22 protein-coding genes and 2 pseudogenes (1 of these 24 running past the window's edge) are annotated in these 57,671 nt (G+C 45.8%); 3 read left to right on the top strand and 21 right to left on the bottom strand.

Annotated elements, in window-relative coordinates; all coding sequences use genetic code 11:
• From LWH95_RS16120 to LWH95_RS16110, 3 genes and pseudogenes are all read right to left on the bottom strand, one after another.
• Positions 1-2,105: the 5' end (the start) of a non-ribosomal peptide synthetase/type I polyketide synthase gene (locus tag LWH95_RS16120; RefSeq protein ID WP_232919975.1), read on the bottom strand. It extends 9,844 nt beyond the left edge of the window; the window shows 2,105 of its 11,949 coding nt (coding positions 1-2,105); the start codon lies at positions 2,103-2,105; its stop codon lies beyond the left edge, outside the window.
• Between the two features lie 19 nt (positions 2,106-2,124).
• Entirely contained in the window at positions 2,125-3,327 is a 1,203-nt protein-coding gene (gene fabD / locus LWH95_RS16115; RefSeq protein WP_148981834.1) for an ACP S-malonyltransferase, read from the bottom strand.
• Between the two features lie 845 nt (positions 3,328-4,172).
• Positions 4,173-4,433: pseudogene (locus LWH95_RS16110) on the bottom strand (6-carboxyhexanoate--CoA ligase); the annotation flags it as partial.
• 253 nt (positions 4,434-4,686) lie between these two features.
• Between LWH95_RS16110 and LWH95_RS16105 the strand changes: the two are divergent.
• From LWH95_RS16105 to LWH95_RS16095, 3 genes are all read left to right on the top strand, one after another.
• A complete protein-coding gene (locus LWH95_RS16105) occupies positions 4,687-5,094 on the top strand; it encodes a GtrA family protein (protein WP_148981835.1) in 408 nt (135 codons plus the stop codon).
• Between the two features lie 6 nt (positions 5,095-5,100).
• Positions 5,101-5,994 (top strand): UTP--glucose-1-phosphate uridylyltransferase GalU, encoded by an 894-nt coding sequence (gene galU, locus LWH95_RS16100; protein ID WP_003238139.1) that lies wholly within the window; start codon positions 5,101-5,103, stop codon positions 5,992-5,994.
• 72 nt (positions 5,995-6,066) lie between these two features.
• A complete protein-coding gene (locus tag LWH95_RS16095; protein ID WP_019258543.1) occupies positions 6,067-6,663 on the top strand; it encodes a DedA family protein in 597 nt (198 codons plus the stop codon).
• A 48-nt stretch (positions 6,664-6,711) separates the two neighbouring features.
• Here the strand turns inward: LWH95_RS16095 and nrnB are convergent, their stop codons facing one another.
• The 18 genes and pseudogenes from nrnB to LWH95_RS16005 all read right to left on the bottom strand — a co-directional run bounded on the left by nrnB (position 6,712) and on the right by LWH95_RS16005 (position 57,588).
• The gene (gene nrnB / locus LWH95_RS16090; RefSeq protein WP_232919974.1) at positions 6,712-7,911 is read right to left on the bottom strand and encodes a DHH family phosphoesterase; all 1,200 of its coding nucleotides are present in this window, start codon (positions 7,909-7,911) and stop codon (positions 6,712-6,714) included.
• A 169-nt stretch (positions 7,912-8,080) separates the two neighbouring features.
• Positions 8,081-9,616 carry an acyl-CoA carboxylase subunit beta gene (locus LWH95_RS16085; protein WP_080010818.1) on the bottom strand — a complete coding sequence of 512 codons (1,536 nt, stop codon included), beginning with the start codon at positions 9,614-9,616 and terminating at the stop codon, positions 8,081-8,083.
• A 10-nt stretch (positions 9,617-9,626) separates the two neighbouring features.
• Positions 9,627-10,409 (bottom strand): enoyl-CoA hydratase, encoded by a 783-nt coding sequence (locus LWH95_RS16080; protein ID WP_148981836.1) that lies wholly within the window; start codon positions 10,407-10,409, stop codon positions 9,627-9,629.
• 20 nt (positions 10,410-10,429) lie between these two features.
• Positions 10,430-11,329 carry a hydroxymethylglutaryl-CoA lyase gene (gene ldeG, locus LWH95_RS16075; protein ID WP_148981837.1) on the bottom strand — a complete coding sequence of 300 codons (900 nt, stop codon included), beginning with the start codon at positions 11,327-11,329 and terminating at the stop codon, positions 10,430-10,432.
• A 14-nt stretch (positions 11,330-11,343) separates the two neighbouring features.
• Positions 11,344-11,565 carry an acetyl-CoA carboxylase biotin carboxyl carrier protein subunit gene (locus LWH95_RS16070; protein WP_003238128.1) on the bottom strand — a complete coding sequence of 74 codons (222 nt, stop codon included), beginning with the start codon at positions 11,563-11,565 and terminating at the stop codon, positions 11,344-11,346.
• A 14-nt stretch (positions 11,566-11,579) separates the two neighbouring features.
• A complete protein-coding gene (locus tag LWH95_RS16065; RefSeq protein ID WP_232919973.1) occupies positions 11,580-12,914 on the bottom strand; it encodes an acetyl-CoA carboxylase biotin carboxylase subunit in 1,335 nt (444 codons plus the stop codon).
• Between the two features lie 9 nt (positions 12,915-12,923).
• Entirely contained in the window at positions 12,924-14,573 is a 1,650-nt protein-coding gene (locus tag LWH95_RS16060) for an AMP-binding protein (RefSeq protein ID WP_019258549.1), read from the bottom strand.
• A 41-nt stretch (positions 14,574-14,614) separates the two neighbouring features.
• Positions 14,615-15,757 carry an acyl-CoA dehydrogenase family protein gene (locus LWH95_RS16055; protein ID WP_232919972.1) on the bottom strand — a complete coding sequence of 381 codons (1,143 nt, stop codon included), beginning with the start codon at positions 15,755-15,757 and terminating at the stop codon, positions 14,615-14,617.
• A gap of 90 nt (positions 15,758-15,847) precedes the next feature.
• Positions 15,848-16,168 (bottom strand): DUF5367 family protein, encoded by a 321-nt coding sequence (locus LWH95_RS16050; RefSeq protein WP_133489325.1) that lies wholly within the window; start codon positions 16,166-16,168, stop codon positions 15,848-15,850.
• Positions 16,169-16,261: 93 nt separating this feature from the next.
• Complete coding sequence (locus LWH95_RS16045; RefSeq protein ID WP_133489219.1) at positions 16,262-16,843, bottom strand: TetR/AcrR family transcriptional regulator; 582 nt, start codon at positions 16,841-16,843, stop codon at positions 16,262-16,264.
• A gap of 116 nt (positions 16,844-16,959) precedes the next feature.
• A pseudogene (locus tag LWH95_RS16040) lies at positions 16,960-17,525 on the bottom strand (GNAT family N-acetyltransferase).
• Between the two features lie 118 nt (positions 17,526-17,643).
• The gene (locus LWH95_RS16035; protein ID WP_232919971.1) at positions 17,644-19,176 is read right to left on the bottom strand and encodes a glycoside hydrolase family 10 protein; all 1,533 of its coding nucleotides are present in this window, start codon (positions 19,174-19,176) and stop codon (positions 17,644-17,646) included.
• A gap of 153 nt (positions 19,177-19,329) precedes the next feature.
• Positions 19,330-19,722: a DUF1360 domain-containing protein gene (locus LWH95_RS16030; RefSeq protein ID WP_232919970.1), complete on the bottom strand. Its 393-nt coding sequence runs from the start codon at positions 19,720-19,722 to the stop codon at positions 19,330-19,332.
• 109 nt (positions 19,723-19,831) lie between these two features.
• The gene (locus LWH95_RS16025; protein ID WP_232919980.1) at positions 19,832-23,674 is read right to left on the bottom strand and encodes a non-ribosomal peptide synthetase; all 3,843 of its coding nucleotides are present in this window, start codon (positions 23,672-23,674) and stop codon (positions 19,832-19,834) included.
• Between the two features lie 7 nt (positions 23,675-23,681).
• Complete coding sequence (locus LWH95_RS16020; RefSeq protein ID WP_232919969.1) at positions 23,682-34,484, bottom strand: non-ribosomal peptide synthetase; 10,803 nt, start codon at positions 34,482-34,484, stop codon at positions 23,682-23,684.
• A gap of 24 nt (positions 34,485-34,508) precedes the next feature.
• Positions 34,509-42,176, bottom strand: a complete 7,668-nt coding sequence (locus LWH95_RS16015) for a non-ribosomal peptide synthetase (protein ID WP_232919968.1) — start codon at positions 42,174-42,176, stop codon at positions 34,509-34,511.
• Positions 42,177-42,195: 19 nt separating this feature from the next.
• Positions 42,196-49,878, bottom strand: a complete 7,683-nt coding sequence (locus LWH95_RS16010) for a non-ribosomal peptide synthetase (RefSeq protein ID WP_232919967.1) — start codon at positions 49,876-49,878, stop codon at positions 42,196-42,198.
• Between the two features lie 24 nt (positions 49,879-49,902).
• Positions 49,903-57,588 (bottom strand): non-ribosomal peptide synthetase, encoded by a 7,686-nt coding sequence (locus tag LWH95_RS16005; RefSeq protein ID WP_232919966.1) that lies wholly within the window; start codon positions 57,586-57,588, stop codon positions 49,903-49,905.
• Positions 57,589-57,671 lie beyond the last annotated feature (83 nt).

The raw sequence follows: 57,671 nt of genomic DNA, 5'->3' as shown, positions 1-57,671 counted from the left end.
TCTCGAATGCTGTGCTCTCCTTTTTCAAGCAGATTCCAAAAATCGCTTTTAGTCGATGCTCCCGGGACATTGAGCGACATTCCGATAATGGCAATGTCTTTCGGCGACATTTGGCTTCGCTTCTCTGTCACATCATGCTTGATTTCAGCATGGTTTTCAGACAGAAATGCCGCTAAATCAGTGATGGAAGGATACGTAAAGAGGTCGGAAACGGCAAGCTCGCGCCCAAATTTCTGTTCTATGCACTCAGCAATCTGCGATAACTGTAATGAATTTGCTCCCATATCAAAATAACTATCAGTGAGGTGAACCTTTCTTCCATCGAGAACTTCGGAAAAGATAGACAGCAATTCCGTTTCTATCTCATGAATCGGCGTCTGTCCGGATTTTTCAGGGCTGCTCTCCAAAAATTCATTGATGGCGGCAGACTCTATCGAAAAATTCCCTGCCTCATACTGTCTGGCCAGTTCATATCGCTTAACCTTTCCGCTGGTTGTTTTTGGAAGCTTCCGGATTGGAAGGACTTCTTTTATGTTCCAGCCGCCCCGCTTGTACAAATACTTTTTAATCTCTTTGACAAGCGGTGCAAATTTTTCAGGTGATTTTTTAAAAACAACAAAGAGCACGATTTCTCCGCTTCGCGTCTTTTGATCATATACACCGCAGGCGGCAACCCTTCCTAAGTCAACCTCTTCCATTTCAATCGCGACCCGTTCAATATCGTGAGGGTAGATATTTTTTCCGTTCACGAAAATAATGTCCTTTTCTCTTCCGGTTACGACTAAGTTACCACTTTCACTAATGAACCCAAGGTCTCCTGTTTTTACCCAGCCGTCAGAAGTCATCGCTGTGTCCGTACTTTCGGGGTTGTTATAATACCCTTGCGTCACATTGTCTCCTTTGATCTGGATATGGCCGATGATTCCGTCTTCTACTCTTTCATTTTCTCCGTTGGAGATTCGAATCTGACAATAGTCAATAGGCTGTCCCACTTCGACGAATGAAGCGCAATTTTGATCTTCTTTGCTGACTTTTACAGCTCTTTCGCCGAGGTTTAAATGATCGCGATGCAAATAAACGGGGACGAATTCTTCGCCTGTTTTAGAGAACGTTGCGCCGACTGAAGCTTCCGCTAAACCGTAAACATTTAAAATAGCGGATCTTTTCATATTGAATGTTGCGCATCTTTTTAAAAATTCGTCACATAGCTCCGGCAATATCGGTTCTGCACCGTTTGCGATGACTCTGATATGGGATAAATCCCAGTCTGGTTCGTTTTTCAGAAATTTAAGGAAGTAGTTGTATCCGAAATTAGGAGAGGATAGAATGCTGGTTTTATGTTCATGAGCTTTTTTCATCCAAAGGATAGGTCTGCGAATAAATAATTCTGTAGGCATTAGATTTTGATTGATTCCGACTAAGAAGGGAACAAGGTGGCAGGCGATGAGCCCCATATCATGCGTTAAAGGCATCCAAGATAAGAAAGAGTCTTTCGAATCAATGGACAGAGCATTTCGAATGGCACACGTGTTATGTATTAAGTTGTGATGCGTTAACATGACTCCTTTTGGATGTCCTGTCGATCCTGAAGAAAATTGGATAAAGGCCAGTTCATCCGCATCAGATTCATATATAGAAGCGGCGTAATCGTAGGTTTGATCTTGAATAATGTCAGATTTCTCGTTTAATTGATGATGGAAATCTTGTAAATCGTGTTCTGCGGCGTATTTCTTTATTTTATCCAATACTTTCTCAGAGGCAATCAGATACGGATGATTTAATATATTCCAAATGCGCCAGACCTTCAGCTTATGGTCATCATCTTCTCCGATACTGACCGGTACCGGGATCATTCCTCCTAATAAACAAGCCCAAAAAGCAACGACAAATGATTTGTTTTCTTGGATTTGAAATACAATTTCCTGCTTCGGCTGAATGCCGATATGCTGTAAATAGCCAAGAAACCCCTGTGCCTCATCAAACAATTGGCGGTAAGAGACAACTGTCTCTTTTTTATCGGATTCGATAAAACGGATCCCGCGATCAGAGATATTGCTTCTTTCCCGAATGACATCGACTAAGGTTTGGAATTGACTGGTATACATAGGTCCCCTCCTGGGCGCTTTATTTTAAAATCCGTAATTGTTCCCAAGCCGGAAGCTGTTTAGCCTCGCAAATTAATTTGCACAAATGGATCGAATGTTCGAGTTCTTGTTCTGAAAGCTCATCTTCATGTATTTCCATTCTCTTTTTCAGCTCTTGAATTTGCGTAAATAATGGCGTCGTCATGTTGGAATAAGCCAATGAATCCTTATTGTAATTTCGCGCAATGGTGGATTGAATCATCAATTTATTCAGTTGTTTTTTGCGTAATTGGACAATATTTTTATTTCTTTCCGCTGAATTGGAAAGTAGATGAAGATCAGATGTCTGCCCTAAAGAATAAGGTGCAATATGATTCGTTATTTTTCTCAGCAGACTGGCTAAGACATTCTTTGGGCCCATTTCGATGACTTCCGTCACTCCGTGTAAAAGCAAGTAATGCATCGATTCTGTCCATCTTACCGGCATCGTCATGTGCTGCTTGAGATGTTCGTTTATCGATTTTCCGCTGCTGTAAGGGTACGTCGTGACATTCGAAATGATCGGCCATGCGGCATCCCGGAAGGAATACCGGTGTAATACAGTCTGGAATTGTTCGGATGCTGATCGTATCATCGAACTGTGAAAAGGCGCACTGACATTCAAATAAGTATATTTGGCCCCCTTTTCCTCCGCCATCCTGATGACACGTTCCACAGCTTGCCGATGTCCGGAAATCACATGTTGCTGGTCTGAATTCATGCAGGCGACACCTGCGGGAAATTCTTCCGTCGACACTTTCGAACATATTTCTTGCAATGTTTGAAGAGGGAGCTGAGTCACGGCGGCCATCGCCCCCTGCTGCTGAGGATCCGCATTTTGCATAAGAATTCCCCGCTGCCTTACAAGTGTAACGGCATCATGAAATGAAAGAGCGCCAGCACAGACAAGCGCAGAGTATTCGCCTAAACTATGACCTGCAAGAAAGCGAGGCTTAACCCCTATCTCCTGCATATACACTTGAAAAGCAATCACACTGACGGTTAAAATAGCGGGCTGCGCATTCATTGTCTTTGTCAATTCATTTATATCACCGTTAAAACACAGTTTTTTTACATCCAAGGAGATCGCATCGCTCGCTTCTTCAAATAATCTCTTTGCGAGCACAAAATCATTCCAAAAACTTTTGCCCATTCCTACAAATTGAGATCCTTGTCCAGGAAATAAAAAGGCAAGATTGTTCATGAGCTCCCTCCGATCACATTGAACAGAGATACAATATTATACAAAATATCCCTTTATCTAACATCCTAGCATGATTATAATAAATGTGTATAGAATACTTTTGTAGGAGTTATTGTTCGGTTTTACAAAGGGCCTGGATTACATTTGTTCATTAAATATAAAATGGGGCTGACACCGAGAAATCAGTCTTTAAGAGAGATGACAGGAGTCGGAATGGAAGGCTGTTACCGACTCTTCTTCACTTAGACCGCGCCCTCGATGTTCATATGTTTTAGGTCTATCGACATAATTGTGTCAGAAATTCCATATTTTTGTTTTTTATAAAAATTAATCTGTATATCTGTGAAGGATTGTAAACTGATGGCGCTTGTTTATAGATGTTGCACAAGAAATGGATCTTGATAAAGGAAACTCTGCGAGGATGAAATACGACGCATAACATATGAATGATCCTGCTTGGAAACTGATTGTTGCAGTAAATCGGTCCATTACATTGCTGAATGCGAGCTGCATCATCATAAGAGGAATATATCATTAGAAACAAATTGTTTTGGTTCTGGTTCAGTCTTGCTGTAGGCTGATAGGGAATCAAAGCGCGGAACTTTTCAATCTATTGAATTCCGGCTGCTTCTTCTGCTGATTCCTGTTTCCATTGTTCTCTTCTTTGTAAGACATTTCGTTAGCATTCCGCAACCCCCTTTCGAAACCCGTCATATTTTGTCATCCATATGTGAACAAGGTATTCAGGCACAAAAAACAGCCGTTCAGAGCGGCTGTTTTTTTCAAGAGTATAAGAACTATTGAACGGTATATACGCCGTCAAAGACTACGGCCTGACCTTTGGTTTGCCCTTTTTCTACCGTAGCTGTTTGATGTACGGCAATCGTTAAAGGGCGGATCGTTTTGATCGGTTCATTAACGCTTTCAAGCTGAATCTGCATAAAATCAGGTGTCCGAGAAGCCTTTATGTAATAAGCCATTCACCGCTTCCTGTAAACCGTTGTAAGTGATGAGCTGTTCTCCTACGGAAATGTGTTTTCCGTCTTGTTCATGGGGACGTCATGGGAAGTTCTCATTCTGACACTGTAATATATTTTTTCCTGCATCACGTTTCCCTTCTTTCTCGCCTGGAAATTAATGTTAACTAAATAACGTTAACACTTAGGTTCCTAGCAAAATGCGCCAACCCAAACTATCAAAATGGTAACTTAATGAATCTGCAAGGCCTCATTACTTTTTCATGTTTTGTTCATATTTTATTAATTGTTTATTCAACACTGTCCGCTAAAGTAATCCATATCAACAAATAAGAAAGCCATCCGCATCTTTTATGAAGGGAGGTCAAAGCCGGGTGCCGTTATGCTGAAAGAAAAAATAAAGACATTAGGCCGTTTTTGCACCGTGGGCGTCGGCAATACGCTGATAGATTTTGGTGTCTTCTTTCTTCTCACCGCTTGTCATGTCCCTTATCTGCCGGCGCAGATCTGTTCCTATTCGGCAGGTATCATCAACAGCTATGTGTGGAACCGGAGTTGGACGTTTCGTGTTAAACGTAAGGCCGGCGGGAAAGAGATCGTGCGCTTTTTCATGATTAATATTGCCGCGTCTGGGATTACCTTTTTGCTGCTTTATTTGTTTCAAAAAGGCGGCTGTTCGCTTTTGGTGAGTAAGCTCGCCGCCACTATCGGCGGAATGATGGTGAATTTTATCGGAAACCGAATCTGGGTATTTGGAGATTCGCTGAAAAACATACAGGATCAGGAGTGAAGATGAATGAGAAAAAAAGTGAGAAAAGCGGTCATTCCCGCAGCGGGTTTAGGAACGAGATTTCTGCCGGCGACAAAGGCGCAGCCGAAAGAAATGCTCCCGATCGTCGACAAACCAGCAATCCAATACATTGTAGAAGAGGCCGCAGAGTCAGGAATTGAAGATATACTGATTATTACAGGGAGAAACAAACGCTCGATTGAAGATCATTTTGACCGGTCGGCGGAATTGGAATTCAATTTGCGGGAAAAAGGCAAGACGGAGACGCTTAAGGAAATGCAGCAGATTGCCGATTTGGCCAACATTCATTACATCCGCCAGAAAGAACCGCTCGGATTAGGCCATGCGGTGCTGTGTGCGGAGCATTTTATCGGAGATGAGCCTTTCGCCGTTCTCTTAGGCGATGATATTATGGTGTCTGAAAAACCGGCTCTTCGGCAATTAATGGATGTATACGATGCTTATGGCACAGAGGTTGTCGGAGTACAGTCAGTTCTCCCTGAGGATGTCAGCAAATATGGTATTATAAATACATCAGGCTCTCAAGGGCATGTGTATGAAGTGACAGATTTAGTTGAAAAGCCTTCTCCTGAAGAAGCGCCTTCGGAAATCGCCGTGATGGGACGTTACGTGCTGAATTCTTCGATCTTCCCCGTTTTGAAGTCAATTGGCAGAGGCGCGGGCAACGAAATTCAGCTCACAGATGCGCTTCGTGAGGTTTGCTGTAAGCAGCCTATCCATGCCCGGCTGCTAGAAGGAAATCGATATGACATTGGCGATAAGCTGGGCTGTTTTAAAGCGAGCACTGAAATCGGCTTAATGCGCCCCGAAATGAGATCTCAGCTTTTGGCTTATTTAGAAGATGTGATCAAACGGGAAACGAAAGAAATGCTGCGATAAAAAAATTGTAACCATCTTGCTCGTCAATCAGTCATATAATAGTGAAAAAGATTAGGACAGGTTGTGAAGAATGTGGGCAGTTTGATAAGCGAAATTTTAACATGGCTGACGAATATGGGATATGCGGGCATTGCAATTGGCTTAATGATTGAGATCATCCCGAGTGAAATTGTATTGGCCTATGGCGGCTATATGGTATCGGAAGGCACGATTGGATTTATTGGCGCAATTATTGCGGGTGTTATCGGGGGCACCATTGCCCAGATCTTTATTTATTGGATCGGACGCTATGGCGGCAGACCGTTTTTGGACAAATACGGGAAGTACTTATTGATTAAAAAGCATCATATTGACATGTCAGAAAACTGGTTTCAAAAGTACGGAACGGGTGTTGTCTTCTCGGCACGTTTTATACCAGTTGTCAGACATGCGATATCCATTCCCGCAGGCATTGCCAAAATGCCGTTTCTCAAATTTGTGGTACTGACTGTACTTGCTATCATACCGTGGTCTATCCTCTTTGTTTATTTAGGCATCCAGCTTGGAAGTCAGTGGGATGACGTTGAGAACATTGCAGGTACTTATACAACGCCGATAATGATACTGGCGATTGTCGTTATCGCCCTTTATTTTGTGATTAAAAAACGTGCAGCCATATTTAAACGATAGCTAGCGGATATGCATAGGGATGATTGATTCTCCCCTATGCATATTTTTTTATCTGCGATGCTGGTTTGCCAGCTTCAAATGCTCCGCTAAAAATGCGACAAATACTTCATCACGCACGAGTGATGCGGCATAATTTCTTTTAATAAACCATTCTGCTTCTTCAAATGCTGCGAATGTTTCATCCTGTGTTTCCCCGTTAATTTGGATATTCCACTCGTTGTTTAAAGGGAACAGAAAAAATCTCATTTGTGCGCGATTTTCGTATAATGATCCGTTCGCTGATCCCTTTAGATTATAGATGTTACGGAAAGCATCAGGCCGGACAGGATCAATCCGGAATGCTTCAGTAACAAACAAATCATATACTTCGTCGGTTATCGAACAGCCTGATGCCTTTGCATGCCCTCCTCCTCCGTATCGGCCGGCGATTTCTGAAACATCGACGTAATCATGAATGGTGCGTAGGCTGACCCGTTTTGACCCCATGCTTAAAATCGCAATGTAATCGAGATGCGGATTTTCTTTTCCGAGCCTGTTTCCAAGCTCTGAATGGTACGATTCTGCGTGAACGATGCCCACACAGTGTTCATGAACAAAGGTTTGCACCATTTCCCTTTTCTTTCTCCGTAGATAGCGCTCGATTTTTGCGTCTTCTAAATCAAGCAGTTTTTCTTCAAAATCATCAAAGAAAAATTCATCATGCGCAGAGAGACGCTGAATCATTTTTTCTTCAAATTCATCAATTGACAGCAAAAAGAAAAGGTCATTAAGCCGCTTCGCCTGTTTTTGATCGTACCGCTCCCACTCCCATGTATCATATTGGCGGACGAGCTCTGTGAATTGATCTAAGGCATTTGTCGGTTTCATGAAACCATTTTCAACGAGATATCCATATAAAAGCGATGTGGCCGATGAAAGCCGTCCATCATCGTATTCCACTTGAACAAATCCCCATTCATGCTCATTTAAATGAAGGGCTGTTTTATGGTGGTCAATCAGCTTCACTTTTCCGCCCGCATGAACATACTCATTCAATCTCTCTTCGTTTTCTTCGTTGACGGCGAGATCGGTAATGAATAACGCGTCTTGTCTGTTGCTCTCTTTCGCTTTTTCTAAAAAGTACTGGACTTGAGCGTTTAAGCCGTTGACAGAGTTATACCGGACCTCAACATCTTTTCCGAATGCCAATTTTGCTACGATTCCGCATCCTACTCCGTCCAAGTCGTTATGTGAATATAAATGATACATAATGTAGGCCCCTTTTTATGATGAACTGACAATTGCCGCTAGAGGTGCGGCAGCCTTTATTTACTATTCTAAAAAACATAGCGTTTTATGCAAAGTTGATTAGTTTACATAATGTAATTATTGTAAATATATTAAAGGAGCGCTTTTTTACGCTCCTGAGTCATTGCTTTTATACCGGATACACCGGATGCTTTCGATTTGTAAATGTCATTTCCTTTGTCATGTATGCCTTCAGTCGTTTGTCCAGCTCATCCCGCAGCGAATTGGCTGGGATCACGGCATCGATGATCATCTCTGAAGCCAGGCGGTATATATTAATGTCCTCTTTATATTCCTCCCGTTTGCTGCTGATAAATTGGGCCCTCTCTTCTATCGGCAGCTCGGCGATTTTTTTAGCATAAACGGCATTTACAGCTGCTTCAGGACCCATGACGGCGATTTGAGCGGTTGGGAGCGCTAAGCAGCAATCTGGTTCAAAGGCCGGCCCAGCCATTGCGTACAACCCCGCACCGTACGCTTTTCGGACAATGACAGAGAGCTTTGGTACAGTTGCCTCCGACATCGCTGAAATCATTTTTGCCCCGTGCCTGATAATACCCGCTTGTTCTACCTTTGTGCCGATCATAAAGCCGGGGATATCTGCTAAGAACAGCAATGGGATATGAAACGCGTCACATAAGGTAATAAACTTAGCCGCTTTGTCTGCGGAATCGTGGAATAAGACGCCTCCTTTTACCTTTGGCTGATTTGCAATAATACCGACAGGCTGTCCTTGGATTCGTGCGAGGCCCGTTATTAATTCTGGTGCAAATAAAGCTTTGATTTCAAAAAATGAGCCTTCATCAATGACCCGCTCAATCAGCTCATGCATATCAAAAGGTGCATTTTGGTTTTGCGGAATGACGTCGGCAAGCGGGATGTCGAAGTGTTTTGGCGGGCGTTTCTTTTGCATGGGCGCTTTTTCTTGATAATTTGCCGGAAAGTATGATAAATAAGCCCGTGCCAGACGTATGGCTTCTTCTTCAGTTTTTGCAAGAATATCTCCGCAGCCTGAGATTGAGCAATGCATACGGGCGCCTCCCATTTCTTCGAGGGACACTTTTTCGCCAATGACCATTTCTGCCATCCGCGGCGAGCCTAAATACATGGAGGCGTTACCATCTACCATGACGACAATGTCACAGAAGGCTGGAATATAAGCGCCTCCTGCCGCAGACGGGCCGAAAAGCAAGCAGATTTGCGGAATGCGTCCCGATAATTTGACTTGATTGTAAAAAATTCTTCCTGCACCGCGTCTCCCTGGAAAGACATTGATTTGGTCGGTGATTCTGGCACCCGCTGAATCGACTAAATAGATGAGCGGACAGTTTAATTTTTCGGCTGTTTCTTGAATGCGAATGATTTTTTCAACGGTTTTCGCCCCCCATGACCCCGCTTTAACCGTTGAGTCATTTGCCATCACACAGACGGTTTGGCCGCTGATTTTGCCGATGGCGGTTACGACTCCGTCAGCGGGAAGCCCGTCTGACATGCATTCCGCAAAAAAAGCGTCTTCAAGCTCAATGTCATCGTCAAACAAAAGAGCAAGCCGCTCTCTGACAAAGAGCTTGCCTTTTTCTTGGTTGCTCTTATGATACTTTTCCGCCCCGCCTTTTTGTATCCGTTCAGCCCGTTCTGTTCGTTCCTTTTCATAATCCATGAGCATTGCCTCCCTTTTATATTCCCTTATATACGGCCCGTCTTTTTTCTTGAAACGCCTGAAGCCCTTCTCTCCTGTCTTTTGTCGGAATGGTATGTTCATATGCTTTTTGTTCAATCGCCAGACCTGTAGCGAGATCTGTCTCCAACCCTTTATTGATTGCGAATTTAGCCTGACGGACAGCGATCGGCCCGTTAGCAGAAATGGCTGCGGCCAGCTCTTCTGCTTTTGGCATGAGGTCACAAGAAGCCGTGACATGCTCTACAAGGCCTATCTCTTTTGCTTTGTGTGCAGTTACACGTGTGCCTGTATAAATTAATTCTTTTGCTTTTCCTCTGCCAATCAGACGCGGCAGTCTTTGGGTTCCTCCAGCGCCTGGGATAATGGCTAACCCTGTTTCTGGAAGACCCAGCACAGCAGATTCAGCTGCGATTCGAAGGTCGCATGCTAATGCCAATTCAAGCCCGCCGCCTAATGCGCTTCCGTTTATCGCTGCTATGACCGGCTGCGGTAAGGATTCAAGTAAAGCCGCGGTTCTTTGAATGAGAGATACACTTTCCAGAACCTGATCTTCTTTCAGTTTTATCCGTTCTTTCAGATCTGCCCCCGCGCAAAACGCTTTTTCACCGGTGCCTGTGAGGATAACGCAGCGGATGTTTGAGTTGAATTCAATTTCCTGAAGAATTAATTGCAGGCTTCTAAGCATTTCCGCTGAAAGAGCATTTGCCGCCTGAGGCCTGTTTAAGGTGATCACGGCAATGTGATCATTTTGGACAGTAAAAAGAGTAGATTCTCCCATTGTTTTTGTCCTCTCTTTAATCAAGATGATTTAAATACCTGTAAATTTCGGCTCGGCAGCTGTTTGCCCATTTTCTCTTCTATCCATTTGGCTGCGGATAGCAGTTTATCGAGCTTTACATTGGTTTTGATATCCATCTGTTCAAGCATATACACGATATCCTCAGTTGCGGCGTTTCCTGACGAACCTGGAGCATATGGGCAGCCACCAAGCCCGCCTGCTGAGCCGTCGAACACAGTGATGCCCATTTGGAGTGCTGTGACCATGTTTGCCAGCGCCGTTCCTCTCGTATCATGAAAATGCAGGGCAATTTGATCTGCCGGAAATCGTGCCAAAAGAGCTTCAAGCACGGTTTCAACTTGAGCGGGATTTGCCGCTCCGATCGTATCTCCAAGCGACAGTTCAGAAATCCCGAATTCAAATAGGGCTTCAGAAAGGCGAATGACTTGTTCAATGGGGACATTTTTTTCGTACGGACAGCCGAAAACGGTTGAGAGGTAGGCTCTTGTTGTGAGGTTTGCTTTTTTTGCGTCATCGTTTACTTGTTTAAGAATTTGAAGAGTTTCAGAAGTGGATTTATTGATGTTTTTTCTATTGTGCGTCTCGCTTACAGACATAAAGACACAAGCTTCGTCAATGCCTCCTTCAAGCGCATTTTCCAGCCCCTTCTGATTCGGGACAAGTGCCGCGTACGTTACCCCTTTTACACGGTCGATGCCTTTTGCCACGTCTATAGCATCTCGAAGTGCCGGAATCCATTTTGGGTGAACGAAGGATGTGATTTCGATATACGAAAGCCCTGTCTGGGAAAGCTGGTTGATCCAAGCGATTTTATCTTCTGTTGCGATCCATTCGGGCTCGTTTTGTAAGCCGTCACGCGGGCCGACTTCTTTAATCTTCACTTTTTTAGGATATGACATGGTCTTCCTCCAGTTTATTGAGTGGAATCGCTCAGTTCGAGCAGTACGTCTCCTTCATTCACGAAATCGCCCTCATTTTTTTTGACTTCTTTTACAGTTCCGCTTCTGTCTGCAACGATCGGAATTTCCATTTTCATTGATTCCAAAATGGCAACTTCCTGGCCTTTTTCAATTTGGTCGCCAGCTTTGACGTGCACTTTCCACAGGTTTCCCGCCATTTGTATCTTAACTGTCATGACAACTGCCTCCTTTATAGGTGTTGTTTCAAAAAGTCAGTCGTGACATCCCCTTCTTTAAATGCTTTTGATGAAGCAGCCTGTATGAGAAGCGGGAGATTTGTTTTGATTCCCTCTATCCGGTAGTCACGGAGCGCTGTCTCCAGTTTTTCAATTGCCTCCGCTCTGTTTTGGCCTTTGACAATCATTTTGGCGATCATCGGGTCATAAAAAGGAGTGACGGTGCTGTCTTTTGCTACTGCACACTCGTGTCTGACTCCTTTTTGGTCAGGGAGTGAAAATGCAGTGATTGTACCCGGTGACGGATAGAAGGTATTGGGATCTTCGGCATATATTCGGACCTCTATCGCATGCCCGTTTCGTTTGATGTCTTCCTGTGAGAATGTGAGTGTATGGCCCGCAGCAATCCGCAGCTGCTGCTCAACTAAGTCCAGGCCTGTTATTTCTTCAGTCACGGGGTGTTCAACCTGCAATCTCGTATTCATTTCGAGGAAATAAAAGTTTTGGTTCGGGTCAACTAAAAATTCGATGGTGCCCGCGTTTGTATAGCTGATCGCTTTTGCTGCTTTTACGGCCGTTTGCCCGATCTTCATTCTCAATTCATCGTCTAAAAATGATGACGGCGCTTCTTCAATGACCTTTTGATGCCGCCTTTGTACAGAGCAATCGCGTTCAAACAGGTGTACTGTATGGCCGTGCTGATCGGCCAAAAGCTGAACTTCGATGTGGCGGGCATGTTCAATCACTTTCTCTATATACATCGATCCGTCACCGAAAAAATCTGCTGCGCGCTTTTTGTTCCCCTCGTACGCCTTTATTAATGCTTCCTCGTTTTGAACAAGCTGCATTCCGATGCCTCCTCCGCCCGCTGAAGCTTTCAGCATGACAGGGTAGCCGATTTGATTTGCAGCGTGACAGGCTGCCTGTACGTCTCCGAGGGATTCAGAAACACCGGGAACGACAGGGACACCTGCGGCCTCCATTGCTTTTCGTGCTTCAATTTTGCTGCCCATTTTTGCAATGATATCGGGTGAAGGTCCGATAAACACGATGTTTTCTTGCTTACAGCGTTCAGCGAATCGGCTGTTTTCTGATAATAACCCATAGCCCGGGTGGATAGCGTCGGCGTTTGCTTTTTTCGCCGTCTCTATGATTCTCTCTATATTTAAATAGCTTTCACTGACTCTTGATTCCCCAATTAAATAGGACTCTGTGGCTGCCTTTGTATGGAGCGCGTCTCGGTCTGCTTCAGAAAAAACCGCAGCCGTTTTGATGCCGAGACGGCTGCACGTTCGGATAATTCTCATTGCAATTTCTCCGCGGTTGGCGATCAGTACTTTTGTAAACATGACTTCACCTCATTGACATGATGATAAGCGGTACATTTCAATCGTTTTTTCACGCAGTTTATATTTTTGAATTTTGCCTGAAGCTGTCATCGGATAGTCGTCTGTAAAAATAACATAACGCGGAATTTTGTGGCGGGCGATTTTCCCTTTGCAATAGGCTTTAAGCTCTTCAGGTGAAACGCTTTTTCCGTCTTTCAGTTTAATCCAGGCTGCGGCCTCCTCCCCGAATTTGGCGTCAGGCACACCAACGACCTGTACATCTAAAATAGCAGGATGCCGGTATAGGAATTCTTCGATTTCCCGCGGATAAATGTTCTCGCCGCCTCTAATGAGCATGTCTTTTAATCTTCCGGTGATGCGGCAGTACCCGTCTTCATCCATGACAGCAAGATCACCGGTGAATAGCCATCCGTCGGGATTGATTGCTTTTCTAGTCGCTTCTTCGTCTTTATAATAGCCTTTCATGACGTGGTAGCCGCGGGTGCATAGCTCTCCTTGCACGCCTCTTTGAACTTCTTGACATGTCCCGGGTTCTACGATTTTCACTTCTGCATGAGGCAGGGCACGGCCGGTTGTTTCGACCCTCCGGATGAAGGAATCATTTGCCCTTGTTTGCGTAATGACCGGTGAGGCTTCAGTTTGACCATAGGCGATTGTAATGTCTTTCATGCCCATCTTTTCAATGACAGCTTTCATCACTTCACTCGGACAGGGAGAACCGGCCATGATGCCTGTTCGGAGCGTCGATAAATCATATGCTTCAAAATCCGGATGATGCAGCTCTGCGATAAACATGGTCGGCACGCCGTGGAGCGCTGTGCATTTCTCTTTTTCTACCGTTTTAAGGACGGTAACCGGATCAAATTCTTGTACAGGTATCATGGCTGCCCCGACGGACACACACGCCAAAACCCCGAGCACGCATCCGAAACAGTGAAAAAACGGAACCGGGATGCACATGCGGTCTTGAGAGGTTAATGCCATACATTCAGCGATATTGGCAGCGTTATTGATGACATTAAAATGGGTCAGCATCACTCCTTTAGGAAATCCAGTCGTTCCTGATGTGTATTGCATATTAATCACATCGTCTTTTTCAAGGCTGTTCATTCTTGCTTCCAGCTCAGCATCCGTCACTGTTTTCGCCAATATCTCTGTATCGTCCCAATGATACATGCCAGGCAAACGTTTTTCGCCAATATAAATGAGCGTTTTTAAAAAGGGATAACGTTCTGAGTTCAGCTGGCCGGGCTTTGCTTCCTGCGACTCTGGAATTAGGCTGTTCACGATATCTGTGTAAGAAGTGCCCCGATAAGAATCCATGACAATAAGCGCCGCAGCATCTGATTGCTTCAGCAAGTAATCGAGCTCGTGTGCTTGATAATTGGTATTGACGGTAACGAGCACGGCTCCGATTTTCGCGGTGGCGAACTGAACGGCAAGCCATTCGGGGATATTCGAAGCCCATATGGCTACGTGGTCTCCTTTTCCAATCCCCATCCGCATAAGTCCTTTAGCGGTTTGACGGCACAGACTGTTAAATTGGGCGTACGTATAGCGGATATTTCTGTCTGGATAAACAACCGCCTCTTGATCGGGATAGGTTTCAGCGATTTGTTCCAGCAGTCTGCCGATTGTGGAATGGATGAGTTCAGCCATGCAATGTTCCTCCTTTCCAAGTAATCGAAAGCGTTTACATTTTATTTTAAAAGCTGTCTGGCGATCACGATACGCTGAATTTCAGATGTGCCTTCACCGATTTCCATTAATTTTGCGTCCCGCAGCATCCGTTCTACCCCATATTCTTTCATGTAGCCTGAACCTCCATGGATTTGAATGGCTTGATTGCAAGCCCTTGTCGCCATTTCAGATGCAAACAGCTTGGCATACGCCGCTTCTTTTGTGAATGGGCGGTGATGGTCTTTCAGCCAAGCAGCTTTTAACACCATTTGCCGGGCCAGATCAATTTCCATCGCCATGTCGGCAAGCTTAAATTGAATCGCCTGAAAGGAAGAAATCGGCTGTCCGAACTGCTTTCGTTCTTTCGCGTATGCCAATGATGCTTCAAGTGCCGCTTGGGCGATGCCGACTGCAAGAGCAGCGATGGAGATCCGTCCGCCGTCCAGCGTATATAGAAACTGCTTAAAACCTTTTGTTGGATCGCCGAGTAAGTTGCCCGCAGGCACTCTGACATCCTCAAGCAAAATTTCCGCTGTATTTGAACCCCGGACGCCCATTTTATCGTACGGGCTCGTAATCGTAAGTCCGGGTGTGTCAGTTGGCACGATCAATGCGGAGATGATGTTTTTTCCGTCTTTGTTTTTGCCTGTTACTGCGGTCACAATCACCGTACGTGCGTAGCTTGCATTCGTGATCCAGCATTTTTCGCCGTTGATCACATACTCGTCACCATTTGTAACCGCTTTTGTTTGAGTGCCTCCTGCATCTGAGCCGGCATTTGGTTCCGTCAGGCCGAATGATCCGAGGGAATTGCCCGAAGCCAGCGGAGTCAAATGCGCCCGTTTTTGTTCTTCTGTTCCAAAGTAATAAAGAGGGCTTGCGCCGAGCGAGACCGCAGCAGCATAGCTTAATCCAGTACTGCCGCAGGCTTTGCCGATTTCTTCAACAGCTAAGGCATATGAAATCGTATCTCCGCCTGACCCGCCGTAATCTTCTGGAAATGGGATGCCCATCAGCCCGAGTTCACCCATTTTTTTAAATGTTTGGATCGGGAACTCGCCCGTTTGATCTACATGTTCAGCGTGAGGAGCAATCTCCTTTTTCGCAAAATCCTTTACCATTTCACGCACCATTTGCTGTTCTTTTGTCAGCTCAAAATTCACATGGGTTCCTCCTTCACATCTTTGTAACATCCTATTAGGCGAGTTCTGTAATCATTCCCTGACAAAAGAAGTCTGAAAATTAAAACTGAATCATTTTTTATGTGAAAACATCAACGGGATGAGCAAATACATGGCATAGGCGCATACCATCCATATGGCAAATGCAATGACTTGCCCCTTTGATAGTGCTGGAAAGAGAATGGGATGATTCCAAAGGGAAAACGTGTCAATCAATAACCCGACCGCTGATCCCCATATGCCAAGCTTGATGACAGCGTGCTGTGATTGATCGAGTTTTTGATAGAGAAAGAACACAAGGCATAAAACGAGAGCGGTGCCCGCTTCCAGGAGAAGAAAGTTCAGCAAAAAAGGTTCTTCGGCCGGATCAGTTAAAACAGCGTCTCCGAACAGGACAAAAAATAGTGTAGCACCTAACCAGACCAGAAATGAAAATGTAAGGACAAGACGTAATTTTTGAGTAAACATATTTGGTCTCCTTTTGTGTTACGTCATTTTTTCAGTCAGCTTCACCAGCATCAATTCGAGCTCCTGATAAACATCTTCTGATGGAAAATCATCGGAAACGAGAGACTGTATGGCAAGGCCGTCAATTAAAGCATTCAGCATTATTCCCCAGGCTGTTAAGGAAACGCCATCAATTGGAGATTCGCCCCACAATTGAGTGAGCTCTTTTGTCAGATATTGATTTTCCGATTGTAGCAGATGACTTAGCTGCTCTTTGATTTGTTCATTTTGAAAGCTTGATACGATCAGCGTTAAAAATAACCGATGATAATCTGCATTTTCCTTCGTTCGAAATTTTGCTGACAGCAATGCCTCTCTCATCTTTTCGATTGAAGGGAGCCGGCTGTTCTTTACGTTCGCCCATGAGCTGCCGCATACGTGGCGCACCACCTCCAGCATGAGGTTTTCTTTCGTTCGGAAATGATAATAAACCGTGCCTTGGCTGACATTTGCTTGTTCCGCAACTGATTTTAACGTCAGTTTTTCTAACCCGTTTTCTGAGATGCATTTCTTGGCTGATTCAATGAGTGTTTCTTTGGAAATGACATTTGGTTTTGCCATGACGCTCCTCCTTATGAATTAGTTAGTTGAATAACTAACTTTTAAATTCACTATAATATGGAATACATGAGGTTTCAATACTGCTAATGCCGAAAACTTTCTTTTTTTGGAAAGTTTTATATGTATTCGTTCTTAAGAATGCCGTATATTTCTAAATCGACAACTCCTTTACCTGACCAATAGGAAGCTTGTCTGACTAATCCTTCTTTCACAAAATTGTTTTTTAAGAGGATTTTTTTTGAAGCCTCATTTGCAGGCATGACTTCAGCTTGAATTCTGTTTACATTGGCTTTCTCAAATAAAAATGAGACAGCATGCTGACGGATTCCGATGCAATGCCTTTCCCCCAGTATTCTTCAGCCAAGTAGTAGCCAATCGTTACCATGTTTACTTTTTGGTTAAAATCCATTGCTTCAATGACTCCCATCAACGTATTCTCTTGACTTTTCGAAAAAATCCCCCACTTAATTCTGCTTTTTTTGTTGTAATCCCTATCAAAATGGCCAATCATTTTATGTACCGTTTTTATGTTATGTTTAGGGATGATGCCGCAGTATTCGAATACTTTGTCATTATCGTAGATTGAAAATACATCCTGTACGTGCTCCTCTTCGATTTTACTTAATATTAAATTCTCAGATTTCAATACTGGGAAATGTCCAAAAACCGCTTCCATAATCATGTTAGTCTCTCCCCGCTTTTTTTCTTTAACAAATTCAGCGGCTTATCTTAAGTATCCTGTCTCCAAAATAACTTTTTTTTAAAAAAAAGACGACTTAGAAAGCCGTCCTTCTCATTTCTTATTTAGTCTTTCGTTTGGAAGCCTTGCTTTCGTTATGGAGCCGGTCTGCTGAAGTGACATAATACGTATACTTCGTGTTTGGCTCTGCCGTGTCATCTAAGAAGGTTTGCTGCTCATTTGTCTTTCTCGCGGTTGCCAGCAATGTTTTGTTCTTTTCCCCTTCGGCTCTGTATATCGCATAATAGGCTGTTTCTTTCGTTTTGTGATTGGATGGGTGATCTTTCATGTGCAGAAGGTTGCCGTTTTTGTTTTCGGTCACTTTCGTAAGCTTTGGATTTTTTGGGGCTGTGCTGTCAAGCCAAGGCATTTGCGGAACCAATGCCGGCTGGCTGTAAAGCTCGGTGATGAGCCTGTCTTTGATGCCAAGCGGATTTTTGTTGAGGTCTTTGAGGCTGAAATGCATACTTCCTTTTACAAGATCAAGCTGACGGTTTAAGGTGATTTGTCTTACATACTCCTCGGGGTCGGACCATGGCGGATCAAAGTTATTATTGATTTTATAAGCTGCCTGGCCAATATATAAATGAACAGGCCTATTCTTGACTTCATTGCTCCACCAATCAGCCAGCACGTCGTAAGCTGCTGCGTTAAAGCCGATGCTCCAATAGATTTGCGGGGCAATATAATCGATGTCGCCTTCTTGAATCCAATGTCTCGTATCTGCATAAAGGTCGTCATAATTTCTGACGCCTGCCTTGGTATTCGACCCGGTCGGGTCATCTGCCGCGTTTCTCCATACTCCAAAGGGACTGATGCCGAATTTGACATATGGCTTTGCGGCTTTAATTGTTTGGTTGATTTGTTTGACAAGCTGGTTCACATTATCTCGCCGCCAGTCATCAATTTTGGAAAAATCGTCTTTTCCGTATTGCTCATACTGTGCTTGATCAGGAAATTCCTGTCCGGCTATTTTATAAGGGTAAAAATAATCATCCATATGAACGGCATCGATATCATAACGTTTTACGACTTCTTCAATGCCTTTAACGATAAAATCTCTCGCTTCAGGAATGCCCGGATGATAATAAAGCTGTTTTCCGTAAGCGGCAACCCAGTCTGGATGCTTTCTTGCGGGGTGATCCTCAGACAATTTATTGAGGTCCGTATGATTCATCGTAATACGGTAAGGATTAAACCATGCGTGAAATTCTAAATTTCGTTTATGGGTTTCTTCAATCATAAATGCTAGCGGATCATAGCCCGGGTCTTTCCCTTGGACACCGGTTAAGTATTCAGACCAAGGTCCGTAAGCGGACGGATAAAAGGCATCTGCCGTCGGTTTAATCTGAACAATAACGGCATTCATCCCCATTTTTTGTACATCGTCCAGCAGTTTGATATACTCCTGCTTTTGCTCTTCCACTGATAAACCTTTTTTTGACGGCCAATCAATGTTTAATACGGAAGCAATCCATACGGCTCTCAGTTCCCTGTCAGGCTGCGCATTGGCCATAAACGGAACGGATATGACAAACGTTCCGATGATCAAGCTGACAAGGAAACGGACAATCGACTTTTGACAAACCTTCATTCTGTTTCTTCTCCCCCATTACATCACTTTCACTATTCGCTATTACGGTATTCCCGGGCTGTAAAAGGGTGCTTAATCGGATGGAAGAAATCAGGATTTATGTCTATATCACCAGATAAATAAAAAAGTCCTGAAGCATTTTATTCCTCTGCTTTAGGACTTTTTATCATTTATCATAGTTTGCAGGCTCTTTAACACATCAATGAGTTTCACGCCGACACCGACAGCTGTTTCAAGAATCGCCTGTGCTCCTGCAATGGCTAAAATACAGATCACTGGAACTGCAATACGAGGCAAAAAAAGATAGCCCAGCCCGATCAAGATGGCACACCAAACGCCGGCACACCAGTAGCAGTTCAGCATGTATCCAAAGTTAGATGCCGGCACGCTTTTTTCGTTCACATGCCCGTTTTGATCAACGATCCTTTTCTTTTTCATAAATGGTTTCCGGATAAATTCCGTGATTTTGTCGAATACAATCAAATGTGTCAGCCTGTAACTGGCAAGAATCAGCATGATAAAAGTAAGCCAAGAAAGATGGTCCATGAGAAGCCTCCAAGAAAAAGGATGATGTTATCATTCCCAAGTGTCCCTTATCCATTCTTGATACAAAAAGAAAGACGGACAGAGAATGGCCTCTGTCCGCTAGTCCGCTTTATCGTTTGTGCAGTATTGCTTGATTTGAAGTGATCTTGTCTAAAATGTCAAGGATGATGTCAGCGTTCTTTTCAGCATATGCGCCTTCCAGCATGTCTTTGTGAGCGCCAAAACCAGTATATTCGCTGTAGTTTCCGTAGGCAGCGCCTTTCCATTTCATTAAGCCTGTATGCCCGCTGGTTTCGGTTTGGACTCCAGCTTCGATGAAATGAATGTTTGCTTTGATGTGTCCTTTATTCAGCAACTGCGCCCAATATTCCTGATAGTTTCTTTTTTTCTTCATCACCTTTTCTCTGACTGCTTCAGGCAGGTATGCTGCAGATTCGTCATTGCCGGTATCGATAGGCAAAGGCTGTTCTTTTAAATAAGCGTCCACGATAATGAAGTCACTGACTTCCAATCCTCTGCGTTCCATAGCCTGTGCCACTTCAAAAGCCAGGTTTCCGCCTGCAGAGTAGCCTAATAAAACATATGGGCCATCAGGCTGTATGTCCGTCATGCAATTGACATATTGTTCAATGCGGGTGTCATGTTCAATAAAGTGAAATCCGTATACAGCTGCCTTGTCATTTAGCAATAAAGCAAGTTCTTTGAAATAAATGCCAAAGCCTGATATCGGCGGGAAGCAAAAAAGATTTTGCGCACCGTGGTGATTCAGTTTGATCACATGCTGTTCATCTGCCGCTGTCAGCTGTTTGGAATAAAGTTTTTCGGCAAGCTGAGCAATTGTCGGATGTTCGAACAAGAAATCAATCGGTATGTCAATTTGCTGCTGGTGCTTCAGTGTGTGTATGACCTGCAGCGCTTTTAGTGAATGTCCGCCAAGAGCAAAGAAGTCATCATCAATACTGATTGTGTTGACACCGAGGACATTCTTCCAAATGTTCGCCAATTCTTCTTCAACCAAGTTTCTTGGCAATGTGATGTCCTGTCGTTTGTCATTCTTATTTTCTGGAATAGGCAGCGCGCTGCGGTCTATTTTTCCGTTTCCGGTAAGCGGCATCCGCTCCACACGCACCCAGTGCTGCGGGATCATATAGTCTGGGAGCACACGCGCCAAATCGGCGCGGATATCCTTTTCAGTTCTTTGGTCATCGCCAACGTAATGAGTGTACAGCTGCGCCTCTCCATCTTTTTCTCTCAATGTCACTGCCGCTTCCTGAACGCCTTCCATTTCTAAAAGGCGAGCTTCAATTTCGGCGGGCTCAATTCGTTTTCCACGGATTTTAATCTGCCTGTCAATCCTGCTGATGTATTCTAAGTTTCCATCAGGCAGCCAGCGCGCCAAATCACCAGTACGATATATTCTTTCTCCAGACAAGAAAGGATGGGGAGAAAAAACAGCATTTGTCAAGTCATCTCTGTTCAAATAGCCTTTTGCGACCCCGTCTCCGCCGACACAAAGCTCGCCGGGAACGCCTATTGGCAAAAGACGCCCTTTTGCATCTAAGATGAAAGCGGTACTATTGCTGATTGGTTTTCCGATCGGAATCGGTCCCGCATAGTCTCTTTTCATCTCAAAAAAGGTTGAAAATGTCGTGTTTTCCGTAGGCCCGTAGATATTATGAAGTGCCAGATCTGGACAGGCGTGTCTGACAGCATTCATAAGGGCAGGCGAGAGGGCCTCTCCGCCGACATATAACGTATGGAGCCCGCGGAACATGTCTGCTTGAGCCTGAGCCAGCTGATTAAAAAGAGCCGTTGTTAAAAATAGCACTGTGATGTCATTTTCAAGCAAATACGTCCCAAACCGATCAGGTGACAGCATTGTCGATTTATCAATGATATGAAGGCTTGCACCATTTAAAAGCGCCCCGAACATTTCAAAGGTGACGGCGTCAAAGCTGATAGATCCAGTCAGAATAAACCGGTCATCAACGGACGCAGACGTGTAATTGCTATTGCTGACAAGGGACACGACATTGCGATTCGTGATCATGACGCCTTTCGGCCGGCCTGTTGATCCTGAGGTATACATGATGTATGCAAGATCATCCGGGCTGGAGCCGATGTTGATAGGGATATGGTTTTCTTCCATCAATGTCTGTGCATCTGAAGTAAGACGTGTTCCTGAGAACGCAGCGTTTTGCTCCAGCCCCTTTTGAACAATCAGCATTTTTGCCTGCGTTTCCTCGAGCATAAAGCTGACCCGTTCAGGCGGAAGCTCAGCATCAAGCGGCAGGTATACTCCCCCTGCTTTTAAAACAGCAAGCACACTGATAATAAATTCAGGAGAATGAGCAGCCAATATTCCGGCTGTCTCGTTTTTCCGAAACCCATTTTGGTATAACTCTCTGGCAAGTGCATTAGACCGTTTATCAAGCTCTTCATACGAAAAAGACATATTATCATACACAAGTGCGGTATGGTCTGGCGTCTCTTCTGCTTGTTCACGAAATAAATCTATGATTGTATGATTCTTTGGATACTCTGTTTTTGTATTGTTGAACTGTGTGACAATCTGCTCTTTTTCTGTTACATCAAGAAAAGAAAAATCTGCAATGGGAATATCAGGGTTCTGTGCCGCTGTGCTTAGTGCTTGTGTCAATTGCCTCTTGATACAGCTGATCCATGCAGCATCGTAAACAAACGCATTATAGCTGAACTTGATAACAAGTTCTTCCCCGGGAGCAACGACAAGGTTAAAGTTATATCCTGATTGCTCGGATACCTTAACTTGATCGATTTGCAATGGTGAACCGGTGCGATCAGTTGAATCGGCGATTTTCTGCTGTAACGGATAGTTTTCAAATACAATAATGTGATCAATCAGTTCCTGTTTTAAAGCGGTATTTGCCTGGATATCAAATAAAGGCTGGCAGGTGAACGGCTCAGCTTCCAGCATTTCTTTCTGGCAGCGTCTGAGCAGCTCTTGAAACGTTTCGTCTTGATGTGTTTTAATCCGAACCGGAATGGTATTGATAAACAACCCTATCATTTGCTCCACGCCCGGAATTTCTGATGGTCTGCCTGATACAACTGCGCCAAATACAACGTCGTCTGTGCGGTTATATTGCTGCAGCATCACGCCCCAGACTGCCTGAATAAGGGTGGCAAGCGTGACGCCGTGTTGTTTGGCAGTCTCTTTCAGCTTGTCTGTCAGTGGTTTATTTAATGAAAATATCAAATCCTCACGATGATAACCTTCTTTTTTTTCTTCATCAGACACACGAGGCAGAGGTGATGGAGTGCTGTAGTTTTTTAAATAGGAATCCCAGTACTCCGCAGCTGTTTCTTTGTCTCGGTTTGTCAGCCAGGAAATATAGGTGCTGTAAGGACGGACAGGGTCCAAAGAAAGTGGTTTTCCTGCATGGATAGATTGATAAATTTGCATAAATTCCTGCAGAACGATGCCGAGGCACCAGCCGTCCATTAAAATGTGATGGTGACTCCAGAGACAGACATGCTCATCTTCAGCTGTTTTGAATAGAGAAATCCGCATCAGCATGTCTTTTTGTAAATCAAAGCCTTTCTGCTTGTCCTTCTCCTTAAAACAATCAATAAACTCATTCTGGTCGTTTATTTGCAGATGGGAAATGTCTTCGCTGTACAAATGAAATTCGCGTTCTGTCATTACGACTTGCCGAGGTCCCGACAAATGCGGGACGTGCGGCAAAAATACCGTTCTGAAAATATCATGGCGGTCGATGATGGCTTGAATACTGCGCTGAAACCAGTCATAGCTTAGGCTTCCTTTGATGGTGAAGAGCGACTGCTCAACATACGCCCCCTCCTCTTTACGAAGGAAGGAATGAAACAGCATTCCCTCCTGCATATGACTCAGAGGATAAATGTTCTTGATTTTTTTGATGTTATCCATAGTGTCTGCACCTTTCTTCACGGATTCATTAGTGAAAACTGAGCATATCAGCAATCTCTTGCAGCGCGTCCTCGGTCAGTTCTTGATCATCAAAATCGCTAATCGTCTTTTCTGTTTCTCTTTTGTTCTGGCAGTGTTCGATCAGCTGTAATAAAAATTGACGGCAATACTCGCTAAGCTGTTCCATCGTTTTGCGCTGAAAGCGGGTATTGTCATAAGTCATGTTGACAGCCATTTTTCCTTCTGCGGCGATTGCGCTGATATCCAGCGACTGTTCACGATTCCATGTTGCGCTGATATCATCCCCGGCACCCAGCGGAGAGAAAGAGAAGGCGTCCTCCTCAGGTCCTTCAGCTGTGCTGCCGCTTTCAAACTGACCAAGATAATTGAAGCTGATTTCTGGCGAACCTGTGAAATCGATGTCTTTTTTATCAGGCGGAGTCAAATATTTGATGACACCGTAGCCGAACCCTTTGTCCGGTACGCGTCTCAGTGTATCTTTTGTTGTTTTTAGTACATGAACCATGTATTCTTCCGGATCAGGAAGGTCTGAGTTCAGTTTAACCAATAATGGATAAATGGCGGTAAACCATCCAACCGTACGGCTCACATCTATTCCGTCTAATACATCCTCTCGCCCGTGGCTCTCTAATGATAGTTTGAAGGCGGATTGATTGGTCCAATGGCGCAGCGCAAGAATAACAGAAGCAAGCAGCATATCCTGAGTATCTGTGTTATATGCGCTGTTGGCATCTTTTAAGAGCGCAGCTGTTTCTTTATCGTTTAAGGTAAACGAAATCGTGGAACGTTTACTCTCGTTTGCTATGGTTCCGTCGATTTGATCAAAAGGCAGTGCTTCTGTTTCATATTCTTCGGTTTCACGCCAATACTTGAACTGTTTCATAAGCTGCTGGCTTCCCGCATAGTCAGAGAGCTTTTTTGTGTACGCTTTGAATGAGCTTGTTTTAGGCGGCAGCTGGATATCTTCCCCGCCTGCAGCTTGGCGATAGCCTAAAGCCAAATCCTCAAGCAGAACTCGCCACGAGATGCCGTCAACGACGAAGTGATGAGCAGATAAAAATAAGAAATCACCGTCAGTTGTGCGGAAGAGACCGGCTTGCAGCAGCGGGCCATTCTTCAAATCCATTTTCTGCTGAATATCACGTACATGGCGTTTGATAAGAGGCTCATACGATCTATTCCCGTCAGTGCAGTCTGGATTTTGTAAATCAACAATGTGAAGGCCATACAGCGCATCGTCCGAATGACTGAGCGGCCGATTATATTGACTCCACTTTCCTTGTTCATTCTGTGTAAACACCATCCGCAGCGCATCATGATGACACGTTATTGCTTTTAAAGTTTTGCGAAGTGCGTTTTCTTGTACACAGGTGCTTCGATGCAGCATAACGGACTGATTAAAATGGTGTTTTTCTTTTATATCTTGAGAAAGAAACCATTTTTGAACAGGCGACCATTGTACGTCTCCCTCAATCGCAGCTTGGCTGGAACTTGTATCTGAATCCCGGATATAAGCTGCCAATTCTTGAATGGTCGGGTGGCTGAACAAATCTTTCACTGCCATCTGCTTTCCTATCCGGTGAAGCCGTGCGGAAACCTGTAACGCTTTGATCGAATCTCCTCCAAGCTCAAAGAATGAATCAGCTGTTCCGATTTTTTCTGCCCCCAGTACTTCCTTCCATATATCCGCCAGTATTTGTTCCATCTTGCTGGCAGGTGTGCGGAATGGACGTTCAGTTGCACCCTTGAATACAGGTTTTGGAAGTGCTCTGCGATCCAGTTTACCGTTTGGTGACAATGGAAGTGAGCCCAGTTTTTCAATAAACGTAGGAATCATGAACACCGGCAGCTTGTTTTGTAATTCTGAGCGTATCGTATCTGTGCTCAATTCTGGTTCGGTCACAACATAAGCACTTAATTCAGTTTGTCCTGATGCTGTTACATGAGCGAGTACGGTGGCGTCTTTTACACCGTTTATACAACGGATGACCGATTCAATTTCTTTCGTTTCTACACGATAGCCTCTGATTTTGACTTGTTCATCAATTCTTCCCAGATACTCGAGTGTTCCGTCGGCCATCCATCTGGCGGCGTCTCCTGTTCGGTACATTCGCATTTCAGGTTTGAATGGATTCTGGATGAATGCTCTCTCTGTCAGCTCCGGAAGGTTGATATACCCTCTTGCAAGCCCCGTTCCTGCTATACAAAGCTCTCCCGCAACACCAATTGGCTGAAGCTGATGATTGCCATTTAAAATAAGCACTTGGGTCCCGTCAATCGGCTGGCCGATGCTTACGTATTTCTGCTTTTCCATATGTCTCTTGACGGTAGTGGCCACACTGTTTTCTGTCGGTCCATATTCGTTGGCGAGTTCGGTGTGCGGACATATGGCCAGGCTACGGTTTATCAATTCGCGGTCAGCTGCTTCTCCCGCTAGAGTGACGATTCTAAGCGTCTTTACATCTTCCGGATGCAATACATCCAAAAGCGCTCGATATAAAACAGGCACAATAATCATATGTGTAATCCGGTGATGAGACAGCTGATGCTTGATGGCCAGAATGTCCTTCGCTTCCTCTTCCTTAAGCAGAACTGCTTTTGCACCTGACAAAAGCGGTGTGAACATACTTGTTAAAAAGCCGTCAAATGAGAAAGAAAAGAGCTGCAGGATGGCGTCTGTCTCGTTGAAAGCATAAGCGTTTCGCCTCCACTGAAGAGTGTTGGCAATGCCTTTATGCTCGACCATCACCCCTTTTGGACGGCCCGTCGTCCCTGACGTATAAATGATATAAGCCAAATGATGAGCAGACGATACTTGCGGCAGCGGCGATTTGTCGTATGCCTCCGCGCTCTCTATCGTCAAGATCTCTCCTTCAAAATCAGCAAGCTCTCCCCAATCCGTTTCATTTATTGTCATCAGCAGTTTCGTTCCGCTGTCGCTGAGGATATAACGTTTCCGTTCCGCCGGGTATTCCGGATCAATGGGAACGTAACAGCCTCCTGCTTTCCAAACACCAAGTACGGCCGCTATCATGCTGAACGAACGAGGCATCATGATGCTTACTGGTGTGTCCGGTTTAACACCCCGGCTGCGCAATATACGAGCGATTCCATTGGACCACTCGTCCAACTCTTGATAAGTCAGTGTTTTGTCTCCGCTGACAAGTGCAGAAGCTTTTGGTGTTCGTGCAGCTTGCTGCTCAAACAAACGGTCAATTGTTTGTTCTTCGTATTGATTCGCTTGCCCGGTGTTAAACTCATTGAGCAGCTGGTTCCGCTCTTCTTGGGTCAGGATGTCGATATGGTTGAGTGTCACCTCAGGGTTTTTAACGATGATGTTAAGTACATTAGGCAAATGCGATGCCCAGCGTTCTATAGTTGTTTTTTCAAACAGTGCGGTTGAATATTCAAAATGGAAATGAATGTTCCCGTCACCCTCAGATGCTTGTAATGTCAAATCGAATTTAGAAACGAGATGAGAAACTTGTGACGGCTTCATTTGCAAATCATGCAGATACAATGGCTGGTGATCATTATTTTGAACGACTAACATGGCATCAAACAGCGGGTTTCTGCTCATATCCCTCGTCACCCCAAGCTTATCGACGAGCTCTTCGAACGGATAATCCTGATGCTCATACGCTTCCAATGCTGTCTCGCGCACTTCCTGCAAATACTCCACAAACGGCTTCCCGCCCTCCGGGCGTGTCCGAAGCGCCAGTGTGTTCACAAACATCCCGAGTATCGGCTCAAGATCCTTGTGCGGCCGGCCGGCGATTGGCGAGCCGACGATGATATCTTCCTGTCCGCTTAAGCGTGACAATAACGCTGTGTAAGCCGCTAGAAGCACCATGTACAGTGTGCTTCCGTTTTCCCGTGCCAGCTTATGAAGGCCTGATGCGGCCTCTTGGTCAAGCGTAAATGAGACCTTGTCACCCGCGAAGCTCCGCATCGGCGGGCGGGTATGATCAGCCGGGAGATCCAGCACCGGCAGCTCGCCCTCGAGCTGCTTCAGCCAGTACGCCTCCTGCATCTGGTACGCGTCTCCTTTTTTAAACCCTTCCTGCCATACGGCGTAGTCTTTATATTGAATGTGAAGCGCCGAAAGGGTCCGGTTGTTGTAAAGCTCCCCGAATTCCCGAATCAGAATATTGACGGAAACACCGTCTGAAATAATGTGATGCATATCAACCAGCAACAGGTGCCGCTCATCTGACACCTTTACGATTTGGGCACGGAACAGCGGCGCTTGGCTGAGATCAAAGGGCTCGATAAACGCGGCTGCGGCTTCCTGTTCGGTTTGTTCGCCGAGGACTGCTGTCTGTAATGTAAACGGCACCTCGTCATGGATGCGCTGTACCGGCTCGCCGCTTTCGTCCTGTTCGAAGGATGTCCGAAGCGACTCGTGGCGCTTGATTAGCTCTTTAAAAGCCCTGTCCAGCCTTTCGGGGTCCAGCTTCCCTTCCAGCTCTAACACAGCCGGCATATTGTAGCCTGTCCCTCCGTCCTCCAGCTGCTGAAGGACATAGATCCGTTTTTGCGCGGAGGCAACCGGATAGGCCACGCGCTTTTCAGCCGGTTTCATCGCTTCATATGGACTGTCCGTTCCTTCACGGATAACGGAAGCCAGTCCTTCAACAGTCGGATGGGCAAACACATCTTTCAGCGGCACCTGTACATCGAATTCTTTGGCGATCCGGGACACAAGCGCGGTTGCTTTTAAGGAATGTCCTCCGCGATCAAAAAAGTTGTCGTGAATCCCAACAGGGCCATTTTTCAGCACGTCCTCCCACAGCTGGGCAAGCTTCATCTCTGTCACATTTCTCGGCGCCGTGTAAGCCTCCTCATCTGCCGCTCCGTCAGGAGCTGGCAGGGCGTTTCGGTCAAGCTTTCCACTTGGCGTAACCGGCCACTGTTCCATCTCTATTATATGGGCTGGGATCATGTAGCCCGGTAAAAGTCTCTCAAGCTGCGTCCGCACTTCGTTTCTTCTTAGTCCTTCTGCATAGGCGCATAATTCCGGGTCGCCGCTGTCTGTCCGTACGGTAACGGCTGCCTCCCTGATGCCTTCTATGCCTCTTAGCGCTGCTTCAATTTCTCCGGGCTCAATCCGGTAGCCGCGGATTTTCACCTGATCATCTAACCGGCCGAGGAACTCAACATGTCCGTCAGGAAGCCAGCGCGCCAGATCTCCAGTTTTATACATGCGTTCACCCGGGTAAAACGGGTCCTCAAGAAAACGCTCCTCCGTTAATGCCGGCCGATTTAAATAGCCTCTGGCAACACCCGCTCCGGCAATGTACAGTTCTCCGATACATCCAGCAGGCAGCATCCGCTGCTTCTGATTTAGGATATACATTCTGACATGATGAACAGATTTTCCAATTGGAACGCGTTCAAGCTTTTCATGCAGCGGACAATCAAAGAACGCAGCTTCTACAGTTGCCTCCGTTGGTCCGTAAGAATTGGTTAATGCAACATCTGGAAGTAACTCGCAAAATCGGGAGACGAGATGGGTCCCCAGCTGTTCTCCCCCGGAAAACACCCGCTTGAGTCTGTTTGTCTTAATCGGAACAGGTCGATATTTTATATGTTCTAAAAATGCATGGAGCATAGATGGCACAAAATGCATAGCTGTGATCTCTTGTTCTTCTACGGCCTTCGCGATCACTTCAGGTTCTTTTTCCCCTCCCTGAGGAAGCAGATAAACAGAAGCACCGGCATAAGGCCACCAAAACAGCTCCCATATGGAAGCGTCAAATGAGTAAGATGTTTTATGCATAATCACATCTGATTGCTTCAGCCGATAGCGGGACTGAAGGGAATTCAAAAAATTCACCGCAGATCGATGTTCAACTTCCACACCCTTAGGCCTGCCGGTAGAGCCGGATGTATAGATGACATAGGCTAAAGATTTAGGGAGAACGTCCACATTCGGATTGGACAAACGATGTTTATTTGCCTGATTGAGGTAAACAATCTCTCCTGCAAATGCCGGAACATGCAGGCTGGAAGACTGAAGCAGGAGAATGTCTGTACCGCTGTCCTCCAGCAGAAAGCTGATTCGTTCTTCCGGGTAATCCGGGTCAATAGGAAGATAAGCGCCGCCAGCTTTAAGAATGCCATAAATGCCAATCAGCATTTCAGGCGAACGCTTTCCTATAATGGCAACAGTCGTTTCAGATTTTACTCCTCGTCCGATCAGCTCCCAGGCGATACGGTTAGCCTGTTCGTTCAACTCTTTATAGGTCATCGCTCCATGTTCAAAGATAACGGCCGGCTGATCAGGCGTTTTTGCTGCCTGCTGTTCAAGTGCATAGTGGAGAGTTTGATTCATCGGATAGCCCGTCTCCTGAAACGGATGGCATGATTCAATGAAAGCTCTCTCTTCTTCTTTTGTTAAGAGTGGAATATCGTCCAATTCTGTTTCAGGGCTGACAGCTGTATGTTCCACAAGCGTGGTGAAAAGGCCGGCCCACCTTTGGATGGTTTCTTTCTCAAACAAAGCTGTACTGTATTCAAACTGACAGAAAAGCTCGGAATCGTGTTCTGTAACATACAGAGAAATATCAAATTTCGATATTGGATGCTGCAAATCGTTCCATCGAAGCTGTACATCTTTCATTTTCAGCTTTTGCTGTTCCATATTCTGAAGGACAAGTGTTGTGTCAAACAGTGGATTCCGGCTCATTTCCCGCTGTACGCCGAGTTTATCCACAAGCTCTTCAAACGGATAATCCTGATGCTCATACGCTTCTAGTGCCGTCTGCCTAACTTCCTTCAGAAATTCTTCAAATGTCTTGTTGCCTGCCGGGCGTGTCCGGAGAGCCAGTGTATTGACGAACATCCCAAGAACTGCTTCAAGGTCGGCATGGGGCCGTCCGGCGATAGGTGAACCAATTACGATATCATCCTGACCGCTTAACCGCGACAAAAAGGCTGAATACAAAGCAAGAAGCGTCATATAAAGCGTGCTTCTGTTTTTATTGGCAAGCCGCTTTATGCGGGCAGTGATCTCTTTATCCAATTGAAAGGTTACTTTTCCGCCTGTAAAGTGCCGTTCTGCCGGGCGGCGTTTATCTGTCGGAAACTCTAGCGCAGGGAGGTCCCCGCTAAACTGCTGCAGCCAGTAAGTCTCCTGCTTTTGGTACGAGTCTCCCTTTTTAAATTGCTGCTGCCAAACGGCGTAATCTTTATACTGGATCCGCAATGGCTTAAGCTGGCAGTTTGCATAAAGATCGGTGAATTCTCGGATTAGGAGCTGAACGGATACGCCATCTGAAATGATATGATGCATATCCACCAGCAATACATGCTTCTCGTTCGTCACTTTTATAAGGCCCGCTCTAAATAATGGCGCCTGGCTGAGATCAAAGGGGCGGATAAACCCCTCGATAGCGGTCTCTATACTTAATGTAAACGGCACTTCGGTGTGGATACGCTGAACAGGCTCGCCATCTGCCCCGGATACAAAGGAAGTTCGAAGAGGCTCATGCCGGCTGATCAGTTCTTTACATACAGCAGACAGTTTAGCGACATCCAGTGCCCCTTCCAGTTCTAAGACCGCAGGCATATTGTAGGCGACACCCTCATCAAGCTGCTGAAGCACATATATCCGTTTTTGTGCCGAAGATACAGGATATGTCTTCCTTTCTTCTGCCGGCTCAATTGCTGCATACGGATTTTCCTCTGCATCTTGAATGATTAAAGCCAATCCTTCTACAGTCGGATGGGCAAAGATGTCCTTAAGCGGAACTTGTACATGAAATTCCTTTGCGATCCGTGACATCAGCACTGTTGCTTTTAGAGAGTGGCCTCCATGGTCAAAAAAGTTGTCTTGGATGCCTATATGACCATTCTTCAGCACATCTTCAAATATTTGTGAAAGCTTTGCCTCTATCAGATTACGAGGGGCAGCATATGGATTTCCGCTAATTGAAGCATCTGGCGCTGGAAGCGCTGCTTGGTCTACTTTTCCGTTTGGGGTAAGAGGTATGCTGTCAACCCATATCCATTTCGCCGGAATCATGTATTCTGGTAGCTCACTAGCCATATAGCTGCGTAAATCTATTGCATTCAGCTTTTGTACACTGCAATAGTAAGCGCATAATTCATGTTCTCCGTTTTGATCTTGTCTGATGAGAATGGCAGCCTCTTTAATGTCCGGATGATTCATTAACGTGACTTCGATTTCTTGCGGCTCGATTCGATAACCTCTGATTTTCACTTGATTGTCTGCCCGTCCTATATATTCGATGTTGCCGTCTCCAAGCCGTCTGGCCAAATCACCTGTACGGTACATGATCGCACCAGGCCTGAATGGGTCAGATGAAAATTTGTCGCGTGTCAGTTTATCGTGATTGACATATCCTCTGGCAACACTTGCGCCGGAAATATAGAGTTCACCTGGTACACCGCATGGCTGTAGCTGTTTTTGGTGATTCAAAATATATAGATCAGTACAGCCTATCGGTTTACCGATTGGCGGAAACTCAGGAATAGGGTCTCCCGGATGAATGGTGTACGTAGATACCACATGAGTTTCTGAAGGTCCGTAATGATTGTGCAGGTGTATGCTGCGTTCACGTAACACGTCTTGGAAAATGTCTGAAATAATTAATTGTTCCCCAGCTGTAATCAAGTGTTTGACGCCATAAGGAAACGAGTTCGCAAGTTGCCGCTCGCTGAAAATCATTTTGATAAAAGCCGTTGGGAGAAACACAATATTCGTCTGATGCTTGTTTATAAATGCAAACAGCTGAGGCACATCTCTTTTTATGGATTCTGGCACGATGTGCAGGGTGCCGCCTTTCAGAAGCGCAGAAAATATTTCTTGATAACAGACGTCAAAGGCAGGTGTCGCAAATTGCAGAACATCTGCTTCAAAGTCAATCCCAGAGTGAGCAAATTCGAACTTCAGCAAGTTAGCCATGTTTCGATGTTCAAATTGAACGCCCTTTGGTTTACCTGTTGTACCTGATGTATAAATCATATACAGCAGATCGTCCGCATTGTTAACTGACTTTATGTTACTGCCGTCTTCTGTGCTTTCAATATCTTCTGCATGAGTGATAAGGTAATTGTTATCAAGCGATGCGGAAAGATGAGCTTGTGAAACAACATGCGAACAGCCGCAGTCATTTAGAATATAACGGATTCTGTCAGCCGGGTAATTCGGATCAATTGGAACTATGGCGCCGCCTGCTTTCAAGATACCAAGAACCCCGGTGATCAATGCCGCAGAGCGTTCCATCATGATCGCAACAGGCTCCTGCCTCGCAACACCCTTCATTCGCAAATGCCGTGCCAATCTGTTAGCCGATTTATTCAGTTCTTTGTATGTTAACGAACAGGTTTGATCAATTACAGCATAAGCGTCTGGTGTCTTTTCCGCTTGTTTTTCAAACATCGCATGGATGGTTTCGTAAACTGGCGTTCGATCCGCGATTTCTCCAATCAGCTGCCGCTTTTCAGTATCTGTCGTGATCTCGATTTCTTCAGGCGGAAGATTCGGGTTATTTAAGATTTGCGATACAGCATTCAGAAGATGCTCCTTGACAGAAAGCACAAAAGACCGATCATGCTGCTCCGCATCATAGCTCATTTTGATATGGATTTCTTCCTCTGGCGCCACCATAAGATAAAAGCTGTAGTTGGTTTCATCTGCCACAGTGAAGTTATGAATCTGAAAAAGATCAGAAGTATGTTCCTGCTTGTTCAGCATCTGAATCTCTTGCTGAACCGGATAGTTTTCAAATACGAGAATATGATCAATCAGCCCTTGTTTAACAGCTGAACGGGCTTGAATCTCATATAAAGGGTGGTAGCTGTATGCTTCAGCGGCAAGACGGTCTTTTTGCATATCTTTTATGAGCTGTATAAATGGTGTTTTTGCCCCTTGCACCCTAATCGGTATCGTGTTAATGAAAAGACCTACCATATGTTCAATGCCTTCGATTTCTGCGGGTCTTCCTGAAATGACAGAACCGAATACGGCGTCATCGTTATTATTATATTTTTGAAGCAGAATACCCCAAATGGTATGGAAAATCGTACTGAGTGTTACTTCTTCTCTTGCCGCAATCTCCGAAAGCCTGCTGCTTTCTTCCTTAGAGAATGAAAACGTAACGTGTTCCTGCCTGCTTCTCCCCTTTGTTTTTTTCTGCTTCGGGAGCATGGTTTGCTGTTCATGGCCGGAAAGATAATGTTCCCAATATGAAACTGCCTGCTCTTTGTCTTGCTCCATCAGCCATTTGATATAACTTCCGTATGGCTGGACCGGCTCCAATGATATAGGGGTGGCATTTACATAAGATGCGTAAATATGGAGAAACTCCTTTAGCACAATGCTGAGGCACCATCCGTCCATCATGATGTGATGAAAGGTCCAAATACAAGTGTACTGGCTCTCTCCTGTTTGAATCAGAGCGATGCGCATGAGCATATCCTTTTGCAAGTGAAACCCTTGGGCGCGGTCTTTTCCTTTCAATTGTTCGATAAACTGTGCTTGCTTCTCTTCGTTTAAATGAGTAATGTCTTTTTCCTGTACGATGATGTTCCGTTCTCTCAGGACAACCTGCTGGGGAGAGGAAACATTTTGGCTGATAAAAATCGTTCTGAAAATATCGTGTCTTGCTACAAGAGCGTTGATGCTGTTTTGAAAAAACTGCGAGTTGACTTTTCCTTCTATTGTAAAAGAAGCTTGCTCAACATATGCCTGTGAATCTTTTTGCAGGAGGGAATGGAAAAGCATCCCTTCCTGCATGTAAGACAGCGGATAAATATCCTGAATTGAATTCGCTTTTGTCATGTTCATGTCTCCCTGTCCGATTTTCTACAATTCTTCCACCAAGCTGGATATGCTGTCCAAATCCTCTGCCGTTAATGATTGACTGCTAAAATCGCTTAGTGTCTTTTCTGCTTTCTGTTTACCGGCGCAATGTTTCATAATGTCCCGCAAAAAGTGTTCAATCCTGTTGATAAGCTGCTCCATTGTGTTTCTATGAAAGCGGGCTGGCGGATAACTAAGATTGAAATGGAGCTTTTTGTCTGCTGCCATTGCACTCATCTCGATGATTTGCTCACGCTTCCATGTATGAGTGATATCCTTTCCGCTCCCAAGACTTGATGGGCGGAAGCTGTCCTGTCTTTCGATGTCGTTGAACTGGCCCAAATAGTTAAAGCTGATGTCAGGTGTTTTTGAAAACGTAATGCTTTTGTTTTCAGGGTGTGTAAGGTATTTCAGCATACCGTAACCTACCCCTTTGTTTGGTATCCGGCCCAGTGTATCTTTAACGGTTTTTACTGCGGTTCCGAGCTCATCCCTATGATTTTCAAAGCTTATGAGTGCCGGGTACATGGATGTAAACCAGCCGACCGTCCGGCTGATATCTAACTCTGGCAGAATGTGTTCTCTCCCGTGTCCTTCCATAGCGATACGGAGCTTGCTTCCGCCTGTCCATTCACAAATCGCCAAGGATGCTGCGGTTAACAGAATATCTTGTGTATCTGTACCATAGGCGTGATTGACGTTCTGCAGCAAAACGGCAGTGTCTGCTTCAGAGAGTGAAAAGCGTATCGAATCCCTTCTGCTGCAGTCGGTGTTCTCATGAAGCGGGATTTCATATGGCAGTTCCGCAGCTTGCTGTTCTTCCACACTTCGCCAATACACCTCTTCACGAATCAGCCTGCTGCTTTGGGCATATTCCTGAATCCGTCTTGCGTATTCCTGGTAGGAATCAGTTTTAGGCGGAAGCTGGATCACTTGGCCTGAAGATGCTTGTTGGTACCCTGCTGACAAATCCTCCAGCAAAATCCGCCATGCCACACCGTCAACGACAAGATGATGGATCGCAAGGAACAAGTAATCTCCTGTCAGTGTTTTAAACCACGCGGCATGTAACAATGGTCCTTCCTGCAAATTGATGCTTTGCTGAAGACCTGCAACTTCTTGTTTGATTTGCGTTTCCCAACCGCTTTCGGACTGTGAAAGATCAGATATTCTTAAACTGTACAGCTGTGATTCCTGAATGCCTTGGTTGATTTGAATCCATCGCCCGTCATCGTTACGATAAACCATCCGAAGCGCATCATGATGCTCCGCCAGTTTTTTTAAGGCTGCTCTAAGGGCGTCTTCAGACAAACGGTCAGAATGGAAAAGCATGACAGACTGATTAAAATGGTGTCGTTCTTCAATATCTTGTGAAAGAAACCATTGCTGAACAGGCGTCCAAGGAACGTCTCCCTGAATGGGGCCTTGTTCTATGATTCTCTCTGTCTTACGGATAAATGGTGATAAGTCTTTTATCTTTGGATGCCGGAATAAATCACTTACCTGCAAGCTTAGCCCATGGCGCCCAAGGCGTGCAGAAACTTGAAGCGCTTTGATTGAATCTCCGCCCAATTCAAAAAACGAATCCTCTATTCCGATCCTCTGGATGCCAAGAACCTCCTGCCAGATCAATGCCAGCTGTTCTTCAAGGTCATCGCGTGGCGGGACGTACGTTTGTTTAGATGCGAAATCTGGTTCAGGAAGTGCTTTCCGGTTCAATTTGCCGTTTGATGTGAGCGGAAGAGTCTCCATTTCAATGATGTACGCCGGGATCATATAATTTGGCAGTGAACGCGCGAGAAGAGAACGCACTTGTTCAGCATTCGTGCCTGCATTTACGCTGATGTAGCCAAACAGCTCTTTGCTCCCTGTCTGGCCTGTACGTGCCAACACAGCGGCTTCTTTGACCCCGTCTATTTGGCGAAGTGCTGATTCGATCTCACCCAGCTCCACCCGATAGCCTCTGACTTTTACTTGATCATCTATACGGCCAACGTACTCAATTGTGCCATCGGGAAGCCAACGCGCCAGATCACCTGTGCGGTACAGTCGATCGCCAGGCGCAAATGGATTTGGGACAAATTTCTCTTTTGTTAAATCAGGACGGCCTAAATAGCCTCTGGCGACGCCATCACCGCCGACACAAAGTTCACCGACAGTTCCGACCGGCTGCAGCATTCCCCATTTATTTAAGATATAAGCGGTGGAATTACCAACCGGCCGCCCGATCGGGATGGAAAGTTCATATGTTTTTTGAATGTGGAAGCATGTCGAAAAAGTTGTATTTTCGGTTGGTCCATATCCATTCCATATCGATACTTCCGGGCAGACATTTCGGATTCGATTGACGTGGCTTGCGGACAAGGCTTCCCCGCCTATAATCAGATGATTCAGCTGTGAAAAGGTTGTCTCATTTTGCTCTGTCAAATGATTGAATAGAGAAGATGTCAACCACATCGTTGTGATCCCATGATGTTCTATGTATCTCTGAAGCTGATAGGAATCGAGAAATACTTCTTTATCGGACAGGTGCAAAGCTGCCCCATTTAGCAACGGTCCAAATATTTCAAATGTCACAACATCAAAACCGATTGATGACGTCATGAGAAGACGGTCTGCAGGTGTAAATGTAATATAATTGCTGTTTTTAACAAGACGAATTACACTTCGCTCCTCAATCATGACACCCTTTGGTTTACCGGTTGATCCAGAGGTATAAATGATATATGCAAGTGAATGTGGCCCTGCTGACGATTCAAAGTTCTTCGTTTCTCCTTGCTTTTGAATATTTTCGATTATGATTTGTTCACATTCAATGTCTAATAGCTGTTTTTCTGTTTTTTCAGATTGAAGGAGTAATGCCGCCCCGCTGTCTGACAGCATATAAGCTATTCGTTCAACAGGCAGATCAGAAGCTATAGGTAGATATGCTCCTCCTGCTTTCAGAATGCCCAGCATTCCCGCTATGAGTTCTGGCGTTCGTCCTGTCAACAAGGCTACAACACGATCAGGCCCTACTCCCTTTCTCTGTAGAAATGAAGCAATTTGATTTGCCCGGCTGTTCAGATCCGCGTAAGTTAATTCTTGTGTATCGCTGACAATTGCAATGGCATTAGGTGTTTGTTCAGCCTGCATTTCAAAGAGCCTGCTGATGGTTTCATTTCTTGGATAATCTATTTTTGTACGATTGAGCTCATGGATAAGGTAATGGGTCTCATCCTCATTTAGTATATTTATTGTTCCGAGAGCGGCTTTGTTGTCTTGGGTGATGGAGAGTAACATATTGATGAAGTATTGAAGCCACTTTTCTATCGTTTTTTTCTTATATAAGTCCGTACTAAATTCCATTTGGAACGTGAGCAAACCGCAGGGCTGTTCGTGAGCATACAGAGTTAAATCAAATTTGGACGTTTGATGCCCGTTGTTTGCTGCAGGTTTGAGATGCAGTTCTTCAAGCTGAATCGATTCCTGATCCATATTTTGAAGAACAAACATCACGTCAAACAGCGGATTCCGGCTCATATCCCGCGTCAATTTAAGCTTGTCGACGAGCTCTTCGAACGGATAATCCTGATGCTCGTAGGCTCCCAATGCTGTGTCGCGCACTTCCTGCAAATACTCCACAAACGGTTTCCCGCCCTCTGGGCGCGTCCGAAGCGCCAGCGTGTTCACAAACATGCCGAGTATCGGCTCAAGATCCTTGTGCGGCCGGCCGGCAATTGGCGATCCGACGATGATATCTTCCTGTCCACTTAAGCGGGACAATAACGCTGTGTAAGCCGCTAGAAGCACCATGTACAGTGTGCTTCCGTTTTCCCGTGCTAGCTTATGAAGGCCTGATGCGGCCTCTTGATCAAGCGTAAATGAGACCTTGTCACCCGCGAAGCTCCGCACCGGCGGGCGGGTATGATCAGCCGGGAGATCCAGCACCGGCAGCTCGCCCTCGAGCTGCTTCAGCCAGTACGCCTCCTGCATCTGGTACGCGTCTCCTTTTTTAAATCCTTCTTGCCATACGGCGTAGTCTTTATATTGAATGTGAAGCACCGGAAGGGTCCGGTTGTTGTAAAGCTCCCCGAATTCCCGAATCAGAATATTGACGGAAACACCATCTGAAATAATGTGATGCATATCAACCAGCAACAGGTGCCGCTCATCTGATGCCTTTACGATTTGGGCACGGAACAGCGGCGCTTGGCTGAGATCAAAGGGCTCGATAAACGCGGCTGCGGCTTCCTGTTCGGTTTGTTCGCCGAGGACTGCTGTCTGTAATGTAAACGGCACCTCGTTATGGATGCGCTGCATCGGCTCGCCGCTTTCGTCCTGTTCGAAGGATGTCCGAAGCGACTCGTGGCGCTTGATTAGCTCTTTAAAAGCCCTGTCCAGCCTTTCGGGGTCCAGCTTCCCTTCCAGCTCTAACACAGCCGGCATATTGTAGGCTGTCCCTCCGTCCTCCAGCTGCTGAAGGACATAGATCCGTTTTTGCGCGGAGGCAACCGGATAGGCCTCGCGCTTTTCAGCCGGCTTCATCGCTTCATATGGACTGTCCGTTCCTTCACGGATAACGGAAGCCAGTCCTTCTACAGTCGGATGGGCAAACACATCTTTCAGCGGCACCTGTACATCGAATTCTTTGGCGATCCGGGAGACAAGCGCCGTTGCTTTTAAGGAATGTCCTCCGCGATCAAAAAAGTTGTCGTGAATCCCGACAGGGCCATTTTTCAGCACGTCCTCCCACAGCTGGGCAAGCTTCATCTCTGTTATATTTCTCGGCGCCGTATAGGTCTCCTCATCTGCCGCTCCGCCAGGAGCTGGCAGGGCGTTTCGGTCCAGCTTTCCGCTTGGCGTAACTGGCCACTGTTCCATCTCTATCATATGGGCTGGGATCATGTATCCCGGTAAAAGTCTCTCAAGCTGCGTCCGCACTTCGTTTCTTCTTAGTCCTTCTGTATAGGCGCATAATTCCGGCTCGCCGCTGTCTGTCCGTACGGTAACGGCTGCCTCTCTGACGCCTTCAATGCTTCTAAGCGCTGCTTCAATTTCTCCAGGCTCGATACGGTAGCCCCTGATTTTGACTTGATCATCCAAACGGCCGAGGAATTCAACATGTCCGTCAGGGAGCCAGCGCGCCAAATCCCCAGTTTTATACATTCGTTCTCCCGGGTAAAACGGGTCCTCAAGAAAACGCTCCTCCGTTAAGGCCGGCCGATTCAAATAGCCTCTGGCCACACCCGCTCCGGCTATGTACAGTTCGCCGGCGACACCGCAAGGCTGTACGGCTAAATGCGCATCTAAAACATACAAACGCGCACCGGGTACGGGATTCCCGATCGGAATCCGCAAGCGATCCCTGTCCCGCTCTGGGTCCAACACGTAAAATGCCGCGTCAACCGTCGCTTCTGTCGGCCCGTAGCCATGAATCAGCGATACCTGCGGCAATAAAGAAGCAAAACGGGCTGCCACATGGGGCGCAAGTGGTTCACCTCCGGCGAATACACGCTTCAGGCTTGTCCCATCACCGAGCGCTTTCATTTCCGCTTGATCGAGAAAGCTGTTCAGCATAGCCGGAATAAAATGAGCCGTTGTCACTTTTTCCTGATGAATGGCTTTTACAATCAATGCCGGGTCTTTCTCCCAGCCAGGCGGAAGCAGATAAGCCGAAGCGCCGGAAAGGGACCACCAAAACAGCTGCCACACAGACGCATCAAAGGAAAAAGAGGTTTTCACCATGACAATGTCATCTTCCTGAAGCGGAAACTGACGCTGCATGCCAGTCAGAAAGGAAACAGCCTGGCGGTGCTCAACCGCTACCCCTTTTGGCTGCCCGGTGGAGCCCGACGTATAGATGACATAGGCGAGAGAGCCGCTGTCAGCAGGAGCAAACACATGGCTTTCTGCTTCTTCGCTCGCAAGGGATGCCATGTCCACTTCAAGCGTCTCCCCGGAAAAGCTCGGTGCGGAACATCCCGGCTGTGCCAGCAAGAGCGCGGCCCCGCTGTCTTTCAGCATGTAGCTCAGCCGCTCCTCTGGATATGCAGGATCAAGCGGCAAATACGCCCCGCCTGCCTTCAAGACAGCAAGTACAGCTATCAGCATTTCAGGTGACCGTTCAGACAGGACACCGACGATGCTTTCCTTCGTGACGCCGCGTGCCGCGAGGCGCGCAGCCAGCCGGCTGGCATACATGTCAAGCTCAGCGTACGTCAGCGAACCGCTGGAAAAGCGGATGGCCGGCCGTTCCGGTGTGACAGCCGCCTGTCGTTCAAACAGACCGTGCAGGGTTGGGGCTTCAGGCGAAACAGATACTGCCCCGTTGTTTTGAGAAACGATTTTCCGTGTTTTGTTCTCATCTAACAATGTCATCTTTGACACGGGGAGAGATGGATCAGAGATGACGTCAGAGACCATGTGCTGTAAATAATCTTTTATCTCGGACATCATGCTTGGTTGATAAGCGCCGGTATGAAAATGAATCCGAACGTACAACGTACGGCCTGGGATCACTTTGACACTGCAGCTATAATTGGTCACCTCTTCCATCTCAAAATCCTTCACGGAGAAATCAAATGATCCAGCCTGATTCAGCCCTTCAATCTCTTGCTGGGTAGGTGTATTTTCAAAGACGATAATATGATCGATAAGCTCTTGTTTGAGAGTACTCTGCGCCTGAATGTCATATAAAGGGAAGTAACTATATGCTTCTGCCTCAGTCATGTCTTTTTGCATCCTGCTGACTAGGTCAGAAAAAGAAAGAGAATCACTTTGGACTCGAATAGGAATGGTATTGATAAAAAGTCCGACCATGTTTTCCACATCTCTTAGCTCAGAAGGTCTGCCTGATATAACGGATCCGAACACAGCATCGCCGCAGCGATTGAATTTTTGAAGCATAATTCCCCATAAAGCTTGGAAAACAGTGTTTAGTGTCGCTCCAGAAGCTGCTGCGATTTTCTGTAATTCGGAGGTTTCTTTTTCAGAAATGGTGAACGTGATCTGCTCTAATGTCCCATCCGGTATTTGATCTGTTCTTTTCGGCAGAGGCGTAGCTTTTTCGAAATGCTGAAGCCTCTTTTTCCAATACTCAGCCGCTTCTTCTCGGTCTTGCTGCATCAGCCATTTAATATACGTCCGGTACGGCTGAACGGGATGCAAATCCGGAAGCTGACCTTTACCCAGCGCTTGATAAATGTGAAGAAAATCTTTAATGACGATGCCTAAACACCAGCCATCCATTAAAATATGATGGTGGCTCCAGATACAGACATAACGATCAGGCGCCCATTTTAAAATAGATATTCTCATCAGTACATCTGTTTGGAGATCGAATCCCCTGGATTTATCCTGCTCTTTGAATGCCTCAGTACAATGTTCTTTATCTCTTTCGTTGAGGTGAGAAATATCTTCAAAATGAACATGGCAATGACGATGCTTGAGCACGACTTGACGGGGTTTGGCTACATTTTTATAGATGAACGCCGTTCGGAAGATTTCGTATCTTTCAAAAACAGCATCCATACTTTTCTGGAAACGCTCCAAGTCAAGCTGTCCATGGATCGTAAAAGAAGCCTGTTCAAAATAAGCTCTTGACTGTTCATCATACAGTGAATGAAAAAGCATCCCTTCCTGCATAAAAGACAAAGGGTATATATCCTGTATTTCGGGTTGCTGCGGCATCAGTGTGAATCTCCTCTCCCTATAGTTTGTTGACGGCACCCATAATCTCACTCAATTCATCAAGTGTTAAATCTTCATCAGTGAAATCAGATGCGCTCCATTCTCGGTTTTCTTTGCCCGTACAATGCTCAATGATATTTTCCAAAGTCTGTTTAAAATGCTCTGCAAATGTTTGGATTGTTTTTTTCTCAAATTGAAGCCTGTTATAGATCATGTGCATGTTCAGGCACCCCGAAGAAACGGCGCCGCTGATATCCAGTGCATGAGGACGCTCCCAGTTCGGGCTGATCTCATTCCCTGGCTTGATGTCAGAAACCTCAAAAGCTTTTGATTGAATATCCTGATCAAACTGGCCTAAATAGTTAAAGCTGATGTCCGGGCTGCCTTTCTCAGAGTCCCATTTTTTGTTGGTATATTTCAGCACACCGTAGCCTGCGCCCTTATGCGGTATACGGTGCAGCATATCTTTTGTCTGTTTAATGAGGTGGCCCAGACGCTCATCTTTGTTCTTATGATCAGAATGGCTCATATCAAGCCATACAGGATAAATCGAGGTGAACCAGCCGACTGTTCTGCTAATGTCAATATCCTCAAGATATGATTCCCTTCCATGGCCCTCCATGCTGATTTTAAACTGGTCATAGCCTGTCCATTGCTGCAAAGCAAGGCCTAAAGCTGTCAGAAGGATATCATTCATCTCCGTGCTGTATGCTTTATTTGCAGCCGTTAACAATAATTCTGTATGATGGCTGGACAGATTAAAATCAATCACTTCTGTATCTTTGAATGTGTTTGGTGCTGCTTCATTGCCTTTAGGAATAGGTTGAATGTGACGGTTCTCTCGCTCATCCCAATACGCTTCTTCTCGCTGTATCTGGCGGCTTTTAGAGTAGTCAGATATTCTTTGTGAATACGTTAAATATGAATCTGTTTTTTGCGGCAGTTTAATAGATTCTCCTGAGACTGCCTGTTTGTAGGCCGTTGAAAAATCCTCGAACAAAATGCGCCATGAAACTGCATCAACAACTAAGTGATGAATCGTCAGAAACAAATGGTCTCCATTCTCGGCTCTAAACAATCCAGCGTGAAGCAATGGGCCGGTTTCCAAACGAATATGCTCTTGTATCTGGCTGGCTGCTTCCTCAATCCGATTACGTGCTTCTGTTAAGTTATCCTTTACATCAAACAGTTCAAGAGCATATAGCTCCTTATCTGGGAGATCTATCCCTCTGTTTATCTGTACCGGCCTGCCATCTTCATATCGGCATACGATTCTTAGTGCGTCATGATGAGTCACCAGGCTTTTTAGCACCTTTTTAAGCGCTGTCTCGTCAAATCGTTCAGTCCGATAGAGCATAACGGACTGATTAAAATGATGGATTTCCAGAGATTGCGAGAAAAACCATTGCTGGATAGGTGTCCAAGTGATCTCGCCTTCGACCGGACCTTGGTCAATGACGTGTACGGCTTTTCGAACACGAGCGGACAGTTCGCCAAGAGTCTGATGTTCAAACATCTCACGTACTGTCGTTTCAAAGCCGCATTGCTTCAGTCTGGCACAAACTTGCAGTGCTTTAATAGAATCTCCGCCAAGCTCAAAGAAATTGGCGCTTACGCCCAGCTCCTCCACATCAAGAAGCTCCTCCCAAATTTCAGCCATCACCTTTTCAATCTCATTTCTTGGTCTGATATCATCAGCAATATAACCGTGTTTATCAGGTTCCGGCAGGGCTTTCTGATCAAGCTTTCCATTAACAGTCAGCGGGATGCTGTCAATCTGTATCAAACGGGCCGGCAGCATAAAGTCAGGTAGCATGGTTTTTAGAGAAGTCCGGATTTCTGATGCATTCGCGGCCTGTTGATCTTTTGTCACGATGTATGCATATACAGCTGCTTGCCCTTGCTCATCTGTTCTTGTGATGACAGCCGCCTCTTTAATAGCTGGAAGCTGAAGAAGAGCCGCCTGGATTTCGCCTAACTCAATACGGTGTCCTCTGACTTTAACCTGATCATCAATGCGGCCTAAGTATTCCAGCTCGCCATTTGACAGGCGTTTAGCAAGATCTCCTGTTCGGTATAATCTATCCCCCGGAAGATAAGGATTAGGCACAAAACGGTCAGCGGTCAGCTCATCTCTGTTGAGATATCCCCGTGCCACACCTTCACCGCCTATATACATCTCCCCTGGAACTCCGATCGGCTGCAGATTCATATGAGCATCCATCACATAAGCCTGCAGAGTTGAAAGCGACCGTCCGATATTGCTTTTATTTTTTGCAATGTCTGCTGCGGACAATTTTTTGAATGTTACATGTACCGTCGTTTCTGTAATACCATACATATTGATCAGATCAGTATCAGGATATTTTTTATTCCAGCTTTGAAGCATGCCGGGCTGTAAAGCTTCGCCGCCAAAAATCACGTATCGGATGTTTAATCGATCCGTATGGTTTTGATCTTCATGCATCAGGCCGTAAAAAGCTGTCGGGGTCTGATTGAGTACAGTGACGCGTTCTTTTTTTAACAATAATCGGAATGCATGGGGATCACGGGCTGTTTCTTTAGAGACCACGACTAGTGTACTTCCGTTTAATAACGCACCGAACATTTCCCATACAGAGAAATCAAAGCAATATGAATGAAATAACGTCCAGACGTCTTCATGGCCAAATTCAAAAGGCAAGTTTTGATGCTTTAAAAGACTGATCACATTGCGGTGCTCGACAATGACGCCCTTTGGCTGGCCAGTCGTTCCGGATGTGTATATCACGTATGCCGGCTGATCCGATAGGATTTCTTGAATGTTTAAATCATCCGGCATTGAGTCGCTATCACCTTCATCGATATACATAATAGGCCCGTTGTAGTCTGCAGGATTGTTTTGGCCGCGCTCTGTCAGCAACATTTTTGCCCCGCTGTCATTGAGCATAAAACTGATACGTTCCTGAGGATATTCAGGATCAATCGGCAAGTAGGCCCCTCCAGCTTTTAAAATCGATAAAATGCCAATGATCATAGCAGGTGACCGATCGAGCATCAGACCTACGATATCGCCAGTTCTGACCCCTTGTTTGATCAGCATAGCAGCTGTCCGCTCAGCTTTTTCATTCAGGTCTCGATAAGTAAGCTGAGAGTGACCGTACACCACTGCGAGATGCTCCGGATGTTCAGCGGCTTGCTTTTCAAATAAGCTTACAATGTTTTCATTTCTCGGATAAGCGGCATACTGTCCCATTTTTTCAAGGAGCAAATTGCGCTCTGCAGCAGGAAGCAATTGCATTTCCGAAATTCTCATCTTGGTATCAGCCGTTACACTTTTTACCAGTTCAATAAAATGGGATGCCCATCGCGCAATGGTCTCTTCTTCAAAAAGAGCGGTGCTGTATTCAAACCGGCAGTGAATCCCGCCCGAATGCTCCTCAGCGTGTAATGTCAAATCGAATTTAGATATATCGTGTTTTGGAGTGACAGACGAAATTGATAGACCAGGCACTTCGAACTGGAAATCCTCACTGCTTTGAAGCACGAGCATCGCATCGAACAGCGGGTTGCGATTTACCTCTCGATGTGTATCGAGCTTATCTGCCAGCTCCTCAAAAGGATAATCCTGATACTCGTAAGCCGTCAGAGCCAGGTGGCGAATATCCTGCAAATACGAGCTGAACGTTTTGTGGCCCTCGGGCTGGCTGCGCATCGCTAAAGTATTTACGAACATCCCGATGACGCGCTCCAGATCGGCGTGCGGTCTTCCGGCAGCAGGCGAGCCGACGACAATATCCTCTTGCCCGCTTAGCTTGGATAGCAAAATAGAATAGACAGCCAGAAGAATCATATACAACGTTGTTCCCGTTTCAACCATTAAACGGTGCAGCTCATCTGCCGTGTCTTTATCAATGTTTACTTCGATTGTTCCGCCGCTGAAATCAGGGAGACGCGGTCTTGTTTTATCAAGCGGTAATTCTAATACTGGAAGACTCCCGCCAAGCTGATCGAGCCAGTAGGCCTCCTGTTTTTTGTATAGCTCTTTCGGGTACTTTTCTTGCTGCCAAACAGCAAAATCCTTATAATGCAGGTTTAAAGCTGGCAACTCTTTTTCGCAATACAAGTCAGTAAATTCTTGGACAAGAGTGCTCATCGAGACACCGTCGGCAATAATATGGTGCATGTCGAGCAGCAAAAAGCCGCGATTATTGCCCATTGTAATGACACATGCTCTAAAAAGCGGACCGGACGATAGATCAAACGGTTTGATAAAAGATTCGATTGCGGACTCAAGCATTTGTTCTGATTCCATTTCAAGCTCTTTCAGATCAAAAGCCATCTCTGGATGAATGATCTGCACGGGCTCTCCTCTGTCAAGCACAAAAACAGTCCGCAATGCTTCATGCCGATTCACAAGTTCTGTGAGAACGCTTCTCAACCGCTGGCGATCCAGATTTCCGCGTAATTCAAGTACAGCGGGCATGTTATAGCCTGTGCTGTCATCTGCCAACTGATGGAGAGCATATAATCGTTTTTGCGAGAAAGACAGCGGATAGACATCTCTTTGATCCGCAGGCTCAATCTGTGTAAAAGCATGTTCTTTTAAGCTCATCAATTTGACTGCCATGCTTTCAACTGTCGGATTAGAAAAAACCTCACTGATCGGCAGCTCGACATTAAGCTTTTTATGTATTCTTGATACGAGTAAGGCCGCTTTTAAGGACTGTCCGCCTAACTGAAAGAAATCATCACGACTGCCGATTTGCTGTTTATTCAGCACATCTTCCCAAATATGTGCGAGATCAGCCTCGATTAAGGTTCGGGGCGGCATATAGGTGAGGCTCGCATTGTTTTCTGGTTCAGGAAGTGCTGACCGGTCAAGCTTCCCGCTGGATGTTAATGGCATCCGGCTGATATTGGTAATACTTGCGGGAATCATATAGGGCGGCAATGTCCCGGCTAGATGCCGATGCAAATCCGGGAGATTGTTTCCCTTTTCCGGAACGATATAAGCGACGAGCTCCTTTTCCTCAGCAGAAACATCGCGGGCCAGTACTGCTGCTTCCTTCACTCCTGGCGCCTGTCGAAGAACCGTTTCAATTTCTTTCAGTTCAATGCGGTAACCCCTAATTTTCACTTGATCATCAAAACGCCCTATATATTCAATCGTTCCATCCGGCAAAAAGCGGCCTGCATCACCTGTTCGGTATAAACGCTCCCCTTCAAGGAACGGGTGATCGGAGAATGCTTTGTCTGTAAGCTCTGGCTGTTTGTAGTATCCTTTTGCAAGACCCTCGCCGGAAATACACAGTTCGCCCGCCGCGCCGATCGGCTGCATTTGATTTCCGTGTAAAACAAATACTTTTGTGTTCGCAATCGGGTGTCCGATCGTGATCCTCTCTTTTTCGTTCAGTTGACGCAATATTGTTGTTGCCACACTATTTTCTGTGGGCCCGTATTCATTTGCCAATTCTGCAGAAGGACAAATCTTTTCGCTCATCTCAAGCAGGTCAGGCGTGACCGCTTCACCAGCGAATGTCACAATACGAAGACTTTTTGCATCGTCAGCAGTCATCACTTCCAATAACACCCGGTACAGGGAAGGAACAATGATAATGTGATTGACCTTATAACGGGCTATTTTTCGTTTAAGGGCTAGCACATCCTTCGCTTCGTCATCCGTTGTCAGCAATACGCACGCACCGGATAAAAGCGGGGTAAACAAGCTCGTCACACAACCGTCAAACACATATGAAAACAAATGGAGGGATATATCCTGTTCGGTCATGCCATACTCTTCCCGTCTCCATTGCAATGTATTGGCAATGCCTTGATGATTAACTAGAACACCTTTAGGGCGCCCTGTCGTTCCCGACGTATAGATCAAATAGGCGAGATCACCAAGCGGCACATCTGGAGCTGCTGATTGGTAGCTTTCTGTACGTTCTATCGGTATCATATTTCCTTCATAGTGCGGCGGGATGAATGACATAAGGTTTTCTTCAATCAGCAATTGAGCTGCTTGACTGTCCTTCAGCAGGAAAGAAAGACGTTCTTCTGGGAAATTTGGATCAAGCGGCATATAAGCGCCGCCTGCTTTCCAAATCCCAAGTAGAGCTGCAGGCATTTCCATTGACCGGTTCATCATCACAGCCACGATATCTCCAGATCCAACGCCTTTTTCTATCAGGGCGTGCGCAATCTGATTGGCTCTTATATTTAATTGGCGATAGGTCCAGCAATCGTCTCCCATTTTTAATGCAGCAGCTTCAGGTGTTTTGCGGGCTTGTTCCTCGAACAATTGGGATATCGTTTTGTTCACATAAGGACGCTCAGTTTCGTTAAACAATTGGATAACCTGTTGCTCCTCCGGCGGGACGATATTGATGTCACTGACGGCAATATCGGGATTTGCCAAAATGCAATCTAGTGCTTGTTTTAGATGCCCCTGAATCCTCAGCATCTCTTCCCGTTCATAAACGGCTGCGTTGTAGCTGAATTTGATATAAAATGATTCTCCCGGAACAATAACGATATTAAAGTCGTAATTGGTTTGCTCCGACATTGAAATGTCACCAAGCTTCAGTGCATTTTCCTCGTCTTCACTCTCAATGCTTAACGCCTGATCAAGCTGTACAGGATAATTTTCAAAGACAAAAATATGATCGATCAACCCTTGCTTCAATGGACTATGGTTTTGAATTTCATAAAGCGGATAATACCCATGCTGTTCAGATGCTAAAATATCCTCCTGCACGGCTTTGGCCAGCGAAGAAAACGTCATGCCCTCCGCAGATCGAATTCGCACTGGGATAGTATTAATAAACAAGCCGACCATTGATTCAATACCGTCAATCGCTGACGGGCGTCCCGAAATGACGGAGCCAAAAACTGCGTCATCTGTGGCATTATATCGATGGAGGAGCACGCCCCACATACTCATAAACAACGTGTTTAATGTCACTCCCCAATTTTGGGCGGCCTCAGTCAGTTTCTCAACCATTTCCGGTGCTAAAGAAAAGCTGATCTGGTCGGCTTTATAATCCCCGTCCGCCGGGCGGGGATTTATCCGGGGGATAGATGCAGTATTGCCGTACTCCTTCAAATATTCGCTCCAGTAAGCAGCAGTCTCTTCTTGATCTTGTTCTCCGAGCCATTCAATATAGCGGCTATACGGTACCGTGCTGCCAAGCCGTACAGGTGAGTTATTTTTGAGCGAATCATACATGCTGAAAAACTCTTTAAGAATAATGCCTAGACACCAGCCATCCATGATGATATGGTGATGTGTCCAGACACATGTATATTGGCTGTTGCCTCTATCAAAAAGGGCAAGACGCATTAACGGATCTTTTTGCAAATTAAATCCTTTTTCCCGATCCTTGGTCATAAAAGCATCGATCAGAGCCTGCTGTTCATGATCGGCCAGGTGAGAAAAATCTTCTCTATACACTGTCAATTCCCGGTTTGACAGGACTACCTGCTGCGGACCTGTAAGATCTTGGACTTCTTTAATAAAAATCGTTCTGAAAATATCATACCGGGAAACAAGAAGGTTTAAGCTCTTTTGAAACGAGTCGATGCATAGATTCCCTGTGATCGTAAACGAGGTCTGTTCGACATAGGCTTTTGAGCTGACATCCATCAGTGAATGAAACAGCATTCCTTCCTGCATGTGCGATAACGGATAAATATCTTGAATCTGTGCCGCTTGTGCCATCAATTCCACACACCTTTTCAAAAGTTAAAGATCTTTCACGAGATCTTCGATGCTAGATAATGCAGACAACGTTAATTCCTTATTGCTGAAATCACTCAGCGTTTTTTCGCGTACTTTTTTCTGAGAACAATGCTCAATCATCTCGATAAGACGCCTGTGAAAACGATCCATAAAACACTCAATTGAGTGTTGGGTGAACACTTGGGTGTATACCGCTTTTACTTGAAGCCGTCCGTCTGTAATAAGAGCATTGATGTCCAGCTCATATTCTCGTTCTCTCTCACCCGCTATTTCGTAACGAGGCTGGTAATATGATAATTGAAACGTTTCAGCTTCCTTCTCTTCGCTAAATTGGCCGAGATAATTAAAGCTAACCTCAGGCTCTTTATGAGGTAGTTCTCCTATGTGTGTTAACAATCCGTAACCAGTTCCTTTGTTCGGTACCCTTCTCAGCATATCTTTTGTCGTCTTAATTCGGTATGCGAGCTGATCCTCGAAAAGCTCGGGAATACTCATGTCCAGCAGAATAGGATAAATGGAAGTAAACCATCCAACTGTCCGTGAAATATCAATGTTTGGCACATGCCCCTCTCTACCGTGTCCCTCAGTGCTGATCACGATTTGGTCATGCCCTGTCCATTCAGAAAGCGCCATTCCTAACGCCGTAAGCAAAAGTTCGTTGGCATTAGTGCCATAGGCTTGCTGGGTTTCAAACAGCAATTTTTCAGTCCAGTCCCCGGATAGTACAAACGCCGCTGTATCGCTGTTCATTTGCAGTCTTCCTGGCACATTTTCCGTGTCCTTAGGCAGAAAAGCAGTGTGAGCGTCCAAAATTGATTGCCAATATGATTTTTCTGCAAGCAATTGTTTGCTTTCAGCAATTTGTGCAAGACCATTGGCGTAGGACAAATAAGAATCCGTTTTTGGCGGTAATTGGATCTCTTGTTTTTCTAAAGCCTGCTGGTATGCTGCAGCTAAATCCTCAAGCAGTATTCTCCAAGAAACGCCATCTATCACAAGATGATGAAGCGCAATCAGCAAATGGTCCCCTTCTGTCGTTTTAAACAAACCTGCTTGCAGCAGAGGCCCTTTTTGTACATTCATTTTGCTTTGAATGCCGATTTCCTCAGCGGCTAGTTTTTCATCAAGCTGAGTCCTTTCCAGTGATTCTTTTGTCCAGTCTGCTATGTGAAGGCCGAACAGTTCATGATCCTTGTGATTCATTCCGCGATTATACTGAACGACATGGCCGTTTTGATTTCGTTGAAAAACCATGCGAATTGCATCGTGATGCTCGGTTATTTTACGCAGCGCCCGACGAAGTGCATTAGTATTGAATCCTTTTTCACTGAAAAGTAAGACGGACTGGTTGTAATGGTAGTGAAAAGCATGAACCTGTCCGAAAAATCTTCGCTGAATCGGAGCGAGATCAGCTTCACCTTCCGCAGGTCCCTGATCAGCTTGAGATGCCAATGGTGTGATATGTCCGCTTAGCTCCTGAATCGTTGGATAACGGAATAAGTCACGTATTGTCATGCTCCAGCCTTCAGTGGCCAGCCGTGCTGCCACTTGTAATGCTTTTATTGAGTCTCCGCCAAGCTCAAAAAAGGAATCGTGAATGCCGACTCGAGCAATGGACAAGACATCTTCCCATATTTCCGCTATCGTTTTTTGTATGTCGTTAACTGGTGCCGTATATGGACGTGTGAACACATCATTTGGAGCCGGCAAGGCGTTTTTGTCCAGCTTTCCGTTTAAGGTCAGCGGCAGTTTTTCTATAGGAATCAGATGCGCAGGAATCATATATGCCGGCAGCTCCTTTGTTAAAGCAGCACGGAGAGTATTCGTATTGACGTCTGAAGGCACAATATATGCTGCTAAACCAGCATGTCCATTCTTATCATGCTGAACGGCAACAGCAGCTTCTCTGACCAGCCCGGTTTGAAGCAGAACACTTTCAATTTCTTCTGTTTCAATTCTGTATCCATTTATCTTCACCTGATAATCCATTCGGCCAAGAAGCTTGATCGTTCCGTTTGGAAGCCAGCAGGCTCGATCACCGGTTCTGTACAGCCTTTCTCCGGAGACAAATGGATTTTCTGTAAATTTCATTTGCGTTAAGTCAGGTTTATTATGATAGCCTTTCGCAACACCTGCTCCGCTGATGCATAGCTCGCCGGCAACGCCAATCGGCTGAATTTGATTAGTCTGGCTGAGTACGTACATGTGTACATTCGGTAGCGGACTGCCAATTGGGACGTTATCTCCCGTATACTCTTCTCCCATCCTTGTTTCATAGCAGCTGGAATCGATCGTCGCTTCTGTGACGCCATAACTATTAATGATGCGCATGCTTTGGCCAAAACGTTCTGTCAATGTTTTGAAATCTTGAGCTTTCACCATGTCGGAACCAAGAATCAATATGTCTAAGTCAGGAAGCTTGAGCTTGTTACGGTATACATACTCCATAATTGGGATAATGAGAGCCGGCGTTGACTCCATTATCGTGATTCGCCGAGAGTTCATGATTCCATATAATTCAGCAGGTTCCAGCCGCTTTTCATCTGGGCAAACGATTAGAGTCCCACCGTTGGTCAATGTTCTCGCTAAATCTCCTGAAAAGACATCAAATGAAAAGCTCGCCATTTGGAGCAGTCTGACAGGCTTCCGATCCAGTTCATAAATTTGCCGCCAAGCAAGAGCTGCATGAGTAAAGTTCCGATAGGTGACAATAACGCCTTTAGGTGCGCCCGTAGTTCCTGACGTATAAATGATATATGCTACATCCTCAGGAGCAGGAGATAAGTCAAGGTTGCAGCTGTTTTCTTCATAAGAGCTCTCATCATCAAGGCAGATGTGAGATATATCACATTCAGATGAGTTTGAAATCAAATGCTTCAACTCCTGCTGCAAAAGAAGAATGTCTGCTCCGCTATCACGGAGAAGGTATTCAATTCTAGCTTTTGGATAATGTGAATCGATTGGGATATACACTCCGCCAGCTTTCATCACTGCTAGGATTCCAACAATTGCATCAATGGACCGCTTGGCTAAAACAGCCACAGTTGGCCTCGTCCCTTTTCTTTTTTGCAACGTCCGTGCCAGTCGATTGGCTCTTTCGTTTAGAAGCCGATAACTAATCTGTGTTTCGTCATCAATAACAGCTATATGTTCTGGTGTTTCTTCAGCTCTCGCTTCAAATATGCGATGAAAAGGAACATCTTTTTGAGAAAATTCAACTTGAGTTTTGTTGAATTCAAAGACTATATTTTGTTTTTCTTGATGACTAAGAATGTTTATTTGTGAAAGGTTTGTTTCAGGATTAGAAAGTGCCGCATGCAGAAATTCGATAAAATGAGCTGCCCAGCGCTCAATCGTAGCTTTCAGGAATACTTCCGTACTAAATTCCAATTCGCAGCAAATGGCTCCATCTGTTTCCGTTGCTATTAGTGTGATATCGAATAAAGAAATGTGATGTGCGAAATTGGCGGGCCGGACTTTTATCTCTTCCAGATCCATGTCCTGCTTTTCCATATTTTGAAGGATAAACATCGCATCAAAAACTGGATTCCGGCTCATATCCCGCGTCAATTCAAGCTTGTCGACGAGCTCTTCGAACGGATAATCCTGATGCTCGTAGGCTCCCAATGCTGTCTCGCGCACTTCCTGCAAATACTCCACAAACGGCTTCCCGCCCTCCGGGCGTGTCCGCAGCGCCAGCGTGTTCACAAACATGCCGAGTATCGGCTCAAGATCCTTGTGCGGCCGGCCGGCAATTGGCGATCCGACGATGATATCTTCCTGTCCGCTTAAGCGGGACAATAACGCTGTGTAAGCCGCTAGAAGCACCATGTACAGTGTGCTTCCGTTTTCCCGTGCCAGCTTATGAAGGCCTGATGCGGCCTCTTGATCAAGCGTAAATGAGACCTTGTCACCCGCGAAGCTCCGCACCGGCGGGCGGGTATGATCAGCCGGGAGATCCAGCACCGGCAGCTCGCCCTCGAGCTGCTTCAGCCAGTACGCCTCCTGCGTCTGGTACGCATCTCCTTTTTTAAATCCTTCTTGCCATACGGCGTAGTCTTTATATTGAATGTGAAGCGCCGAAAGGGTCCGGTTGTTGTAAAGCTCCCCGAATTCCCGAATCAGAATATTGACGGAAACACCGTCTGAAATAATGTGATGCATATCAACCAGCAACAGGTGCCGCTCATCTGATACCTTTACGATTTGGGCACGGAACAGCGGCGCTTGGCTGAGATCAAAGGGCTCGATAAACGCGGCTGCAGCTTCCTGTTCGGTTTGTTCGCCGAGGACTGCTGTCTGTAATGTAAACGGCACCTCGTCATGGATGCGCTGCACCGGCTCGCCGCTTTCGTCCTGTTCGAAGGATGTCCGAAGCGACTCGTGGCGCTTGATTAGCTCTTTAAAGGCCCTGTCCAGCCTTTCGTGGTCCAGCTTCCCTTCCAGCTCTAACAAAGCCGGCATATTGTAGCCTGTCCCTCCGTACTCCAGCTGCTGAAGGACATAGATCCGTTTTTGAGCGGAGGAAACCGGATAGGCCTCGCGTTTTTCAGCCGGCTTCATCGCTTCATATGGACTGTCCGTTCCTTCACGGATAACGGAAGCCAGCCCTTCTACCGTCGGATGGGCAAACACATCTTTCAGCGGCACCTGTACATCGAATTCTTTGGCAATCCGTGAAACAAGCGCCGTTGCTTTTAAGGAATGTCCTCCGCGGTCGAAAAAGTTGTCGTGAATCCCGACAGGGCCGTTTTTCAGCACGTCCTCCCACAGCTGGGCAAGCTTCATCTCTGTCACATTTCTCGGCGCCGTGTAGGTCTCCTCATCTGCCGCTCCGTCAGGAGCTGGCAGGGCGTTTCGGTCCAGCTTTCCGCTTGGCGTAACCGGCCACCGTTCCATCTCTATCATATGAGCTGGGATCATGTAGCTCGGCAGCAGTCTTTCAAGCTGCGTCCGCACTTCGTTTCTTCTTAGTCCTTCTGCATAGGCACATAATTCCGGCTCGCCGCTGTCTGTCCGTACGGTAACGGCTGCCTCCCTGATGCCTTCAATGCTTCTAAGCGCTGCTTCAATTTCTCCAGGCTCGATACGGTAGCCCCTTATTTTGACTTGATCATCCAAACGGCCGAGGAATTCAACATGTCCGTCAGGAAGCCAGCGCGCCAAATCCCCGGTTTTGTACATGCGTTCACCCGGGTAAAACGGGTCCTCAAGAAAACGCTCCTCCGTTAATGCCGGCCGATTTAAATAGCCTCTGGCAACACCCGCTCCGGCAATGTACAGTTCGCCGGCGACCCCGCAAGGCTGTACGGCTAAATGCGGATCTAAAACATACAAACGCGCACCGGGTACGGGTTTTCCGATCGGAATCCGCAAGCGATCCCTGTCCCGCTCTGGATCCAACACGTAAAATGCCGCGTCTACCGTTGCTTCTGTCGGCCCGTAGCCATGGATCAGCGATACCTGTGGCAATAAAGAAGCAAAACGGGCTGCCGTATGGGGCGCAAGCGGTTCACCTCCGGCGAATACACGCTTCAGGCTTGTCCCATCACCGAGCGCTTTCATTTCCGCTTGATCCAGAAAGCTGTTCAGCATAGCCGGAATAAAATGAGCCGTTGTCACTTTTTCCTGATGAATGGCTTTTACAATCAATGCCGGGTCTTTCTCCCAGCCGGGCGGAAGCAGATAAGCCGAAGCGCCGGAAAGGGACCACCAAAACAGCTGCCACACAGACGCATCAAAGGAAAAAGAGGTTTTCACCATAACAATGTCATCTTCCTGAAGCGGAAACTGACGCTGCATGCCAGTCAGAAAGGAAATAGCCTGGCGGTGCTCAACCGCTACCCCTTTTGGCTGCCCGGTGGAGCCCGACGTATAAATGATATAGGCAAGAGAGCCGCTGTCAGCAGGAGCAAATACATGGCTTTCTGCTTTTTCGCTCGCAAGAGATGCCATGTCCACTTCAAGCATCTCTCCGGAAAAGCTCGGTGCGGAACATCCCGGCTGTGCCAGCAAGAGCGCGGCCCCACTGTCTTTCAGCATGTAGCTCAGCCGCTCCTCTGGATATGCAGGATCAAGCGGCAAATACGCCCCGCCTGCCTTCAAGACAGCAAGTACAGCTATCAGCATTTCAGGTGACCGTTCAGACAGGACACCGACGATGCTTTCCTTCGTGCCGCCGCGTGCCGCGAGGCGCGCAGCCAGCCGGCTGGCATACATGTCAAGCTCAGCGTACGTCAGCGAACCGCTGGAAAAGCGGATGGCTGGCCGCTCCGGTGTGACAGCCGCCTGTCGTTCAAACAGACCGTGCAGGGTTGGGGCTTCAGGCGAAACAGCTTCCGTCTTATTAAACTCATACAACAATTTTTGTTTCTCTCTTATATTAGTCATATCTAATTCTTTTATGAAACTGTGCGGATGTTGAAGGGCGTTTTCCAGTAACGTAAGCAGATGGTTCTGTATTCGCTTAATATCCTCAAGAGAAAACAAGGTATTTTGATAGTCGAAATTTAATTGAATAGTTCCGGTGTCTGTCCGTTCCTGTATTTGAACAGAAAGCTCGTTCGCGGTGTATCCGCTGAAATAAAGCGCCGTTTCATAGTCAAAACCGTCTGCATTGTGCCATTGGAGCGGTTGATACTGCATAGATATACCGATAAGGTTGTGTAAATCCTTCTGTTCTTTTCTTAATTCATTTACAAGCAAATTATAAGGAAACCGTTGGTGACGCATAACGGAAAGCTGTTCCCTGCTTACTCTGCGGACAAAGGATAGAAAGTCCGCGTCAGGATCAACCGTTATTCTGATGGGAAGAGAACTGACGAACATGCCGAGCATTTCTTTTTCAGCCTTTGACCCTCTGTTGCCATAGTAGGTGCCGATGGCAAGGTCTTTTTTAGAAGTGATCCGGCTGATGCATATGTAAAATGAAGCCATAAATAAGGAAATGATATTGATCTTTTGTTCTTCGCAAAAGATTCGAATCGTTTGCCCTAGATGAGGTGAAAGGGTGATGGTATCTCTGGATGCGGATGTGCTCTGTTTTTGTAAAGACGTCTGGCCGGCTAACGAGTGGTATCCCGGCGGATTCTGAAAGGTTTGAGTCCAAAATAAACGGTCCTTTGTAAAACGTGAAGACTGTAAATATTGACTCTCTTTTTCGATGTAGCTCAAGTAAGAAGGTTCAGGCTGATCGGGTAAAGGATCTTGCTTTTTCATTTTTTGATAAAGATCTATAATTTGATTTCCCATCACGTTTAAGGAGATGCCGTCCATTATAATATGATGGAATTTAGCAAACAGCCAAACCTCATGATTATGGATTCTAAGGAGATAAAATTGATAAAGAGGCGAGTTGAATAGTTTAAATGGGATTCTCGCTTGTTCTTGTATCCATTGCTCTATTTCTATCATTTCAACATTTGAAAAATCTATTATTCCCAATGAAGTATATTTATATTCAGTAAGGTACAATCGCGGCTCAAGCTCTTCTCCTTCTAGCAGCTGAAACCTGATGGCATCGTTGCGGGAGATGGAATGATTCAGCGCGCCCTCTAGAACATCAAGATCAATATTGCCTCTGAATTTCACACAGGCCGTAAGATTGCAAATGCTGGTACCTGGCTCTAGCAGTTCGGTAAACCACACTCTCCTTTGGGCATGGGTTAAAGAATAAGTATGTTGGCTCAACGGATTCCCTCCAGTTCTCATAATAAGAGGATAAGAAAAAAGTAGAAAAATGACAATAAAAGAAATTATATGACTATATAATC

The organism is Bacillus sp. G16, from assembly GCF_021282335.1.
Lineage (GTDB): Bacteria > Bacillota > Bacilli > Bacillales > Bacillaceae > Bacillus > Bacillus inaquosorum.
The sequence above is the reverse complement of the archived record's forward strand: the minus strand, read 5'-3'. Positions and strand labels throughout refer to the sequence as shown.

Excerpts from the sequence above, each read along its gene's own strand:
- ldeG (WP_148981837.1), bottom strand. The coding sequence starts at position 11,329 with ATGTCATATCCTAAAAAAGTGAAGATTAAAGAAGTCGGCCCGCGTGAC.
- fabD (WP_148981834.1), bottom strand. The coding sequence starts at position 3,327 with ATGAACAATCTTGCCTTTTTATTTCCTGGACAAGGATCTCAATTTGTA.
- LWH95_RS16030 (WP_232919970.1), bottom strand. The coding sequence starts at position 19,722 with ATGGACCATCTTTCTTGGCTTACTTTTATCATGCTGATTCTTGCCAGT.
- LWH95_RS16020 (WP_232919969.1), bottom strand. The coding sequence starts at position 34,484 with ATGACAAAAGCGAATTCAATTCAGGATATTTATCCGCTGTCTTACATG.
- LWH95_RS16080 (WP_148981836.1), bottom strand. The coding sequence starts at position 10,409 with ATGGGAGAATCTACTCTTTTTACTGTCCAAAATGATCACATTGCCGTG.
- LWH95_RS16065 (WP_232919973.1), bottom strand. The coding sequence starts at position 12,914 with ATGTTTACAAAAGTACTGATCGCCAACCGCGGAGAAATTGCAATGAGA.
- LWH95_RS16105 (WP_148981835.1), top strand. The coding sequence starts at position 4,687 with ATGCTGAAAGAAAAAATAAAGACATTAGGCCGTTTTTGCACCGTGGGC.
- LWH95_RS16015 (WP_232919968.1), bottom strand. The coding sequence starts at position 42,176 with ATGCCGCAGCAACCCGAAATACAGGATATATACCCTTTGTCTTTTATG.
- LWH95_RS16060 (WP_019258549.1), bottom strand. The coding sequence starts at position 14,573 with ATGGCTGAACTCATCCATTCCACAATCGGCAGACTGCTGGAACAAATC.
- galU (WP_003238139.1), top strand. The coding sequence starts at position 5,101 with ATGAGAAAAAAAGTGAGAAAAGCGGTCATTCCCGCAGCGGGTTTAGGA.
- LWH95_RS16035 (WP_232919971.1), bottom strand. The coding sequence starts at position 19,176 with ATGAAGGTTTGTCAAAAGTCGATTGTCCGTTTCCTTGTCAGCTTGATC.
- LWH95_RS16070 (WP_003238128.1), bottom strand. The coding sequence starts at position 11,565 with ATGACAGTTAAGATACAAATGGCGGGAAACCTGTGGAAAGTGCACGTC.
- LWH95_RS16085 (WP_080010818.1), bottom strand. The coding sequence starts at position 9,616 with ATGCTCATGGATTATGAAAAGGAACGAACAGAACGGGCTGAACGGATA.
- LWH95_RS16010 (WP_232919967.1), bottom strand. The coding sequence starts at position 49,878 with ATGGCACAAGCGGCACAGATTCAAGATATTTATCCGTTATCGCACATG.
- LWH95_RS16045 (WP_133489219.1), bottom strand. The coding sequence starts at position 16,843 with ATGGCAAAACCAAATGTCATTTCCAAAGAAACACTCATTGAATCAGCC.
- nrnB (WP_232919974.1), bottom strand. The coding sequence starts at position 7,911 with ATGTATCATTTATATTCACATAACGACTTGGACGGAGTAGGATGCGGA.